Below are 55758 nucleotides of genomic sequence, written 5' to 3'. Positions count from 1 at the left end.
TACAAGATCCCCGCCACGGGCGACATCCCCGCACACTTCAAGGTCGAGCTCTGGCCCGAAGCGAACCGCGAGGACAACGTGCACGGCAGCAAGGCCGTGGGCGAACCGCCCTTCATGCTGGCGATCAGCGTGTTCGAGGCGCTGCGCGACGCGGTGGCGCAGGCGGGCGGACGGCCCGAAGCGATGAATGCGCCGGCCACGGCCGAAGAGGTGCTCAACAGCCTGGCGAGCTGACCCGCACCGCTACCGGTGGCACACGCTGCCGTCGGTGGCGATGTGGCAGCGCAGCGTCTGCGGACCGTGGGCCATCAGATGCTGGAGCTTCTGCGCCAGCGCACGGGCCGCCGCGGGGTGGCGAGCGAGGTGCGACAACACCTTGTGGTCGCAGGCTTCGAGCACGATCTCGCTGAGATGACCAGACGCGGCATCGCGGATGGCCTCGAACACCTCCGCCGGAATGGGGCTGTAGACGGTTCGTGAGGTGCCCGAAACGTCCCGCACATCGACCAGGCCGGCCGACCGACCGCGCACGCCGCCGTGATGCTCAGCGGGCAAGCCGTCGTACTGACCGACCACCAGCACCACGTGTCCTGCGAAGCTTCTGAGGAAGGGCAGTGACGACGAGTCCATGAACCCGAAAGGGGTCGAGATCGCGCGGGTGAACTCGGGACCGTAACGCGCCACTGCATAGGCCGCCTCCGGGTACAGCGCCGGGCCGCTGAGCACCAGCGTCCGCACCGTCCGCTGGCATTGCTCGGCCAGCTTCATGGCCAGAGCCCCGCCCAGGCTGTGACCGAACACAGTGTCCAGCGCCGGACCCAGCAGCGCCGAGAACCGCAGCGCCTCGCGCAGGTTGTTCGCCAGCGAGGTGTCGGCATTGGCCAGCGGCGACTGCCCGGTGCGCCCCGACAGGTCGCCGGCCAGGCTGCCGACACCCGCGGCCTGCAGGGGGTGCAGCAAGGCATCCAGCCGCCGGTGGTCGGAGCGCGCGCCGTGGATGGCCAGCAAACGACAGTGCTGGTTGGAAGACCAGCGAAACCGGCCCGCCAGCGAATAGCCGTCGAAAGCGGCCGTGATGTGTTCGGGCCGCGCCCCGCCCGGCATCACCCGCACCCTTTGGAGCAGGGCCTATCGCAGGCCATGCTTGCGGATCTTGTCCACCAGCGTGGTCTTGGGCAGGCGCAGGGCCTTGGCGGTCTGGCCCACGTTGCCGCTGTGGCGCTCCAGCGCGTCGGCGATCAGGCTGCGTTCGAACTGGTCGACCGTCTCGGTCAGCCCGGGCTCCCCGTCCGCCCCCGCCTCGCCCGACGGCGCCGCGTGCGGCGACACCCACTGCGGCCCCACGCCCAGCACCAGCGCGTCGGCCACGTTGCGCAGCTCGCGCACATTGCCCGGCCAGTCGCGCGCCATCAGCTGGCGCAGTTGCGCCGCGGGCAGGCGCGGTTCGGGCCGGCCGTAGCGGCTGGCCGCCAGCAGCATGAAGTGCTCCAGCAGCATGGGGATGTCCTCGCGCCGCTCGCGCAGCGCCGGCAGCTCAATATTCACCACGTTCAGGCGGTAGACCAGGTCGGCGCGAAAGCTGCCCTGCTGCGCGCGCGCCAGCAGGTCGTCCTTGGTGGCCGCGACCACGCGCACGTCCACCGGGATGCTCTGGTTCGAGCCCAGGCGTTCGATGCAGCGCTCCTGCAGCACGCGCAGCAGCTTGACCTGCACGCCCATGGGCATGCTTTCGAGCTCGTCGAGGAACAGGGTGCCGCCGTTGGCGTGTTCGATGCGGCCGATGCGGCGCTTCTGCGCGCCGGTGAAGGCGCCGGGCTCGTGGCCGAACAGCTCGCTGTCGAGCAGGCTGTCGGGCAGCCCGCCGCAGTTGAGCGCCACATAGGGCGCGTTGCGGCGGCGCGAGTGGTCGTGCAGGGCGCGCGCCACCACCTCCTTGCCGGTGCCGGTCTCGCCGCGGATCAGCACGTCCACCGGCGAATCGGCGATCTCGGTGATGAGCTGGCGCACGCGCGCGATGGCGGGCGCGTGGCCGACCAGCTTGCCCTCCAGGCCTTCGCTGAGCGTGAGCGCGCGGCGCAGGTTGGCCACCTCCAGCGTCAGGCGGCGCTTGTCCAGCGCGCGCTGCACCACCTCCACAAGCTGCTCGGGCGAAAGCGGCTTGGGGATGAAGTCGTAGGCGCCGCTGCGCATCGCCTGCACCGCCAGGTTCACGTCGCCGTGGCCGGTGATCATGATCACCGGCAGGTCGGGGTCGAGGTCGTGCGCCTCGGTGATGAGCGAGAGGCCGTCGGCGCCGGGCAGGCGCATGTCGGTCACGACCACGCCGGCCATGCCCGGGCTCAGGTGCGGCAGCACGGCCTCGACCGAGTCGAAGGCGCGCACGGCGATGTCGGCCAGCTGCAGGGCCTGCACGCAGCCCAGCTGCAGGTCCGTGTCGTCCTCGACCAGGAACACGGTGAGGTTGCGGTTCATCGGTTTGGGGTGTCTTTCGCGGTGTCGGGGGCAGGGCCCACGGGAACGGTGAGCACGAAGCAGGCGCCGCCCTCGGGGTGGTTGTGGGCCTGCAGGTCGCCCCCGAATTCTGCGGCAAGGTCGCGGCAGATCTCCAGGCCCAGGCCCAGGCCCGCGCCGCTGGGTTTGGTGGTGTAGAAGGGTTCGAACAGGCGCTGCTGGTCGGTTTCGCTCAAACCCTTGCCGCTGTCGCGCACCGTCAGCGCCACCATCGGCACACCGGCCACCTCGCAGCGTTCGGCGCTCAGGGTCAGCACGCGCGGGTCCGACTCGCGCATGGCGTCCAGCGCGTTGCCGACCAGGTTCACCAGCACCTGCTCCAGCCGGTTGGCGTCGCACCAGGCGGTCCACTGGCCCGGCGCGCAGCGGTTGTCCACCCGCACCTGGTCGTGGCGCACGCGCAGCTGATAGAGGAACAGCGCCTGCTCGACCACCCGGCCCACGTCGGTGGTCCCGGGCGAGGCGCTGGACTTGCGCGAGAAGCTCTTGAGCGGGTCGATGATGCGCGCCATCTGCTCGACCAGGCGCGCCACGATGGACAGGTTCTCCTGCGCGGCGGCGTGGTTGCCGCGGCGCATGAACTCGGCCGCGTTGCCCGCCAGCGTGCGGATGCCGCCCAGCGGCTGGGTCAGTTCGTGCGTGATGCTGGCGGCCAGCTGGCCCAGCACGGCCATCTTGCCGGCGTGCACCAGCTCGTCCTGCGCCGACCGCAGGGTCTGTTCGGTCTGCTGGCGCTCGGCCACTTCGCGGCGCAGCTGCTCGTTGGTGTCGGTGAGTTCCTGCGTGCGCAGGCCGACCTGGCGCTCCAGGTCGGCGTTGACCTGCTCCAGCAGCCGCTTGGCCGCGAGCTTCTGGCGTTCGATGCGGCGGCGCTGGCTCCAGTAGAGCGCCAGCAGGATCAGGAAGGCCGCGGTCATCGCGCCGCCCACGCCGTCGGCCAGGGCCTGGTCGCGCACCTCCGAGAGGCTGGTGAAGATCAGCACGCGCCAGTCCATGCCGTCGAGCGAACGGCCCAGCACCAAATGCCCGGCCCGGTTGCTGCCGGCGCCCAGCGCCTCGCGGTAGCGAGCCTCGTCGCCCGAGACGACACCCTGCACCTCCTGCGTGTCGTCGTCGACGGAGAGCCGCACGTCGATGGGGAACTGAGGCAGCCGCAGCGAGCCGTAGGTCTGCGTCAGCTGCAGGTCGACCCGCCGCTCGGCCGGCAGCGGCGCCATCGAGGTGTAGCGCCAGGCCGGCTGCGACGACAGGATCACCACCTGGTTGGCATCGGCCACCAGGGCGGGCGCCGCCAGCATAGGCCAGGTCTGCTCCAGCGCGTCCAGGCCGATCTTGATGGCGGCCACGCCCAGCACGCGCGGACCGTCGTAGATGGGGTGCGAGGCGAAGTAGCCCGCCTGGCCGCCGCTGCCGATGGCGAAGTGGCGGGTCGAGCGGCCGGCCAGCGCCTCCAGGTAGTAGGGCCGGTAGGAGACGTCCTCGCCCAGCAGGCTGTCGTCGCGCTCGGCCACGTTGCTCGACGCCAGCACGACGCCGCGCACATCGAGCACATAGACCGCGACGCTGCCCAGGTGGGCGTTCAGTCGGGCCAGGTAGTCGTTGGCCGCGCGCTCGCGGGTCGGATCGGGCGCGCGCAGCAAGGCCAGCACCGCCGGGTTGAGCTGGATGGTGGCAGGCACCGGCTCCAGGCGCCGCACCCGCGCCTCGACCACGGTGGCGAACAGGTCCAGCCGGCTGTTGGTGGCGGCCTTGAGGTTGTGTTCACCCTGCGAATAGCTGTGCCGGTAGACCCCGGCACCGGTGAGCGCCACCAGGGCCGCACCGACCAGCAACAGCAGCAGCCGCCGCGCCAGCCAGCCCACCCGCTCGGAGGCCGGGCGCACAGCCGCGCCTGCGCCAGCGGGCGCGCTGGCGGGCGGTGGAGGTGGCGCAGCCTGGGCGGGGTTCAATGCTGGAGGATCTTGGAGAGGAAGTCCTTGGCGCGGGGCGAACGGGCGTCGGGGTTGCCGAAGAACTCGCCGCTGCGACAGTCTTCGACGATTTTGCCCGCGTCCATGAAGATCACGCGGTGGCTGACCTTCTTGGCAAAGCCCATCTCGTGCGTCACGCACATCATGGTCATGCCCTCGTTGGCCAGCTGCACCATCACGTCCAGCACCTCACCCACCATCTCGGGGTCCAGCGCCGAGGTCGGCTCGTCGAACAGCATGACGATGGGGTCCATCGACAGCGCGCGCGCAATCGCCACGCGCTGCTGCTGGCCGCCCGAGAGCTGGCCGGGGAACTTGTCCTTGTGCGCCATCAGACCCACGCGGTCAAGCATTTTCAGCCCGCGCGCCTTGGCCTCCTCCTGGTTGCGGCCCAGCACCTTGATCTGTGCAATCGTCAGGTTCTCGGTCACCGACAGGTGCGGGAACAGCTCGAAGTGCTGGAACACCATGCCCACGCGGCTGCGCAGCTTGGGCAGGTTGGTCTTGGGGTCGGCGATGCTGGTGCCGTCCACGATGATGTCGCCCTTCTGGAAAGGCTCCAGCGCGTTGACGGTCTTGATCAGCGTGGACTTGCCCGAGCCCGAAGGCCCGCAGACCACCACCACCTCGCCCTTCTGGATGGAGGTGGTGCAGTCGGTCAGCACCTGGAAGCTGCCGTACCACTTGGAAACGTTCTTGATGTCGATCATGGTTCTTCTCCAGCCGCTCAGCGAATGATGGCGATCTTCTTCTGCAGTCGACGCACCAGCATCGACAGCGAGAAACAAATGACGAAATAGACGACGGCGGCGACCAGGTAGGTCTCGACCGGGCGGTTGAAGTTCTTGCCCGCCACCTCGAAGCCCCTGAGCAGGTCGTAGGCGCCGATGGCGTAGACCAGCGAGGTGTCCTGGAACAGGATGATGGTCTGCGTCATCAGCACCGGCAGCATGTTGCGGAAGGCCTGAGGCAGCACGATCAGCTGCATGGTCTGGCCATAGGTCATGCCCACCGCGTAGCCGGCGTTGACCTGACCCTTGGGCACGCTCTGGATGCCCGCGCGCATGATCTCGGAGTAGTAGGCCGCCTCGAACACGGTGAAGGTGATGATGGCCGAGAGCTCGGCCCCCATGGGCTGGCCGATCATCAGCGGGATCAGCAGGAAGAACCACAGGATCACCATCACCAGCGGGATGGAGCGCAGGGTGTTGACGTAGAACGCAGCCGGCATCACCAGCCACTTCTTGCCCGACAGGCGCATGAGCGCGAGCACCGTGCCCAGTGCGATGCCGCCGATCATGGCCACCAGGGTCAGCTGCACCGAGAAGACCAGGCCCTTGAGCACGAAGCCCGTGAGCACGTCCCAGTTCAGGAAGGAAAAGTCGAGGTTCATGTCAGTGGCCTCCGATCATGCCGGGCACCTGCACCCGGTGTTCGATGAACAGCGCGATGCGGTTGATGACGAAGGCGGAGATGAAGTACAGGCCGGTGACGGCGAGGTAGACCTCGATGCCGCGCGAGGTCTCTTCCTGCGCCTGCATGGCGAACATGGTCAGCTCGGCAATCGACACCGCGAAGGCCACCGACGAGTTCTTGATGATGTTCATGCTCTCGCTGGTCAGCGGCGGGATGACGATGCGGAATGCCATCGGCAGCAGCACGTAGCGGTAGGTCTGGGTCAGCGTCAGGCCCATGGCCAGGCCGGCGTAGCGCTGGCCCTTGGGCAGGCTCTGGATGCCCGCGCGCACCTGCTCGGCGATGCGCGCCGAAGTGAAGAAGCCCAGGGCGAACACCACCAGGATGAAGCTGGGAAAGTCCTTGAGCGCAGGAATCAGCGACGGCAGCACGTGGTACCAGAGGAAGACCTGCACCAGCAGCGGGATGTTGCGGAACAGCTCGGTCCAGACGTTCCCGATGGCCACCAGCGCCTTGCTGGGCGTGGTGCGGAAGATGCCCATGACCGAACCGACCACGAGCGCGACGACCAGCGCCAGCAAGGCGACGGAGAGCGTCCAGCCCCAGGCCGAGAGCAGCCAGTCCAGGTAGGTGATGTCGCCGCCCTCGCCGAAGCAGCGCGGACGGACCTCACCGTCGATGGTGTCCTTGCAGAACACCTGCCAATCCCATGTAGCCATGGTGAATTCCCAAGTTCAACAAAAAAAGAAGACAAACCCGACGCCGGAGCGTGACCGACCCGGCGCCGGGCCGCCCCAAGCCGGGTCAGCCCCCTCGGGGGGCAGCGACCCGCTCAAGCGGCGGAGCGTGGGGGCCTTACTTCTTGGCGTAGTCTTCCATCGGCTTGTCGTTCGGCGCGGACCAGGCGGCCTTGGTGGCTTCCGACAGCGGCAGGCCGATCTTGGCGTTGGCCGGCGGGATCGGCTGCATGAACCACTTGTCGTACAGCTTGGCCAGCGAGCCGTCCTTGATCTGGTTCTTGATGGAGTCGTCCACGGCCTTCTTGAAGGCGGCGTCGTCCTTGCGCAGCATGCAGGCGATGGGCTCGACCGACAGCACTTCGCCGACGATCTTGTAGTCGGCCGGGTTCTTGGACTTGGCGATGTTGGCGGCCAGGATGGAGCCGTCCATCACGAAGGCGTCGGCGCGGCCGGATTCGAGCAGCAGGAAGCTGTCGGCGTGGTCCTTGCCGAACACTTCTTCGAAGTTCACGCTGGTCGCGCGCTCGTGCTTGCGCAGGGTCTGGACCGAGGTGGTGCCGGTGGTGGTGGCGACCTTCTTGCCGCTGAGCTGGGCGATGGAGTTGATGCCCGAGTTGGCCTTGACGGCGATGCGCACTTCTTCCACGTAGGTGGTCACGGCGAAGGACACGTCCTTCTGGCGGGCCGCGTTGTTGGTGGTGGAGCCGCACTCCAGGTCCACGGTGCCGTTCTGCACCAGGGGGATGCGGTTCTGCGAAGTCACCGGCTGGTACTTCACTTCCAGCTTGGCCAGGCCCAGCTGCTTCTGCAGGTCGGCGATCACGCGCTCGGCCATCTCGGTGTGGAAGCCGACGAACTTGCCGTTGCCGATGGTGTAGGACAGGCCGGAGGACTCGCGCACACCCAGGGTGATGCTGCCGCTGTCCTTGATTTTCTTGAGCGTGTCGGCGGTCTGGGCCATCGCGGTGGAGGCGGCGAGCACGGCGGCCACGGCCAACAGGGTTTTCTTCATGGTGACTCCTTCGAGTGGGTTGGGGAAAACAGAAATCGCTGCTGGACGTCAGCCCGGCACCTGGTCGGTGGGGTACTTCCAGAAGTCCTTGAGCAGGTAGTTCATGGGCAGGTTCAGGCTGCGGTTGGCCGGCGGGATGGCCTTGAGGAACCAGCGCTCGTAGACCGTGTGGGCCTCGCGCGTCTGGATCAGGCGCTTCATCTCGTCGTCGACCAGCTTCTTGAACTCGGCGTCGCTGCGCGAGAACATGATGGCCAGCGGCTCGATGGTCAGGAACTTGCCCACGACCTTGAACTTGGCGGGATCGGGCCGCCCGGCCACCAGGCCATAGAGCAGCACGTCGTCCATCACGAAGCCGTCGGCCTCGCCGGCGGCCACCATGTCGACCGCGCGGGCGTGGTCCGGTGCCTCGACCACGCGGATGCCGAGCTGGAACTCGTTGTTGGCCTGCGTCACCGCCTTCAGCGGCGTGGTGCCCTTGGTGGAGACCACGGTGCGGCCCTTGAAGTCGCGGATCACATCGACCGGGCTGTCGGCCCGGACGAGGTAGCGCGCCCCGGCGATGTAGTGCGGCACGGTGAAGGCCACCTTCTGCCGGCGCTCGGCGTTGTTGGTGGTCGAGCCACACTCCATGTCGGCCTTGCCCTCTTCGATCATGGCGATGCGGTTGGCCGGCGTCACCATGACGAAGCTGGGTTTGAGTTCGGGTGCGGCCAGCTGGCGGCGCAGTGCGTCCACCACCTTCAGGCACAGGTCGACCGCGTACCCCACCGGCTTGCCGTCCGGGTCGACGAAGGAGAACGGCACCGAGGACTCGCGGTGGGCGATCACCACGGTGCCACTGGACTTGATCCGGTCCAGCACCGGACCGGCCATCGATGGCTGGACCAGCGCAGCGGTCAGCAGGGCGAGCGCACAACGGGCAAGGGACCGGAGGTGTGGCATGGCGTGTCCGTGGAAGGGTGGAGAAATGGACGGCTCAGCCCAGCGGCCGGTCGTTGGGCGACCGGTACAGCTCCAGCAGCGCCTCGGGCGCGGGCCAGTTGAGGTTGAGCCCCTTGGGCGGGATCGGCGACTGGAACCAGCGGCGGTAGATCTTCAGCGCCTCGCCCGACTGCATCAGCTCGGTCAGGCTGCGGTCCACCAGCGCCTTGAAGCGCGGGTCGTCCCGGCGCAGCATGCAGGCGTAGACCTCGGCGGCCATGGGCTGGCCGACCACGCGCCAGTCACCGGGCTGGTCGGCCTTGGCGCGCAGGCCGTAGAGCATGGCCTCGTCCATCAGAAAGGCCGCGGCGCGACCCTCCTGCACGCTGTTGAAACCATCGCCGTGGTCCTTGACCTTGAGCACATCGAAGCGGGTGCCGGTGGCCTCGGCGTGCAGCAGCAGGGAGCGTTCGCTGGTGGTGCCCGCGGTCACCGCCACGCGGCGGCCCTTGAGGTCGGCCAGCTCCTCGATGCCCGAACCCTGGCGCGTGAGCAGGCGCGAGCTGGTCACGAAGATGGACACCGAAAACGCGGCCTGGCGCGCGCGCTCGCGGTTGTGCGTGGTGGAACCGCATTCCAGGTCCACCGAGCCGTTCTGGACCAGCGGGATGCGGTTCTGCGAGGTGACCGGCACGAGCTTGACGGTCAGCGCGGGCAGCTTGAGCTCGCGGCGGATGCGCTCGACCACCGCCAGCATCAGGTCCTGCGAGTAGCCGACCACCTGGCGCTTGCTGTCGTAGTAGGAAAACGGCACCGAGGACTCGCGGTGGCCCAAATTGATGGTGGCCGTGCGCGAAATCTTCTCCAGCGTCGGCAGGCCCGGGGACTCGGCCCGTGCGGACAGGGCGAGGGGCAGGAGCAGCAGAAGGGGGAGGTGGCGAAGGGGTGTCATGGGGGGCAGTGTGCCGCCCATGGCGCAAGGGACGTGCCAGTCGGTATTAACCCGTAGTTCCGCCCCTCCAGACCGGGTTTGGCGCCCTGAAACCGGCGTTCAGGGTGTGGACGCGAACGGAAATCCGACCGCCTCCGGCGGGCGGCAAACGGATTTCCGACCCTGTACCCTCAGGCCTCAGGTCCTTCAGGCCCAGTTCGCCTTGAAGTCCTGCGCGTACTGCTCGAAGCGGATCGGCGCCTTCCCGGTGATGCGCTGCACGCCGTCGGTGATGCGCTCGGCAAAGCCCGCCTTGAAGGCGCCCAGGATGACCAACAGGAACTCGGCGTAGTCGGCCGGCAGACCCGCGCCCAGCAGGCCCTGGCGCATCGCGTCTTCGGGGATGTCGGTGTAGCCGATGGTGCGGCCAGCGGCCTTGGACAGGATGGCCGCCACCTGCGTGTGGTCCAGCGCCTCGCTGCCGGTCAGGTCGTGCGACTCGTTCACGAAGTCGTCCGAGGACAGCAGCTTCGCGGCCACGGCGGCGATGTCGCGCGTGTCGATGAAGCTGCCCTTGGCGTCGCCCACCGGCAGGAAGATCTGGCCTTCGGTCTGGATGCCGTGCAGCCAGAAGGTGTGGAAGTTCTGCATGAACCAGTTGGGACGGATCACGTTCCAGGCCAGGCCCGAACGCTCCAGGTGCAGCTCGGCGCGGCGCAGCGGGATGTTCTCGTCGGCGTTCGCGCCCATCGCGGACAGCAGCAGCACCTTGCGCACGCCCGCGGCCTTGGCCGCATCGATGGCGGGGATCAGCAGCTCGTGCTGGTTGGCGTAGCCGGGCGGCGCCATCAGGAACAGCTGGTCGACGCCGGCCAGCGCGGCGGCCAGGCCTTCGCCGGTGGCGAGGTTGACCTGCACCTCACCGGGGTGGGACGGCGCGCGGCTGGTGGCGCGGCGCACGGTCTGGCCCTGGGCCGACAGCAGGTCAACGAGAGTGGAACCGATCTGGCCGCTGGCGCCAGTCACGAGGGTGGTGGTCATGTGGAATCTCCTGTGTGTGTGTTGCGAAGGCCCCCAGTGTGTTTCCGATGAGTCAGAACCGGAATGCATGAAATTCCACCATTCATGTCTAATCGTCCATAAAATGCCACCTCATGGACATACTCTCAGACATTCTCCATGTCGCCGGGTTGCGGCGCCGCCTGCTCGACCTGCACGGACTCACGCCCGAAGCCGCGCTGCGCTTTCCCTGCGAACGCAGCTTCGGCCTGCACGCGGTCACGCGCGGCCGCGCCTTCGTGCACGCACCCAACCTGGACGAACCGCTGGAACTACAGGCCGGCGACCTGGTGCTGATGGCGCGCGGCTGCGTGCACCTGCTCTCGCTGGACCGCACGCCGCCCGCGCGCAGCACCACGGTGCCGATCGCGCGCTTCGCGGGCAACGGCCTGGCCGACAGCGACCAAGAACGCTTGCCCGACAGCCCATCCACCCGAGACCCCGCCGCGCCCACCCAGGTCATCAGCGCCGCCTACCAGCTCTGGCACGACCCGCTGCACCCCTTCCTGCGCAGCCTGCCCCCGTGGTTCGTGGTGCACGGCCACAGCCTGCCCCAGCTGTCAGCGGTGCCGCTGACGCTGGGCCTGCTGGACCGCGAACTGGGCGACCAGGCGCTGGGCGCCACCTCGGCGACCCACGGCCTGCTGGACGCACTGTTCGCCTTCGCCCTGCGCGAGATCGCCGCCCGCGAGAACCCTGGCGTGCCCGGCTGGCACCACGCCATCGCCGACCGGCCGATCCGCCAGGTGCTCACCCTCATGCATGGCAACCTGGGCCATGGCTGGACGCTGGACGAACTGGGCCAGCAGGTGGGCCTGTCGCGTTCGGCGCTGGCCGAGCGCTTTCGCAGCGCCATGGGCGACACCCCGCTGAACCACCTGCGCACGCTGCGCATGCAGAAGGCCATGCAGTTGCTGGCCGAGACGCGGCAGACGCTGGAACAGGTGGCGCAGGCCGTGGGCTACCAGGATGCGTTTGGCTTTTCCAAGGTGTTCAAGCGCACCACCGGCCAGTCGCCACGCCAGTTCCGCGAGCAGGACACGGCGGACCGGCAAACCGAATGGCGCATCCAGGAGGCCTCCTGAACACAGCGATGGAGCCAGAAAGCCCCGGACACCAGTAGGGGTACAGTGTCGGCCTTTGCTCACCGCTCCACCACTGCATCATGACCCTGCCCCGCTGCCCCAAATGCCAGTCCGAGTTCACCTACGAAGACGGCGAGCTCTACATCTGCCCAGAATGCGCCCATGAGTGGGGCAAGGCCGGCGGCGACGAACCGGCCGAGGCCGCCAAGGTGTGGAAGGACGCCTTTGGCAACCTGTTGGCCGATGGCGACAGCGTGACCCTGGTCAAGGACCTCAAGCTCAAGGGCTCGTCGGCCGTCATCAAGGTCGGCACCAAGGTCAAGAACATCCGCCTGGTCGAAGGCGACCACGACATCGACTGCAAGATCGAAGGCTTCGGCGCGATGCAGCTCAAGTCCGAGTTCGTCAAGAAGAGCTGAGCGTCGTCCAGTGGGCAAGATCGTCGTCTACTGCCAGCCCGGCGCCAAGCAGACGCAGTGCGTCGGCCTGCACGACGGCAAGCCCAAGATCCAGCTCAAGGCGCCGCCGGTCGACGGCGCGGCCAACAAGGCGCTGATCGGTTTTCTGTCCGACGTGTTCGGCGTGCCCAAATCGGCCATCAGCATCGAGTTGGGGGCCTCGGGCCGCACCAAGCGGGTCGAGGTGGCCGGGATCAACGACGCCGAACTCAGCCGCCGGCTGCTCGCACCGGCATGAAGGCTGTGCGGCTCGGCCGGCCGGGCAGCGAGAGCTGCGCCTCGGTCGGCGCGGTCTGCGCCAGCAGCTGGCCCTGGCGCCACACCTTCAGCCGCGTCGCGCGCAGACGGATCGCCTCGACCGGGTCGCGCGCCTGCAGCAGCACGAAGCTCGCGTCCTTCCCAGCTTCGATGCCGTAACCCGTCAGCCCCATCACCTGCGCCGCGTTCAGCGTCACCGCGTCGAAGCACTGGCGCATACCAGCCTGGCTGGTCATTTGCGCCACGTGCAGGCCCATGTGCGCCACCTCCAGCATGTCGCCGCTGCCCAGCGAATACCAGGGGTCCATCACGCAGTCGTGGCCGAAGGCCACCGTCACGCCGGCTGCCATCAGCTCGGGCACGCGGGTCATGCCGCGGCGCTTGGGATACGTGTCGTGCCGGCCCTGCAGCGTGATGTTGATGAGTGGGTTGGCCACCGCGCTCACCCCGCTCTCCGCGATCAGCGGGATCAGCTTGCTCACGTAGTAGTTGTCCATGCTGTGCATGGACGTCAGGTGCGAACCGTTGACGCGACCCTGCAGGCCCAGGCGCTGGGTTTCATACGCCAGTGTCTCGATGTGGCGCGAGAGTGGGTCGTCGCTTTCGTCGCAGTGCATGTCCACCGGCAGGCCGCGTTCGGCGGCCAGTTCGCAGAGCAGCGTCACGCTCTCGGCGCCATCGGCCATGGTGCGTTCGAAGTGCGGGATGCCGCCGACCACGTCCACACCCAGGTCGAGCGCGCGCTTGAGGTTGTCGAGCCCGCCTTTCGTGCGCAGCACACCGTCCTGCGGGAAGGCGACCAGCTGCAGGTCGAGGTAGGGCGCGACGCGTTTTTTCACTTCCAGCATCGCGCGCACCGGCAGCAGGCTGGGGTCGCTGGTGTCGACGTGGCTGCGTATGGCCAGCAGGCCTTTGGCCACCGCCCAGTCGCAATACGCCAGCGCGCGTTCGACCAGCGCTTCCTCGGTCAGCAGCGGCTTGAGCTCGCCCCAGAGCGCGATGCCTTCGAGCAGGGTGCCGCTCTGGTTCACGCGCGGCAGGCCGTAACTCAGTGTCGCGTCCATGTGGAAGTGGGGGTCGCAGAACGGCGGGCTCAGCAACTGGCCAGCGGCGTCCACCGTTTCATGCGCGGGCGCCTGCAGGCCCTCGGTCACTTCAACGATGCGGCCACCCTGCACGGCCACGGCCATGTCGGTGCGTCCGTCGGGCAGGGTGGCGTTGGTGATCAGCAGGTCAAGCATGGGCTCATTGTGTGCGCAACTACTGCGTACCGAAGATGCGGTCACCGGCGTCGCCCAGGCCCGGCAGGATGTAGCCGTGTTCGTTGAGCTGGCGGTCGATGGCGGCGGTGTAGATGGGCACGTCGGGGTGGGACTTCTCCATCGCGGCCAGACCTTCGGGGCAGGTCAGCAGGCAGACGAACTTGATGGACTTCGGGTTGCACTCCTTGAGGCGGTCAATGGCGGCGATGGCGGAGTGGCCGGTGGCCAGCATCGGGTCCACCACGATGGCGTCGCGCTCGTGCATCTCGGGCGGCATCTTGAAGTAGTACTCCACCGCGGTCAGGGTCTTGGGGTCGCGGTAGAGGCCGATGTGGCCCACGCGCGCGCCCGGCACCACGCTGAGCATGCCGTCCAGGATGCCGTTGCCCGCGCGCAGGATGGACACGAAGACCAGCTTCTTGCCGTCGATGACCTGGCCGGTCATGGTCTCCAGCGGCGTCTCCACCGTCATGGGCTGCATGGGCATGTCGCGCGTGACCTCGTAGGTCATGAGCATGGACAGTTCGTTGAGCAGGCGGCGGAAGCTGTTGGTGCTCGCTGTCTTGTTGCGCATGAGCGTGAGCTTGTGCTGCACCAGCGGGTGGTTCACGACGTGAACATTGCTCATGATGTGCCTTTGAGTTGTGGTGAGGAAAAGGATCAGAAAACCGTGCCGTCGCTGACGATGTTCAGCGGCGGCAGCCCGCCGCGCTCGCGCTGGGCCAGCAGGCGCCCTGCCGCCCAGGTGCCGCCTTCGAGCACGCAGGCCAGCGGCATCTGCGCTTCGTCCAGGCCCAGCTCGGCGCGCACCAGGGGCGCCAGTTCGTCCAGCAGCGCGACGGTGAGCGCGCGCCATTCGACGATGAAGGCGTCACCCGCCTGCCAGTCGCGTGTGGCCCAGTCGGGTGGCAGCGGTCGCAGCACGCCCGCGTCGATCAGCAGGCCGCCGTTGCGGTATTCGGGCAGCCCCGTCAGGGCGTCCAGACCGGTGACGCGAACACCGGCCCATTCAAAGGGTTCGAGCAGCGAGTAGCTCAGCCATTGCGAGAGCTTGTGGAAGGGCATCCAGCCCTGGGTCAGCCCCTCGCCCACCACGGCCGGGTGTCGCCAGCAGTCGCCCAGCGGCGCGCCGTCGATGGTGTTCTGCGCCGGCCAGATGCCGGACAGCGTGTCCAGCAGCAGCGCGAGGATGTCGTGTGCGGCCACGGCTGCGGAGCCCTGTGCGGTCAGCACATCGAACAGACCACCGGGCCGGCCCTGGGCACCGAACACCGCCGGCTGCGCGGCCAGCGCCTCGCCCAGCCGGCGCAGCAGGGCGGCACGCCCCTTCAGGCCCACCAGCGGGTTGTCGGGCGACACCTGGAAGGCGCCCCCCAGCGGGCCTGCCGTGACGCGCTGCAAGCCGACCGCATCCACCCGCAGCGGCTGCAGCGGATCGCTGGAGAACAGCCCCGCCAGGAAGGCATGGAAGCTCGCCACACCCAGGCCTTCGGAGCGCGCGAAGTGTTGGCCGCTGGCGGCTTCCAGGTACGACCAGTCGGGCCCTGCCCCGGCGTCCAGCAGCACGCTCACCAGCACCAGATCGATCTGCGCGCGCGCCCGTGTGGCCGCGTCCACGTCGCCCAGCGCCTGGTCCAGCAGGGCGCGCCGGTCCACGCCACCGGCCTCGAAGTGGCGCCAGCGGCTGTGGTACGGGATGCGGCCGTCGGGGTAGCGCTCACGCGTGAGCTGGGCCACGGTGCGCGCGGCGCCGGCCAGCGCGGCGTCTTGCACGGTGAAGTGCTCCGAAGCGCCCGCGCGCGCCCGCGCCAGCAGCGCCTGCGCGCGGGCGCGGACGGCGGTGGTCGACCGCAGCAGCCGGGCGGCGCCGGCCGGGGTGGTTGGATCGGTCGGGGTCTTTGGCACGCTCATGCCCCCAGCGCGCGGCCCTTGGCCTTTTTCAGTTCTTCGGCATCGGGCACCACGCCCGGCGTGAAGTAGCCGGCCGCCATCTTGGCGTCCATCTCCACCCTCGCGTCGGCGGGGATCAGCTCGTCCGGGATGTTGACGCGCTCGCCCACCTCGATGCCCGAGCCGGTGATGGCGTCGTACTTCATGTTGCTCATCGAGACCAGCCGGTGGATTTTGGTGATGCCCAGCCAGTGCAGCACGTCGGGCATGAGCTCCTGGAAGCGCATGTCCTGCACGCCAGCCACGCATTCGGTGCGTGCGAAGTACTGGTCGGCCGTGTCGCCGCCCACCTGGCGCTTGCGCGCGTTGTAGACGAGGAACTTGGTCACCTCGCCCAGCGCCCGGCCCTCCTTGCGCGAGTAGGCCACCAGGCCCACACCGCCGCGCTGTGCGCCCTGGATGCATTCCTCGATGGCGTGCGTCAGGTAGGGTCGGCAGGTGCAGATGTCGGAGCCGAACACGTCGGAGCCGTTGCACTCGTCGTGCACGCGCGCGGTCAGCGTGACGGCGGGGTTGGCCAGGTCGCGCGGGTTGCCGAAGATGTAGAGCGTCTGCCCGCCGATGGGCGGCAGGAAGACTTCGAGGTCGGATCGCGTGACCAGCTCCGGGTACATGCCCCCGGTTTCTTCGAACAGCACGCGGCGCAAATCCGCCTCGCTGCAGCCAAAGCGCTTGGCCACGCCCGGCAGGTACCAGACCGGCTCCACCGCCACCTTGGTCACCACCGCCGCGCCGCCCGCGGTGAGCAGCTGGCCGTCGGGCTGCAGGCGCCCTTTCTGCAGCGCGTCGATCACCTCGGGCAGCAGCACATGGGCCTTGGTCACGGCAATCGTCGGGCGGATGTCGTAACCCGCCGCCAGTTCCTGCGCGTACACATCGGCCACTTCGGCGCCCCAGGGGTCCAGGCTGACGATCTTGGTCGGGTCGGCCCACTGCGGGTAGGGGCCGATCACGTCGGTGGGCGCGGTGTTGGTCAGGTCGGCCTTGTGCTCGCGCTTGAGCGCGCCGGCCGCCACCGCCAGCGCGCGGTAGACGCTGTAGCTGCCGCTGTGGGTGCCGATGACGTTGCGGTGCGCGCGGTTGGTGGTGGTGCCCACCACAGGCCCGCGTTCGCGCGCCGTGGCCGCGCCCCAGACGATGGGCAGGGCACCGAAGCCGCCCGAGTGCGAGGTGAGCCGGATGTGGCGCGGGTGCGGCGTCTGGGCCGAGGCAGGGGCCTCGCCGGAAGGCTGGGAAGCGTCTGCGGACATGGACAGGTCCTGTGGTGAAAGCCCCTGGAGGGCGAACCGGCGGCAACGGCTCAAAGCCGCTGCCGACGCCCGTTTCCGTTGTAGCAAGGCCGATGCCAGCCGTCCACCCGGCGGCCCTCCGTACAATCCCGGCCCTCCCCCTTTTCCTGCCCACTTCCATGCACTACGCGGTCTCCCACCACAAGCTCAAGCTCATCCTCAGCGGCGCCGGCCTCAAGTCCGGCGACGCCGCGGGCATCGACAAACTCTTCGGCGGCAAGGACGGCTACTACTGGTTCGGCACCCTGCGCGACATGTGCCCCGAGGGCAAGACGCTGACCTGGGACAACCAGTACGCGCTGGTCGCAGCCATCCAGGCGCACGAAGACGCCAGCGCGGCCGAAGACGAGATGCCGCCCGAGAAGCCGACGCCGGCCCACATCACGGCCATCTGCAAACTGCTGGCGATCTGACCATGAGCACGCCGGCCGCCCCTCTCCAGGTCGCCGTACTCGGTGCCGGTGCCGTCGGCTGCTACTACGGCGGCATGCTGGCGCGCGCCGGCCACCGCGTCACGCTCATCGGCCGGCCGCAGCACGTGCAGGTGTTTCAGGCCCAGGGCCTGCGCATGCAGACCCTGGCCTTCGACGAGACCGTGAAGCTGCACGCCAGCACCGAGGCCTCGGCCGTGGCCGGCGCCGACCTGGTGCTGTTCGCGGTCAAGTCGCCCGACACGGAAAGTGCGGGCGAACAGATGCGCGAGCACCTCAAGCCTGGTGCCCTGGTGCTGTGCCTGCAGAACGGCGTGGACAACGCCGAGCGCCTGCGCGCCGTGCTGCCCGGCGCCCATGTGGCCGCTGCCGTGGTCTATGTGGCCACCGAGATGGCCGGCCCCGGCCACCTGCGCCACCACGGGCGCGGCGAACTGGTCATCGAACCGTCTCCGGCCAGCGAAGGGGTCGCCCAGGCGCTCATGGCCGCCGGCGTGCCCACCGAGATCAGCGACAACGTGCGCGGCGCGCTCTGGGCCAAGCTCATCCTCAACTGCGCCTACAACGCGCTCTCGGCTGTGGGCCGCATCCCCTACGGCGAACTGGTGCAGCAGCCCGGGGTGAAGGACACCATGCGCGACGTGGTGGCCGAGTGCCGCGCGGTGGCCGCGGCCGACGGTGTGACCCTGCCCGGCGACGTGGACACCGCCGTGCGCCGCATCGCCGAGACCATGCCCAGCCAGTACTCGTCCACCGCGCAGGACCTGATGCGCGGCAAACCCAGCGAGATCGACCACCTCAACGGCCATGTGGTGCGCCGCGGCGAGGCCCTGGGCGTGCCCACACCCGCCAACCGCGTGCTGTGGGCGGTGGTGAAACTGGTTGAAGCGGCCACGCCCCGCTGACAACGCTCGTCAGAAAACGTCAACTCTGACAAGGGCATCCGGGGAGCCCCGGGCAGGATCTTGTACAACGGTCCTTCCCGGGCAACAAGCCTTCCTCCGATCACAGCGGCCCCCCGCCCTCACCGCATCAACGTGTCTTCTGGTCTGCGCAACAGTCTTCGGCTGCAACTGGTGCTGCTCATCGGTGGCCTGGCCGTGGCCAGCGCGGCGGGCTACGTGCTGCTGACCACGCGCCTGGTGCAGCAACAGATCGAAGCCGACCAGTTCAGGCTGCAGCGCATCCTGGCCACGCGCATGGCCTCGCAGCTCGACCAGGACATGAACGCGCGCACCACCGAACTGCGTTTCATTGCCAGCCTTGACCGCCTGCGCGACCCGCAACGGGCTGCACAGGACAAGCAGACCCTGCTGCTGACCAAGAAGGCCATCTACCCGTTCTACGCCTGGATCGGCATCACCGACACGCTGGGCCGCATCGTGGCCAGCACCGAACCGCGCATCAACGGCGCGGATGTGTCGCAGCGCTCGTGGTTCATCGGCGGCCAGCAGCGCCTGCATCAGGAAGACATCCACGACGCCGTGCTGTTGGGCAAGCTGCTGCCCCCACCCATGCTGGACGAGCTGCCGCTGCGGCTGATGGACATCTCCCTGCCTCTGCACGACCGGCAGGGCCATTTCATCGGCGTGCTCGCCACCCACCTCAGCCTGGACTGGGCCTACCAGCTGCGCTACCAGCTGCTGGACCAGCTGGATGTTCCGGGGCTGGAGATGCTGCTGGTCAACCGGGACGGCGAAGTCATCGTGGGCAGCCCCACCCTGCCCGCCCGCTCCGCGGCCAACCTGTCGTCGCTGTCGGTGTTCAAGGGTTCGAAGGCCGGCCGGGTGGGGACCGCCATCGAGACCTGGCCCGATGGGCGGCGCTACCTCACCGCCGCCGCGCCGGCCCTGGGCACCCACCCCTACCCCGGCCTGGGCTGGACGGTGCTGGTGCGGCTGGACGAAGAAACCGCCTTCGCCGACGCACGGCGCCTGGGCCTGCGCGCGCTGGCCGTGGGCCTGCTGTCGGCCCTGCTGTTCTCCTGGGTCATCTGGTGGGCCATGGGCCGCAAGCTGCGTCCCATGGAGCGCCTGAGCCAGGCGGTGGCCGACCTGGACGTGAACCGTCCGCTGGTGAGCCTGCCGGAGGTGGCGGGCAGCGGTGAGGTCGCCGTGTTCGCCCGCTCGATGGCCCGCCTGGTGAATGCGCTGGGCGAGAGCCGCGAACGCTTCCAGATGCTGTTCGACCACGCGCCGGTGGCCATGGTCTTTGTCGGCAGCGATGGCCAGGTGCTGCTGCTCAACACCCGTTTCACACAGCTGCTCGGCTACGACATCCGCCACGTGCCCCATGTTGACCAGTGGTTCGTGCAGGCTTTCCCGGAGGGACCCGCCCGGGACGCGGCCCGCGAACGCTGGCGAAATGCGTTGCCACACATCGGCAAGACGCCCATGGCGCTGCCGACCGCCGAGTACGAGTTGCGCTGCTTCGACGGCAGCACCTGCATCGCCGAATCCGGCGGCATCGCCCTGCCCGACGGCATGCTGGTGTCGTTCCAGGACCTCACGGAACGCCGCCGGGCCGAGGCCGGCCTGCGCCTGTGGGCCGAGGCCTTCGAACACAGCGAGGTCGGGCTGCTGATCTCCGATGTGCAGACCGAAACCCTGATCGCCGCCAACCCCGCCTTCGCGCAGCAGCGCGGCTACACCGCCCGGGAGCTGACCGGCCTGCCGGTGGCCAGCCTGTACCCGGAGCGCGCCCTGCCCGGCCTGAACGCCTCGCTGGAACGAGCCTATCTTGAAGACCACATCGTCTTCGAAACCGAGCACATCACGCGCGACGGCCGCATCTTCCCGGTGCTGATCGACCTCACGGTGCTGCGCGACACCGACGGGCGGCCGGTGCGCCGCGTGTCCTATGTGCAGGACCTGACCGAGCGCGAACGCGCAGCGCAGGAAATCCGCCGCCTCAACACAGAACTGGAGCAGCGCGTCGTCGAACGCACGGCCGAGCTGAGCGCAGCCAACCGGGAGCTCAACGCCTTCACCGCCGCCGTCACCCACGACCTGCGGGCGCCGCTGCGCACGGTCAACGGCTTCGTGCAGATCCTGATGGACGAGTTTGCCGGTCTGCTGGGGGACGAGGGGCGCCAGCACCTGCAGCGCATCCAGGACGGCACGCGCCGCATGGGCGAGCTCATCGAAGGCCTGCTGGCGCTCTCGCGCTACACCAACAAGCCGCTGGACCGCACCCGCGTCGACCTGTCGGTCATCGCCGCGCGGCGCCTGGCCGAGCTGGCCGCGGCCGAACCGGCGCGCCAGGTGGTGGTGGAGGTGGAACCCGGCCTGGAGGCCGACTGCGATGCGGCCCTGGCCGAAGCCCTGCTGGTCAACCTGCTGGACAACGCCTGGAAGTACAGCGCCAGGACACCCCAGGCGCGCATCCGCTTCTGCAGGGACACGGTCGATGGTCTGAACGGCTTCAGTGTGTGCGACAACGGCGCCGGTTTCGACATGGCCAAGGCCGGCCACCTGTTCGAACCCTTCCAGCGCCTGCACCACCCCAGCGACTTCCAGGGCACCGGGGTGGGCCTGGCCACGGTGCGCCGCATCGTGGACCGGCACGGCGGCCGCATCACGGTGCAGGCGGCGCCCGGTCAGGGCGCGCGCTTCTGCTTCACGCTGCGGGCCGAGGCCTGACCCCTCACGGTCAGGCTTCAGGCGCCGTCCTCAGGGCTTCTGCGTGCCCACCACCTCGATCTCCACGCGGCGGTTCTGGGCGCGGCCCTCGCGGGTCTGGTTGGACGCCACCGGCTGCGACTCGCCGCGGCCTTCGGTCTTGATCTGCTCGCTGGGCACGCCCTTGCTCACCAGGTAGGCCTTGACCGCGCCGACGCGGCGCACCGACAGCGACTGGTTGTAGGCATCGGTGCCGGTGGCGTCGGTGTGGCCCACCGCAATGATGGTTTCGACGTTCACCTTCGAGAGCTCGGCCACAAGGCCGTCGAGCGCGGCCTTGCCGGCCGGCTTGAGCACCGCCTTGTCGAAATCGAACAGGGTTTCGGCTTGCAGGGTCATCGCCTGCACCGGGGCGGGCGCAGGAGCGGGCGCGGGTGCGGGTGCTGGCACAGGGACCGGTGCCGGCGCGGGCGCCTGGGCCACGGGGGCAGGCGGGGGCGGCGGCTTGATGGCGCCGTCGCAGTCCGGGTGGGCGGTGGCCGGCGTCCAGTTGCTGTTGCGCCAGCACAGTTCGTTCGTTCCGTTGCGCCAGGCGAGCGAGCCGTCGCCATTGGTCCAGTTGTCGACCGTCTGGGCACCGGCGGCAGACGCCAGGCTGACCGTGGCGGCCAGCAGCAGCATGCGGGGGAGGTTGCGCTTGTTCATGGGTGGTTCCTTTTCTCGAAGCTCCAGGGGAGCGTGGTTGGAAGGACTCTGGCGGGTCGGTCCTCTTCCCTGCCGAGTGAAGCCATTCTGGTTTTTGGGCCCGGCCGCCCCCATCGGAATCCGCCGCATGCGCGTGTAGGACAACACGCCATGGCCGCCCCACGGCGCCGCAAGTTCACATCCTTCGCTCAGGGCAGCGTCATGGCCAGGTGCGTGTACAGCGGAATGCCCAGCAGCAGGTTGAGCGGGAAGGTCAGCCCCAGCGAGAGGCCGAAGTACAGCGAGGGGCTGGCCTCCGGTATCGCGTAGCGCACCACCGCCGGCACCGCGATGTAGGACGCGCTGGCCGCCAGCGTCATCAGCAGCGCGGTGTCGCCTGCGGGCAGCCCCGCGGTGCGCGCCAGCGCCCAGGCCAGCGCCGCGTGCAGCAGCGGCGCGAGCACGCCATAGGCCAGCAGCACCGGCGAGCGCCCGCGCAGGCCCGGCAGGTTGCGCGCCGCCATCAGGCCCATGTCGAGCAGGAAGAAGGCCAGCATGCCCTTGAACAGGTCGCCCGAGAAGGGCTGCATGGCCTCGCGCCCGGCCTCGCCGGTCATCACACCCACCGCCATGGCGCCGATCAGCAGCAGCTGCGAGCCATCGGTGAAGGACTCGTGCAGCAGCTTGCGCCAGTCGGTGGACGCGCCGCCCCCCGGAGGCCCGGCCAGCGCGGCCGCACCGCCACCCAGCACGACACCGGCTGGTGCCGTCTGCTGCTGGCGCAGGCGGTTGGCCATCAGCACCGCCAGCACGATGGCGGGCGATTCCATCAGCGCCATGGCCGCGGCCATGTGCCCGCCGTAGGGCAGGCCGATCTTGTCCAGGTGGCCGGTGGCGGTAATGAAGGTCACCGCACTGACCGAGCCGTAGGTGGCGGCCAGCGCTGCGGCGTCGAAGCCCGAGACACAGCGCCGCAGCAGCGTGTAGCCGATCAGCGGCACCACCACCGCCAGCACCACCGCGATGCCCAGCCCCGCCACCACCTGCGCGTTCAGGCCCGAGGCCGCGAGCGCGAACCCGCCCTTGAGGCCGAGCGCCATGAGCAGGTACATCGAGAGAAAGCGGGAGATGGCCGGCGGGATTTCCAGGTTCGAGCGGACCAGGCCGGCCAGCACGCCGACCACAAAAAACAGGATGGCCGGATCGACCAGGTTGTGCAGGTTCATGGGGAGTTCCTCCGTTGGCCGCGGATTGTGGCGATGGCCATGCATTCCGTAAAATCGATTTTTGTGCGCCACAACATAGATAAAAGTCTATGAATATCACCTTTCGCCAGATGCGCCTGTTCCTGGCGCTGGCCGACACCGGCAGCGTCAGCGCCGCTGCGCGCGCCCTGCACGTGACGCAGCCCACCGCCTCCATGCAGCTGCGCGAGATCACCGAGTCCGTCGGCCTGCCGCTGTACGAGGTGATCGGCCGCAAGGTCTTTCTCACCGAGGCGGGACGCGAACTGGCGCAGACCGCGCGTGCCATCGCCGGCGAATGGGAGCGCTTCGGCCAGCAGGTCAGCGCCATGAAGGGCCTGACCCGCGGGCGCCTGAGCGTGGCCGTGGTCAGCACCGCCAAGTACTTCGTGCCGCGCCTGCTCGGCGGCTTCTGCGAACAGCACCCGAGCATCGACATCGCACTCGAAGTGCTCAACCGCGACGGCGTGGTGCAGCGCCTGCGCGAGAACCGCGACGACCTCTACGTCATGTCGCAGCCGCCGTCCGACATCGACCTGCAGGACCAGGTGTTCCTGGACAACCCGCTGCACCTGATCGCGCCCGCCAGCCACCCGCTCGCCCAGCGCCAGCGCGTGGCGCTGCAGGCGCTGGCGGGTGAACGCTTCATCCTGCGCGAGCGCGGCTCGGGCACCCGGCTGGCGACCGAGCGGCACTTCGCCGCCGCCGGGTTTTCACCCGCGCTCACGCTGGAGCTGGGCAGCAACGAGGCGCTGAAGGAAGCCGTGGCCGGCCACCTGGGTGTGGGCATCGTCTCGCGCCACGCGCTCAAGGCCGAGGAGATCGGCCGCGACCTGGTGCTGCTACCGGTCAGCGGCTTTCCCATCCGCTCGCAATGGCACCTGGTGCACCCGCGCGCCAAGCAGCTCTCGCCCATCGCGCAGGTGTTCCGTGAGCACCTGCTGGGCAGCGCGGCGCAGTGGGCCGTCAGCCCGGAGAAACCTCAGGCCGGCAGGAAGCGCTGACGCAGGATGCGGTGCAGCACCTTGCCGGTGGCGGTGCGCGGCATCTGGGTTTCATCCACGAAGACGATGCGCGACGGGCGCTTGAAGCCTGCCAGCCGCTCGCGGCACCAGTCGCGCAACATGGCCTCAGTGGCCGCCTCGGCCGCCTCCGCCCCCTGGTGCAGCACCACCACCGCCAGCGGCGTCTCGCCCCACTTCTCGTGCGGCACACCGACCACTGCCACGTCGCGCACCGCGGGGTGCCGGCCGATCACGGCCTCCACCTCCGACGGGTACACGTTCTCGCCGCCGCTGATGATCATGTTGCTCTTGCGGTCCACCAGCCAGATGTAGCCCTGCTCGTCGCGCCGCGCCATGTCGCCCACCGAACACCAGTGGCCGTCCATGGCCTCGTCGGTCTTCTCGGGGTTGCGCCAGTAGCCGTCGAACACGTAGGCGGTGCGCGAGAACAGCTCGCCCACCTCGCCGTCGGGCACCTCGTTGCGCTCGTGGTCGAGCAGGCGGATCGGGCCGCTGCCCGCCCATTCGCGCCCCACCGAACCGAGCTTGGAGAGCTGCTCGTCGGGCCGCAGCAGCGTGACCCAGCCGGCCTCGGTCGAGCCGTACAGCTCGTAGAGCTTGCCGTTGGGGAACAGCTCCATGATGCCGCGCTTGGTCTCGGGCCGTGCCGGGGCGGACGAGATCATCAGCTTGCCCACGGCGCTCAGGTCGCAGCTCTTCTTCACCGCTTCGGGCAGTGCCATCATCATGATGTAGTGGGTGGGTACCAGCGAGGTGAAGGTCACGCGGTCCTGTGCCAGTGTCCTGAGCACCGCTTCGGCGTCGAAGCTGGGCCGGTCGTCGATCACGAGGGTGGCGCCCAGGTGCACGAAGGTGGTGCCGAAGTACAGCGAGTTGGCGTGGCACAGCGGCATCACCAGCAGGGCCGTGTCGTCGCGCGTGAAGCCCATCTCCAGCGCGGTGGCCAGCGCGATCAGTGTGCTGCCGGCGTGGGCCCGGACCGCGCCCTTGGGCCGGCCGGTGGTGCCCGAGGTGTACATGAGTGCGCACATGTCCTCCGGCGCCACCACGGGGAATGCCACGTCGGTGCACGCGCCGGCCAGCAGCGCCTCGTAGGCGGTCCAGCCCGCCGCGGCCTCGTCGCCCAGCACCACATAGCGGTCGGCCGGCACCGGCAGATCGGCCCGGATGCCGTCCAGCGTGGCGCAGAAGTTCGGGCCCGCGATCACCGCCCCCACCTCCGCGTGGTCCAGGATGTAGGTCATCTCCGGGCCGGCCAGGCGAAAGTTCAGCGGCACCACCACCAGCCCGGCGCGCGCCATGCCGGCGTACATCTCCATCCACTCCAGCCGGTTGTGCGCGACCACGCCCACCCGGTCGCCCGGCACCAGGCCCAGCCCCAGCAGGCCGGCCGCCAGCCGCGAGGCGCGCACGTCCCACTCGGCGTAGGTCAGGCGGCGCAGCGAGTCGCGCACCGCGAGCTTGTGCGGGGTGAGCCGGGCGTGCGCGGCCACGGCGTCGGCGATGGTGAGCAAAGGGCCCATGGGCTGTCTCCTGGGTGATGGCTGGGGTGGGGTCCGAAGGGTTTTTGGCTTGATTTTTTTGAACTCTGAATTCAGAATTCAATTTTGTCAATCCCCCCGGAGACAGTTGTGGCCCCTTCCCCCATCGGCAGACAGACCGCCGCCGCCGTCATCGCACGGTTCCTCAAGGCGCGTGGTGTGCGCCGCGTTTACGCCCTGTGCGGCGGGCATGTCATGCCGATCTGGATGCGGCTGGACGCCGAGGGCATCCGCATCGTGGACGTGCGCGACGAGCGCGCCGCCGTCTACATGGCGCACGCCGAGGCGCAGCTCACCGGCACCCTGGGCGTGGCCCTGGTCACGGCCGGGCCGGGCGTCACCAACGCCATGACCGGCATCGCCAACGCCCACGTCGCCAGGGCCCCCGTGCTGGTGCTCTCGGGCCTGCCGCCCGCGCCGCAGGAGAACCGCGGCGCGCTGCAGGACATCGTGCACACCGAACTGGTGCGCAGCCTCACCCGCTACGCGCGCACCGTGCGCCACCCCGACCTGGTGCCGCAGGAACTGGCCGAAGCCGCGGCCCGCGCCCTGGGCGAAGCCGGCGAGCCCGGCCCGGTCTACCTCGACTTTCCCATCGACACCCTGCGCGCCGAGGTGGCCGTGCCCATGCAGTTGCCGGAGGTGTTCGCGCCGCCCGCTGCCCTGCCCGCGCCGCCCCACCCGCAGGCGGTGCAGGCGGCGGTGGACCTGCTGTGGTCGGCCAAGCGCCCGCTGTTCATCAGCGGCCGCGGGGCGCGCGGCGCCGGCCCCGCCCTGTGCACCCTGCTCGATCGGCTGGGCGCGGCCTACCTCGACACCGGCGAGAGCAAGGGCCTGGTGCCCGACGACCACCCCAGCGTGGTCGCGGCCATGCGCGGCTCGGTCATGGGCCAGGCCGATCTGGTGATCACCGTCGGCCGCCGGCTCGACTTCCAGCTCGCCTTCGGGTCCCCTGCGGTCTTCGGCGACGCCCAGTTCCTGCGCATTGCCGACTGCGCCGCAGAGCTGCGCGACAACCGCCGCGGCGCGGTGGGGGTGCTGGGCGATTGCGGGCTGGCGCTGCAGGCCATCGTGGACGCCGCGCCCGCCAGCGCGCCCGCCAGCGACGGCGCCTGGCTGACCGGCCTGCGCGAGCAGCACCGCCAGCGCTCGGCCAAGCTGGAGCAGTCCATGAAGGAAGCGCCCAGCGGCAGCGACGGCCGCCTGCACCCCAACCGCGTCCTGGCCGCGCTGCGCGAGGCCCTGCCGGCCGACGCCATCGTGGTGGCCGACGGCGGCGACTTCCTCTCGTTCGCGCGCGTCGGCCTGCCGGCCAGCACCTATCTGGACCCCGGCTCGCTGGGCTGCATCGGCGTCGGCACGCCCTTCGGCGTCGCGGCCAGCCTGGCCTGCCCGGGCCGCACCGTGGTGGTGGCCACCGGCGACGGCGCCTTCGGCTTCAACGCCATGGAGATCGACACCGCCGTGCGGCAGAAGGCGCCGGTGCTCATCGTCGTGGCCAACAACGGGTCCTGGGCCATCGAGGTGCGCGACCAGCAGGAGACACACGGCAAGGTGGTCGGTACCCACCTGCAGTTCGCCGACCACGCGGCCATGGCGCGCGCCTTCCACATGCACGGTGAGCGCGTGGAAAAGGCCGAGGATCTGGACGGCGCCATAGTCCGCGCTCTGGCCGAGCTGCGCGCCGGCCGCCCGGCGCTGCTGGATGTGGTGGTCACGCCAGAAGCGGCCTCGTCCGACGCCAGGTCGGGACTGGCCTGGGTGCCCGACCTGCAGGCCCTGGCCGCCTGGGACAGGGCCGAACGCCGCTGGCGCGCAGGGGTCTGAACGACAGGCGTCCGGCGCCCACTACCATTGGGGCCCATGAAGCCGTTGCAGTCCGCGCCCAGCCTGGTCGAACAGGTCCACCGTTCGATCCTCTCCAGCATCGCCTCGGGCCAGTTGCGCCACGGTGAGCGCATCATCCAGGAGCAGTTGGCGCAGCAGCTCGGCATTTCGCGCCAGCCGGTGCAGCAGGCGCTGACCCTGCTGCGCAAGGAGGGTGTGCTGATCGACGCGCCCGGTCGCGGCCTGCAGGTGGCGCCGCTGGACCTGGACCACGTGCGGCACATGTACGAGGTGCGCGCGGTCATCGAAGGTCTGGCCTTCCGCAACGCCGCCGAGCGCAACGCCAGGGCGGCGGCCGAGCGAGGCCCGGCCCTCATCCGCGCCGGCCGCCAGGCGGTGGCCAACGGGTCTTACACCGAGATGATCGAGGCCGACATGGCCTTTCACGATGTCATCTACTCGCTCTCGGGCAACCCCCTGGTGGCGCCCTCCATGCAGACCCACTGGACCCAGACCCAGCGCGTGATGGGCGAGGTGCTGATGCGCGACGACAAGCCGCGCGACATCTGGGACCAACACGAGGCCCTGCTGGCCGCGGTGGCGGCGGGCGACGGCGACACCGCCGAACGCCTGGCGCGCCGGCACATCCTGGACGCCGCCGATTTCATGGTCGACCGGCTGCAGCGCGAAGCGGGCTGAAGCCCCCGAACCTCAGCCCCCGCGCGCGCCGAGCTGCCCCACCGCGTCCAGCCAGCGCGGCACCCGGCCCGGCTTGGGATGGCTGGCCGGCGCGAACAGGGTGAAACGCGCGGGCCGGAAGCCGACAAAGTGCAGGATCTGCCCGCGCAGCTGCCAGACCAGCGCGTTGCGGTAGAGCAGGCGCAGGAACAGCGACGGCGTGTCGGACGTCACCACCACCCGCGCGCTGCGCCCCGTCAGCAGCGGCCGGGGCATGCCGGTCCAGCTCGGGTTGCGGGTGTCGAAGGCCTGGCCCGGCAGCAGCGAGCGGTCGAACAGGCCTTTGAGCCGGGCCGGCAGGCCGCCCCACCACATCGGCGTGACCAGCACGAAGTGGCCGCACCACGCCAGATCGTCCTGGAACTTCTGCAGCGACGGCTCCAGCGGCTTGGTGGTCTCGTAGCCCGCCAGACCGAAGTCCGGGTCGAAGTCCAGGTCGTGCAGGTGGACGACGCGCAGCTCGTGCCCGGCCTCGCGCGCCGCGTCGGCGTAGCGCTGCGCGAGCGAGCGGCAGAGGGAAGCCGGCGCCGGGTGGCCGTCGAGAACCAGGATGCGGGTCATGGGCGATCTCCTTTAAAAATGACCATGGTCAAATTAAGTCACAACTATTGACCGCGGTCAATTTAAATTTGACTGCGGTCAACACCTGCGGCACAGTGCCGCCATGCGCAAAGCCGTCCAGCAGAGAACCCTTGAAACGCGGGCCCGCCTCACCGAGGTTGCCCAGGCCCTGGTGACCGAAAAAGGTTTCGAGGCCTTGCGGATCGACGAGGTCGTGCAGCGCGCCGGCGTGGCCAAGGGCACCTTCTTCGCCCACTTCAACGACAAGGACGAGCTGATGGACCTGCTCATCGGCGAGCGCATCAACGCCCAGCTCGACCGCATGGCCGCCGCCGCGCCGCCGCGCAACGCCGAACAGCTGGCCCGGCGCCTGATGCCGCTGCTGGAGCTGATGGCGTCTGAGCGTTATGTGTTCGACGTGATCCTGCGCCGCTCGGGCGCCGCGGCGATGGAAGAGATCGGCCCCATCGCCACGACCTTCGAGCGCATGGGCGAGGTCTGGGGCCCCTGGCTGGCGACCGGCGATTTCCGCCGGGACGTGCCGGCCGAGCTGCTGGTCGAGGGGCTGCAGGCCCTGGTGGTGCAGACCCTGGCGCTGCACTTCTGCGCCCTGCACCAGCACAAGCCCATGAAGGACCGGCTGCTGCCCTACCTGCGGGCCTGGCTCGGCCCCTTCAGCGACGCGCCCCGCTGAGCCAGCGGCGGCAGCAGGTCGCCGGACACCAACGCGCCCAACAGGGCCGGAACACCGGGCCAGCGGCTGGCGGGCGCCAGCAGGTGGTCGCGCAGCACCGGCAGCACGCGGCTGCCCGACTGGTACATCGGCGTGAACAGCGCGCTCATGCCCTGGTACAGCCGCACATGCCAGCGGCGCAGGGCCGCGTAGCGCGGCAGCGCCTGCGCCAGGGGCCACTCTTGCAGGGCCGTGGCCAGGGCCCAGGCGTCGAGCAGGGCCATGTTCGCGCCCTGCCCCAGCTGCGGGCTGGCCCGGTGGGCCGAGTCGCCGATGAAGACCAGCCCCGGCGCATGGGGCCGGCCCAGGGTGCCGTGGGCGTAGCGTGCGGGCGTCATCTGCTCCGTGGTGGTGATCTGCGCCAGGAACGGCGCCATCTCGGGCCACAGCCGCAGCGCCTGTTCGCGCCAGGATTCGATGGGCGTCCGGGCCCAGCCGTCCAGATCGGTCGTGGGCATCGACCAGAACACCGCCGCCCGCGGCACATCACCGGCGTGCATGTGCCCCACCGGCAGCACCCCCACCATGCGGCTGGCCGCCTGGTAGCGCTGGCGCAGCTCGTGGGTCGGCAGCGCCGAGCCGTCCGGCCAGGCCACGGTGCCCCAGATGGCGCCGTAGGCCAGCGCGCGGGCCTTCAGCGGCGTCAGCCGCGAACCCGCGCCGCTGGCGTCCACCACCAGATCGGCCTCGTCCACCACCTCGCCACCGGCCAGACACAGGCGCCGCCGCCCCGACGGCATCAGCGGCGCCCCGTGCACCTCGCAGCCGGTGCGGACCTGCACGCCCGCGGCCTGTGCCGCCTGCCACAACACACCGAACAGTGCGGCCCGGTGCATCGCCAGACCGGGCGAGCCCGACCGGTACGACACGTCCAGCACCGTGCGGCCTGAGGCCAGATGGCCCTGCATGCGGGTGATGGCGGCGCCCAGCGCACGCGCCTCCGCCCCCACCCCGATGTGGTCCAGCACCGCCAGACCGACGGGCTGGATCACCAGCCCCGAGCCCACGGGGCGCGGCTGTTCAAACCGTTCCCAGAGACACACCTCGTGTCCCTGGCGCGCCGCCAGGCAGGCCAGTGCCAGCCCGCCGACGCCCGCGCCGACCACCGCGATCTTCATGCGGTCACTGCACCATGCCCATGGTGCTGGAGCCGTCGATGGAGACGATCTGGCGCCCGTTGAGCGTTCGCGTCAGCTCGTACGTGTACTCCCCCACCTCGGTGAACGCTGGCATGCGCGGCATGCGCACCGTCGAGGTCTGCCGCACGGTGACGGTGGCGCCCAGCCACGGGAAGCCCGAGCGCTCCACGCTCACCAGATCGGTGTCGATGTTGACCGAGCTCTGGGTGGCGCGCAGGGTGGCCACCGCGTCCTTGACGTACTCGCACATCTCCACCTTGCCGCCTTCGAGCGCTTCCACCCCGCGCGCCGTCTCGCTCCTCATGGACACGCGCAGGTCGGATGCGTAGCTGTCACAGAAGCCGTCTTCGGCCTTCAACTCCTTGCGCTGCTGCGTCTGCAGCCAGCCCATCACCGCCGGTTCGGAAAACACATACCAGCCGTGCCCGTAGAACGCAGCCGCCAGCACACCGGCCCACATCAGTTTTCTCATCTTGATTTCCCCACCCTCCTCCCTGGAAGGCGATGCATTGTGGCCGACGCCCGCCACCGGCGGCCCGCGTCAGCGCGGAAAGTTGCCCTCGCTGCGCAGCGTGAGCCCGGCAATCTGCATGCCGCCGAGGCCGCGCCGCAGCACGTAGGTGGCCTCGCCCTGTTCCGTCATGCTCAGGCCGTTGACCAGGGTGAAGGTGGTGGTCTGCTGCACCTTGGCGGTGGCCGACATCCACGGGAAGCCCGACCGCTCGAAGCTGAGCACCTCGGTCTGCGTGCTGAGCTGCGGCTTGAGCACGCGCACAAACGCATTGGAGCTCTTGATGTAGCTGCACACATGGTCCCGCCCACCATCGAGCTGCCACTCGCCCTTCGCATGCACGGCGCGCACGCTCACCTCCGTGTCGAAGGTGAAGTCCTTGCAGACCCCTTCCTTCTGCTCCAGCACCGCCAGCTCATGCTGCTCGATCCAGCGCTGCGCGCGCTGCTCGGACAGGGTCCACCACGCATGGCCGTAGAACAGGCCGAGCAAGCCCGCCAGCCACAACAGCTTCTTCATCATCACTCCCCCCTTGTTTGGCTCATTTGAAAGCCGCCCACCGCGGGCGGCGTGGCATTGTCACCGGACGCACACCCCCGGCCGGGCCCTTCATCCTGTTTTATCTGCTTCAGATAATTATCCGAATCCACTAATATCCGGCAATGAGCACCGACAGCCTCTTCCACCGCGACCTCTACGCCGGCCAGATGGCCGAGCAGCTGCTCAACCCCGGCCCGCTGGACGAGAGCACGCGCTCGGGCGTGTTCCTCTCGGGCATCCGCCGGGTGGGCAAGACCACCTTCCTGCGCCAGGACCTGATTCCCGCGCTGGAGTCCCGCGGCGCCCTTGTGATTTACGTGGACCTCTGGGCCGACCCCGCCAAGAGCCCGTCGGCCCTGGTGAACGAGGCGGTGCGCCAGACCCTGCTGCAGCTGCAGACGCCAGGCTCGGCCATGCTCAAGCGGCTGCGGGGCCTGCGCCTGGGCGCGGCCGGGCTCAGCCTGGACATCGAGCTGGATCGCATCGGCGAGCCCGGCGGCAGCACACTGGCCCAGGCCTTCGAGGCCCTGGTCGCGAAGACCAAGACCAACGTGGTGCTGATCATCGACGAGGTGCAGCAGACCCTGGGCACCGACGAGGGCCAGGCCCTGCTGCACGCGCTCAAGGCCGCGCGCGACGCCGTCAACGCCAGACCCGGCACGCCCGGTCGCTTCCTGTTCATCGGCACCGGCTCGCACAAGTCGCTGCTGGCCGAGATGACGAGCCGGCGTGCGCAGCCCTTCGCGGGCGCGCTCTCGGCGTCCTACCAGGTGCTCGGCAAGGACTTCGTGCAATGGCAGCTGGATCGCCTCATGTCGGCGCCCGGCCTCACCCTGCCCAGCCTGGACGCCGCCTGGGAAGGCTTCCAGACCCTGGGCCACCGGCCGGAGGAACTGCTCAAGGCCCTGCGCCAGCTGCAGCAGGTGGGCGGCACCGACCCCGACACCGCCTGGCACATCATCTGCGCCACCCTGGCCGGCGCCGCGGCCGACGCCGACCTCAAGGCCTTCGACGACCTGGGCGAACTCGGCAAGGCGGTGTTCGAGCGCATCGCCGCAGGTGGCGAACAGGGCATCTCGGGCCTGTTTGGTGCCGAGTCGCTGACCTTCTACAGCGAGCGCATCGGCAGCGCGGTGGACGCCTCGCAGGTGCAGAAGGTCGTCGACAAGATGGTCGGCGCCCAGCTCATCATCCGGCCCAGCCACGGCGTCTACACCATCGCCGATCCCTTCGTGCGCAAGGTCTGGCAGGAAAAGCAGGCGCTGCTGGCGCCGCCCCCGAAGCACTGAACAAGTCCCCGGCGGCAGCGTGGTCTGGCGCTGGTTTCGGCTTGGCGATATATTTCGCATGCGAAATAAATAAGCCACCACATGCCACCCGCCCGACCACCCCGCCTCATCTTCCTGCTCAACGCCGCACAGCGCCGCCTGCAACAGCTCGTGGCCGCCGAGCAGCTGAGGCTGGCCCATGAACACGACAACGCCCCGTCGCCCGCGCAAGGCGGTCTGCTCTTTGTGCTGCAGGACAGCGATGGCCGCACCATGGGCGAGATCGCACAGGCGCTGGACCTCGCGCCCTCGGCCGCCACCGGCCTGGTGCAGCGCACCGAGGCGCTGGGCTGGGTGCAGCGCGCCGCCTGCCCGCAGGACGCGCGCACCCAGCGCGTGTGGCTGCTGCCCGCCGGACGCGACCAGCTGCCGCTGCTGCGCTCGGCCATCCAGCGCATCAACCGCCGGCTGACCGCCGGCTTCAGCCCCGACGAGCTGGCCACCGTGGCCCGCTGGCTGCAACACGTGCAGCAGACCGCCCAGGAGACCGACGCCCCATGAACACGCCACACCCGACCACCGACGACACCGTGCACATCACCTGCGCCGACGGCCAGCGCCTGCACGGCCACTTCATCGCCCGCAGCGGCGGCCCGGACGGCGGCCTGCCGGTGCTCATCTCGCCAGCCACCGGCGTGCGCCAGCACTTCTACCTGCGCTTCGCGCGCTGGCTGGCCACGCAGGGCCACGACGTGCTGGTGTTCGACTACCGGGGCATCGGCCTCTCGCTGCACGGGCGCCTGAAAGACTGCCGCGCCACCCTGGCCGACTGGGGCCAGCAGGACCAGGTCGCGGCGCTGGACTGGCTGCTGGCGCGCACCGGCGCTGCGCAGGCCGTCATCGTCGGCCACAGCGCGGGCGGGCAGATGATCGGCCTGCTGCCCAACCACCACCGCGTCGCGCGGCTGGTCGGCATCTCGGCCTCCACCGGCTGGTTCAAGGCCATGCGGCCCGGCTTCCGGCTGAAGGCCAACTTCGGCATGCGGCTGGTGCTGCCGCTGGGCACCCGCCTCACCGGCTACGGCACCACCGCCATGCTGGGCCTGGGCGAGAACCTGCCGGCCGGCGTGGCGCTGCAGTGGTCGCGCTGGTGCGCGCGCGGCGGCTACGCCACCAACGCCGTGCGCCACCGGCCCGAGCAGGACTTCCACGCCCAGGTGCGCACGCCCGTGACCGTGCTGCACGCCGAGGACGACGACATCGCCAACGCCGCCACCGTGGCCGACCTGCTGCGCACCCTGCCCGCCGCGCCGCGCCAGGCCCACTGCCTGCGGCCGCGCGACCACGGCTTGCGCCACATCGGCCACCTGGACTGGTTCCGGCAGTCGCACCAGAGCGTGTGGCCGCTGATGGCGCAGGCGGTGCGCGGTGAGACACTGGCGGTCGCTGGCGTCCCGTCGGGCGCCGTCGCCAGAGCCCACCCATGACCATCCCCCCGCAGACCGACGCCACGGACGACCTGCCGCGCTGCCGCTGGTGCAACGGCGCCCCCGAGTTCCCGGCTTACCACGACGCCGAATGGGGCTTCCCCGTAGCCGACGACCGGCGACTGTTCGAGAAGGTCTGCCTCGAAGCCTTCCAGTCGGGCCTGTCGTGGCGCACCATCCTCAGCAAGCGCGAACACTTCCGCCGCGCCTTCCTCGGCTTCGACTTCGACCGGGTCGCCGCCTTCGGTCCGGCGGATGTCGAACGCCTCCTGCAGGACGAAGGCATCGTGCGCCACCGCGGCAAGATCGAAGCCGTCATTCGCAATGCGGCCGGCGCGCAGGCGCTGGTGAAAGAGTTCGGTTCGCTCGGCGCCTACTTCTGGCGCTTCGAGCCCGACCCGGCCACACTCGCGGCACCACAGACCGCGTCCACCCACGCGGCCTCGGTCGCCATGGCCAAAGACCTCAAGAAGCGCGGCTGGGTCTTCGTCGGCCCCACCACCGCCTACGCTTTCATGCAGGCCATGGGCCTGGTCAACGACCATGAGCTGGGCTGCCATGCAAGGGCCAAGGTGGCCGCGGCGCGCAAGACGTTCAAGCCACCGACATTGAAACCATGACCGAGTGATCGGCTGGGCGGCGTCGAGACGCAGAGGGCGCGCCGCTCAGGAAAAATCGTAGAGCCGGTGTTGGCGGGCGAGTGCCTCGAGCGTTTCGCACACATGGTCAGCCTGCGCCCAGAAGCGCTGGTCCAGCACTTCGAGTTGCCGAGAGACCTCCTGCGCCTGTTCGCTTTCGTCGTCTGCCGTCGCCATGGCGGCATACCGTGCCTGGCGATCGGTCGGCACATCGGCATCACCAAACAGCAAGGCCTTGGCCTGCATCATCAGCTTGAGAGAAGCCGAGTCACCCACCTCGGTCAGGGCGTCCACCGTTTCCTGGAAGTAGTCTCCACTGGAGTTCGAGAAGAACTGATCGAAGCCGCCGTTGTGCACCTCGCCCGACAGCACGTTGATCAACCAGTACTGCCGGTCGCCCAGCCCCAGCGTGTCGAACCCCCGACCAGGGTCGTACACCTGACGGACCAGAGCCAGCCAGTACTGGCGTTCCGGCGAGGCTTCATAAGCCCGCTCCGCCTCAAGCTGCCGTTGACGTTCCGCCTGCCGCTCCTGAATCGACCGGGTGTTGCCCCGAACGCATGGCATGCAGAGCCCGTTGTGAGCAGCGGCGGTGTCGGGATGAATGGAGTCGCCACAACGGACACATGACAGCCTGTTCATTCTTTCTCCTCTGCTCGGATCAACCACTCAGCGCGACAGCGCCATCCGCAGGCCCAGGCCCACGAACACCACGCCGCTCACGCGGTCCAGCCACAGGCCGGCGCGCGGGCGGCGCTGCAGCCACTGGCCAATGCCGCCGGCGAACCAGCCCAGCGCACCGAACAGCACCGCCGCCTGCAGCGTGAACACCACGCCCAGCACGGCCATCTGCAGCGGCACGTCGCCATTGGCCGGCACCACGAACTGCGGCAGGAAGGACAGGAAGAACAGCACCACCTTGGGGTTGATGGCGTTGGCCAGCATGCCCTTGAAGAACTGCCGCGCCGCAGAGTCGGAGGCGGCGGGCGCGCCGTTCGAGGCCGGCAGACCCAGCCCGCCCCGGCTGCGCAGGGCGTTGATGCCCAGCCACACCAGGTAGGCCCCGCCCAGCCAGCGCAGCGCGGTGAAGGCCACCGGCGACGCCGCCAGCACCGCCGACACACCGAGCGCGGCCAGCACCGTGTGGCTCAGGCAGCCGGTGGCGCAGCCCAGGCCGAAGGCCATGCCCAGACGCCGCCCTTTGGAGGCGCCGACGCCCAGCACCATCAGGTTGTCCGGCCCCGGCGTGGCGGTCAGCAGCACGGCGGTGAGCAGGAAGGGGAGGACTTGGGCAAGCGTGGGCATGGCGTTCGGCGCGGTCGGGCAAGGCCATCGATTGTCGTGGCAGTCGCGGTGGTGACGGCCCTGGCAGGCAGGTGCTGCCGGTGGATGGGCGCCCCCGACCCGTTGCGCTACGCTCGGGCATGGCCCCACAGAGCACCCCACCCGCCGATCCGGACACGCTGGCCGGTGCGGCCCAGGGCCTCTCGTCGGCCACAGCCGCCCGGCGTCTGGCCGAGGACGGCCCGAATGCCCTGCCCGGCGGTCAGCGCCGCAGCCTGCTGTCCATCGTACGGGACACGGCGAAGGAGCCCATGTTCCTGCTGCTGCTCGCGGCAGGCACGCTGTACCTGAGCTTTGGCGACCTGCAGGAAGGGCTGACCCTGTTCGGCTTCGTGCTGGTCACCCTGGGCCTGACGCTGTACCAGGAGGGCAAGACCGAGCGCGCCATCGAGGCCCTGCGCGACCTGACCAGCCCGCGCGCGCTGGTGGTGCGCGACGGCGTGGTGCAGCGCATCGCCGGGAGCGAGGTGGTGCGCGGCGACCTGCTGCAGCTGAGCGAGGGTGACCGCGTGCCGGCCGATGCCTTGCTGCTCTCGGCCGACGGCGTGCAGGCCGACGAATCGCTGCTGACCGGCGAGCCGGTGCCGGTGGCCAAACGGGCCGCCCTGCCGCATGAGCGCTCCACACCGGAGAACGACCGAAGTACCCACCGCCCCGGCGGCGACGACCTGCCCACGGTCTACGCCGGCACGCTGATCGTGCGCGGGCAGGCGCTGGCCCAGGTCACAGCCACGGGTGCGCGCAGCGAGATCGGGCGCATCGGCCTGGCGCTGGGCACGCTGGACAACGAACGATCCCCGCTGCAGCGCCAGACCACGGCGCTGGTGCGCAAGCTGGCTGTGCTGGCGCTGCTGCTGAGCCTGACCCTGGTGCTGGTGCATGGCCTGCTGCGCGGCGACTGGCTGCAGGCTGCGCTGGCCGGCATTGCGCTGGCCATGGCGATGCTGCCCGAGGAATACCCGGTGGTGATGACCGTGTTCCCCGCGCTGGGGGCGCGCCGCCTGTCGCGGGAAGGCGTGCTCACGCGGCGCATCAACGCCATCGAAACCCTGGGCGCCACCACGGTGCTGTGCAGCGACAAGACCGGCACGCTGACCGCCAACCGCATGACGGTCACCCACCTGGCCGCGGGCGGCGCCGCGCTGCCGGACCGCCTGGCGCTGGACGCGCTGGACGCACGGCCTGGTGCGCCCCTGCCCGAGGCCTTCCACACGCTGGTGGAGTACTCGATCCTGGCGAGCGTGGTGGAGCCCTTCGATCCGATGGAGAAGGCCTTCCACCAGCTGGGCGCGCGCTTCCTCACCGACACCGAGCACCTGCACCACGACTGGCGGCTGGTGCAGACCTATGCGCTGAGCCCGGCGCTGCGCGCCATGTCGCACGTCTGGGCGGCGTCGGACGGTGGTGCGCAGACGGTGGCCGCCAAGGGCGCGCCCGAAGCGGTGATGGACCTGTGCCACCTCGACGCGGCGCAGCGAGCGCACATCGCGGCGGTGGTGGACGGCCTGGCCGCGCAGGGCCTGCGCGTGCTGGCGGTGGCCAGCGGCCGGTTCGAGGGCGATGACTGGCCCGCGAACGAACACGACTTCGACCTCGGCTTCATCGGCCTGCTGGGTCTGGCCGACCCGGTGCGCCCGCAGGTGCCGGCGGCCATCGCCGAGTGCCGTGCGGCGGGCATCCGCGTGGTCATGATCACCGGCGACTACCCCACCACCGCGCTGACCATCGCGCAGCAGGCAGGCCTGGCCGCGTCGCTCACCGCGGCCGACGTGCTCTCGGGCGACGAGATGGCCACGCTCGACGACGCCGCGCTGCGCGAGCGCATGGCGCACGTGAGCGTGTGCGCGCGCATCGCGCCCGAACAGAAGCTGCGCATCGTGCAGGCGCTCAAGGCGCGCGGCGACATCGTGGCCATGACCGGCGACGGTGTGAACGACGCGCCCGCCCTGCGCGCCGCGCACGTGGGCGTGGCCATGGGCCTGCGCGGCACCGACGTGGCGCGCGAGGCGGCGTCGCTGGTGCTGGTGGACGACGACTTCGCGGCCATCGTGCGCGCGGTGCGGCTGGGGCGGTGCATCTTCGACAACCTGCGCAAGGCCATGTCCTACATCCTGGCGGTGCACGTGCCGATCGCCGGCATGGCGCTGCTGCCCGTGCTGTTCGGCTGGCCGGCGCTGCTGTTCCCCATGCACATCGCGCTGCTTGAACTCATCATCGACCCGGCCTGCTCGGTCGCGTTTGAAAACGAACCGGCCGAGAGCGACCTGATGCAGCGCCCGCCGCGCGATGCCGGCGCGCCGCTGTTCGGCGGCGTGACCCTGTGGCTGGCGTTGCTGCAGGGCCTGGGCGTGCTGGCGGCGGTGCTGGGGTCCTTCGCCTGGGCGGCACCGCGCCTGCCCGAGGAAGAGGCCCGCGCCTTCGCCTTCGCCACCCTGGTGGTCGGCAACCTGGCGCTGATCCTGTCCAACCGCTCGGCCACCGAGCCGTTCTGGGTCACGCTGCGCACGCCCAACCGCGCCCTCTGGGTGGTGGTGGGGCTGGCCCTGGCGCTGCTGCTGGCCGCCCTGTATGTGCCCTGGGCCGTGGAGGTGCTGCGCTTTGCGCCGCTGCCCTGGCACGAACTCGCCGCGGCCGGTGGGCTCGGCCTGCTGAGCGTGTTCTGGTTCGAGGCCATCAAGCGGGTCCGGCGCGGGCGCCGGACTCAACGCTGACCCGCGCAGGGGCATTTGGAGCCCCGCGAGGAAGCACGCTACACTGCGCGCCTGCTCCGGGGTGCACGGGCCTGCCAAGGCCCGGCGCTGAGATGGTGTGACACACCGAACCCGTGAACTTGATCCGGCTAGTACCGGCGAAAGAAGAGCGTTGCCTTGAAGGACCCGTGGACGGGATGCATCCGTCCACGCCCATGGTCCCTCCAGGCGGTCCTCCGGAGCTGTTCGTTTTCGCAACAGCTTTTTCAATCAGGAGACCGCCCGATGAACGCCCCCGACAAGCTCCAGCAGCTGCTCACGCTCACACGCGAGCCCTTCCCCCAGTCGAAGAAGGTCTACGTGCCCGGCGCCGCGCCCGGCGTGCAGGTGCCCATGCGCGAGATCGCACTGACCAACGGCGAGACCGTCACGGTCTACGACACCTCCGGCCCCTACACCGACCCGGCCGCCGACATCAACATCCGCCGCGGCCTGGCGCCGGTGCGCAGCGAATGGGTGGCCGCGCGCGGCGACACGGAAAGCTACGAAGGCCGCGCCCGTGTGGCGCTGGACGACGGCGGCAAGCACGGTGAAACCGCCGACGCCCGCATCGAGGCCCTGCGCGCCGAGGCCGCCGGCCTGCAGCGCCGGCCGCTGCGCGCCAAGGCGGGCCAGAACGTCTCGCAGATGCACTACGCACGAAAAGGCATCGTCACGCCCGAGATGGAGTACATCGCCATCCGCGAAAACGGCAAGCGCGAGTGGATGAAGGAATACCTCGGCGACGCCGAGCGGGAGGCTCGCCTGAAGGGCAACGGCATGGGGGCGCGCATTCCCGACGTGATCACGCCCGAGTTCGTGCGCGACGAGGTGGCGCGCGGGCGCGCAGTCATCCCGGCCAACATTAACCACCCCGAGGTGGAGCCGATGATCATCGGCCGCAACTTCCTGGTGAAGATCAACGCCAACATCGGCAACTCGGCGGTCACCTCGTCCATCGAGGAAGAGGTGGAAAAACTCGTGTGGTCGATCCGCTGGGGCGGCGACACGGTGATGGACCTGTCCACCGGCAAGAACATCCACACCACGCGCGACTGGATCGTGCGCAACTCGCCGGTGCCCATCGGCACGGTGCCGATCTACCAGGCGCTGGAGAAGGTGGGCGGCGTGGCCGAAGACCTCACCTGGGAAATCTTCCGCGACACGCTGATCGAGCAGGCCGAACAGGGCATCGACTACTTCACCATCCACGCCGGCGTGCGCCTGCCCTTCATCCACCTCACGACGAAGCGCCGCACCGGCATCGTCTCGCGCGGCGGCTCCATCCTGGCCAAGTGGTGCATCACGCACCACAAGGAAAACTTCCTGTACACGCACTTCGACGAGATCTGCGAAATCATGAAGGCGTATGACGTGACCTTCTCGCTGGGCGACGGCCTGCGCCCCGGCTCGGGCGCGGACGCCAACGACGAGGCGCAGTTCGCCGAACTCAAGACCCTGGGCGAGCTGACGCAGATCGCCTGGAAGCACGACGTGCAGACCATGATCGAAGGCCCCGGCCACGTGCCCATGCACATGATCCAGGCCAACATGAACGAGCAGCTCAAGCACTGCCACGAAGCGCCGTTCTACACGCTCGGCCCGCTGACCATCGACATCGCGCCGGGCTACGACCACATCGCCTCGGCCATCGGCGCGGCCATGATCGGCTGGATGGGCACGGCCATGCTGTGCTACGTGACGCCCAAGGAGCACCTGGGTCTGCCGGACCGCGACGACGTGAAGCAGGGGATCATTGCCTACAAGATCGCGGCCCACGCCGCGGACGTGGCCAAGGGCCACCCGGGCCAGCGCGCGCGCGATGACGCGATGAGCAAGGCCCGCTTCGAGTTCCGCTGGCGCGACCAGTTCGCGCTCGGCCTGGACCCGCAGACCGCCGAGGCCTACCACGACGAGACCCTGCCCAAGGACTCGTCCAAGGAGGCGCATTTCTGCTCCATGTGCGGACCCAAGTTCTGCAGCATGAAGATCACGCAGGACGTGCGCGACTACGCGGCCGCCAAAGGCCTGAGCGAGGAACAGGCCCTGGAGAACATGACGCATGAGGGCATGGCGCGCAAGAGCGAAGAGTTCAAGGCCGTGGGTGGCGAGTTCTACGTGCCCGTCGAAACGTTGAAGCACAAGGGCTGAGCCATGGCCCGCATCGGTATCGCGGGCGCCGGCCTGCTGGGCCGGCTGCTCGCCTGGCAGCTGTCGCCCGATCACGAGGTGACGGTGTTCGACCCGGCCGACGGACCAGAAGCCCGCAGCGACGGCCAGGGGCCGGCAGCCTTCACCGCGGCCGGCATGCTCAGCCCGGTGGCCGAGCTGGACAACAGCGGCCCGGCCATCGCCGCGCTGGGCTGGCGCTCCATGGCGCTGTGGCGCGAGATCACCGATGCCCTGGCGCAAGCGGGCACTGCACACACCGGCGCCCTGCCCGCCGCCTGCGGCAGCTGCACCGGCTGCGCGACCAGCCCCGGTACCGGCGAGGAACCGGCGCTGCAGCTGCGCACCCTGGGCAGCCTGCTGGTGGCGCACGGCAGCGACCTGGGCGCGGCCCAGCGGGTGCTGGCGCGGCTGGCGCAGGCGCCCGACCTGGCCGGCCACGCGCAGACCCCGCAGCGGCTGGACCGCGACGCCCTGACGGCGCTGGAGCCCGCCATCGACCCGCGCCTGCACGCCTGGCTGCTGCCGGGCGAGGGCCAGATCCTGCCGCTGCAGGTGCTGCCCGCGCTGTGCGCCGCCGCGCGCGGCGTGCACTGGCGCTGGCGGCACACCGTGGCGTCGGTGGGCGCGGGCCGCATCGCGCTGGACGACGGCCGCACAGAGCACTTCGACCTTGCCATCGACGTGCGCGGCACGGGCGCCCGGCCCGATCTGCCGGTGCGCGGCGTGCGCGGCGAGGTGGTCTGGCTGCACGCGCCCGGTGTGCCGCTGCACCGGCCGGTGCGCCTGCTGCACCCGCGCCACCGCGTCTACATCGTGCCGCGGCCAGGCGACCACATCGTCATCGGCGCCAGCGAGATCGAGAGCGAGGACCGCTCGCCCGTGAGCCTGCGCAGCGCGGTGGAACTGATGGCCGCCGCCCAGAGCGTCATGCCCGAGCTGGCCGAGGCGCGCATCGTGCACCTGGAGACCAACCTGCGCCCCGCCCTGCCCGACAACGAACCGCGCATCGACCACCGGGACGGCCTGCTGCGCATCAACGGCCTGTACCGCCACGGCTGGCTGCTCGCGCCGGCGCTGATCGAAGAGGCCCTGCGGCAATGCTTCTCCCCCGTCACAACATGCTGAACTTCAACGGCACCGACCTGCCCTGCCCCGAGGGCCTGACGCTGGCCCAGCTGCTGGACGAACGGAGCATGGACCCCGATACCATCGCGACCGCCGTGAACGGCGCCTTCGTCCCGCGCGATCAACGCGCCACCACCGTCCTGCACCCCGGCGACACCGTGCTGACCTTCCAGGCCATCGTCGGCGGCTGACCCCATTCACCGAACCCGGAGACTCCCCCCATGTTCCGCACCCTGCTCAAGTCCAAGATCCACCGCGTCGCGGTGACCCAGTGCGAGCTGCACTACGAAGGCTCCTGCGCCATCGACGAAGACCTGCTGAACGCCTCGAACATCGCCGAGAACGAACAGATCCACATCTGGAACATCAACAACGGCGAGCGCTTCATCACCTATGCCATCAAGGGCGAACGTGGCTCCGGAATGATCTCGGTCAACGGTTCGGCCGCGCGCCGCGCCTCGGCGGGTGATCTGCTCATCATCGCGGCGTTCGCGCAGGTGCACGAGGACCAGGTGGCCACGCACAAGCCCAAGCTGGTGTTCGTCGACGAGCACAACCGGGCCAACGGCTCGCGCGACCACGTGCCGGTGCAAGCACAGGAACAGACGAAGTGAACACCGCCGACCTGGCGCAGCGCAGCCTGCGCAGCGTGTGGCACCCCTGCACGCAGATGAAGCGCCACGAGGCCCTGCCGCCGGTGGCCATCGCGCGCGCCGAAGGACCGTGGTTGGTTGGCACCGACGGCCGCTGCTACCTGGATGCGGTCAGCTCCTGGTGGGTCAACCTGTTTGGCCACAGCCACCCGGCCATGCGCGCCGCGCTGGCCGACCAGATGGCCACGCTGGACCACGTGATGCTCGCGGGCTTCACCCACGCGCCGGTGGTGGAACTCTCGGAGCGGCTCTCAGCGCTGACCGGCCTGGGCCACGCCTTCTACGCCAGCGACGGCGCCTCGGCCACCGAGATCGCGCTCAAGATGAGCGCGCACTTCTGGCGCAACAGCGGGCGCCCGGCCAAGAGCCGCTTCGTCGGTCTGGCTGGCGGCTACCACGGCGAAACCGTGGGCGCGCTGGCCGTGACCGACATCGCTTTGTTCCGCGAGGCCTATGCGCCGCTGGTGCGGCTGGCCGCCACCGTGCCCAGCCCCGACCGGCGCGGCATCGGGGCCGATGCCGCCGCAGATGCATTGGCCGACTGGCTGGCGCAGCACCACGAGACCACGGCCGCACTGATCGTGGAGCCGCTGGTGCAGTGCGCCGCCGGCATGGCCATGCACGACGCGGCCTACCTGCGCCAGGCGCGTGCGCTGTGCGACCGCCACGGCGTGCACCTGGTGGTGGACGAGATCGCCACTGGCTTCGGCCGCACCGGCACCCTGTTCGCGCACGAGCAGGCGGGCATCCGGCCCGACTTCCTGTGCCTGTCCAAGGGCCTGACCGGCGGCACGCTGCCACTGTCGGCAGTGCTGACCACCGACGCGGTGTACGCCGCCTTCTACGACGACGACGTGGCGCGCGGCTTCCTGCACTCGCACTCCTACACAGGCAACCCGCTGGCCTGCCGCGCCGCGCTGACCACGCTGGACCTGTTCAAGCAGGAAGACGCGCTGGCCCGCAACCGCAGCACCGCAGAGGCGTTGGACGCGCTGCTGGCGCCGCTGACGGCCCACCCGCGGGTGCAGCACGCGCGGCGCCAGGGAATGATCTGGGCCTGGGACATCGAGACGCCACTGCCCGACTTCGCGCGCCGCTACCAGGGCCATGCTCTGGCGCGCGGCCTGGTGCTGCGGCCCATCGGCAAGACGCTGTACTTCATGCCGCCTTATGTGCTGGACGACGAGGCGATGCAGCACCTGGCCCACGGCGCGCTCGCCGCGCTGGAGGCCTCCCTCAGCGAGGAACCCCGATGACCGCGTACTTCGTGACCGGCACCGACACCGGCGTCGGCAAGACCTTCGTGAGCTGCGCGCTGCTGCACGCGCTGGCGCGGCGCCACCCGCGCGTGGTGGGCATGAAGCCGGTGGCCGCGGGCCTGGTGCAGACGCCGGACGGCTGGGACAGCGAGGACGCCATCGCCCTGCGCGCCGCGTCCACCGTGCGGGTGCCGCCCGCGCTGGACAACCCGGTGCGCCTGCCCGACCCGCTCTCGCCCCACCTCGCCGCCGAACGCGCCGGCACCCGCATCGACATCCCCCACCTGGTGGCCTGCCAGCGCGAACTCGCGCAGCACGCCGACGCCATGGTGGTGGAAAGCGCGGGTGGCTTCCTGGTGCCGCTCTCGCCCACACACACCGGCGCCGATCTGGCCCAGGCCCTGGGCCTGCCGGTGCTGCTGGTGGTGGGCCTGCGCCTGGGCTGCCTGAACCACGCGCTGCTGAGCGCCGAGGCCATCAGCGCGCGCGGCCTCACGCTGGCCGGCTGGGTCGCCAACCGCATCGCCCCCGGCATGGCCGCGACCGACGACAACATCGCCTTCCTGCGCCAACACCTGGGCGCGCCCCTGCTGGCCGACATCGCCCACAGCGCCGCACCCGACTTCCGCACGGTGTCCATCGAACTGCCATGACACACACACCATCCACCAGCTCCTGGCTCGACGAGATCCCACAACGCCTCGCCGCGCTGGACGACGCCCACCTGCGCCGCCGCCGCCGCGCGGTCGAACCCGCGGGCGACACCCCCGGCGGCGCCGTGCTGCGCGTGGACGGGCGCGAGATGCTGGCCTTCTGCAGCAACGACTACCTGGCGCTGGCCGGCCACCCGGACCTGATTGAGGCGGCCTGCGCGGGCGCGCGCCGCTTCGGTGCGGGGGCCGGCGCCTCGCCCCTGGTCAGCGGCCACAGCACCGCCAACGAGGCGCTGGAGCACGAACTGGCGGCCTTCGTGGGCCTGCCGCGTGCGCTCTACTTCTACGCCGGCTACGCCACCAACATCGGCATCGTGCCGGCGCTGGTGGGCGACGGGGACGCCATCTTCTCCGACGCGCTCAACCACGCCTGCCTGATCGACGGCGCAAGGCTCTCGCGGGCGCGCATCCACCGCTTCGCCCACGCCGACCTGGCGGACCTCGCGACCCAGCTCGCCGCCAGCACAGCCCGGCGCAAGCTGGTCATCAGCGACGCAGTGTTCAGCATGGACGGCGATGTGGCCGACATCCCTGCGCTGCTCGCGCTGTGCGAACAACACGACGCGTTGCTGCTGCTGGACGACGCGCACGGCTTCGGCATCTGCGGCCCGCAGGGGCGCGGCAGCCTGGCTGCCGTGGATCTGACCGGCGACAGCGCCTCGCGCCGCGTGCTCTACATGGCCACGCTGGGCAAGGCCGCGGGCGTGGCCGGTGCCTTCGTGGCCGGGCCGGACGACCTGGTGGAGTGGCTGCTGCAGAAGACGCGCAGCTACATCTTCGCCACCGCCGCGCCCGCCCTGCTGGCCTGCGCGCTGCGCAGCAGCCTGCGGCTCATCGAACAGGGCGACGGGCGCCGGGCGCAGCTGCAGCGCCTGATCGCGCAACTGCGCCAGGGCCTGCAACCGGTGCTGGCGCGCAGCGGCTGGCAGCTCGGCCACTCGGACACGCCCATCCAGCCGCTGCTGATCGGCGGCAACGCCGAGGCGCTGGCCGTGATGGAAGGCCTGCGCGAACAAGGCATCTGGGTGCCGGCCATCCGACCACCCACCGTGCCCGTGGGCACGGCGCGGCTGCGCATCGCGCTCTCGGCCGCCCACACGGAAGACCACATCCACCGGCTGGTCCAGGCGCTGGACCGGCTCGCCCCCGCATTGGCATCCAAGCCCGCACCCATGCCCACAGCGTCCTTGCAAGGAGCCTGAACATGAGCACCCTCACCGTCTACGGCACCAAGCTGTCCAGCCGCTTCCTGCTGGGCAGCGCGGGCTACCCCTCGCCCCAGGTGCTGCGCGAGGCCATCGCGGCCTCCGGCGCGCAGGTCGTCACCGTCGGCCTGCGGCGCACCCTGGCCGCGGCCGGCGACAACGGCTTCGTGCAGGGCATCGTGGACAGCGGCGTGCACCTGCTGCCCAACACCGCCGGCTGCCGCACCGCGCGCGAGGCCATCACCCTGGCCCACATGGCGCGCGAGCTCTACGGCACGCGCTGGATCAAGCTCGAAGTGGTGGGCGACGAGCACACCCTGCAGCCCGACCCCTGGGGCACGGTGGAGGCGGCGGCGCAACTCATCAAGGACGGCTTCGCGGTCTTCCCCTACTGCACCGACGACCTGGTCACCTGCCAGCGCCTCCTCCATGCGGGCTGCGAGCTGCTGATGCCCTGGGGCGCGCCCATCGGCTCCGGCCAGGGCCTGATCAACCCGTTCGCGCTGCGCACCCTGCGCGCGCGCCTGCCCGGCGTGCCGCTGGTGGTGGACGCCGGCATCGGCGCACCCAGCCACGCGGCGCAGGCCATGGAGCTGGGCTTTGACGCCGTGCTGCTGAACTCCGCCGTGAGCCAGGCGGTGGACCCGGTGCGCATGGCGCGCGCCTTCGGCCTGGCCATCGAGGCGGGCCGCACCGCCTACGAGGCCGGCGTGATGGCGCCGCAGGACATGGCCGTGGCCTCAACCCCCGTCGGCGGACACCCGTTCCTGATCGCATGAACACGCACCCCATCCTCTGGAGCATCGCCGGCACCGACAGCGGCGGCGGCGCCGGCCTCGCGGCCGACCAGCGCGTGGCCGACGCCTTCGGCGTGCACCTGTGCCCGGTGGTCGCCGCCGTCACAGCACAGAGCACCACCGCGGTGACCCGCATCGACGCGGTGCCGCCCGATCTGCTGGACGCCCAGCTGGCCGCACTGGCCGACGACATGCCGCCCGCTGTCATCAAGACCGGCCTGCTGGGCAGCGCCGCCAACGCGCGGGTGCTGGCGCGCAGGGTCGACCGGCTGCGCACGCGCGCGCCGCTGGCCTTCGTGATCGACCCGGTGCTGCGGGCGAGCACCGGCGCCGGCTTCGTGGACGAGGCGCTGATGCAGGCCTACCGCGACGAGCTGCTGCCCCGGGCCACCGCGATCACGCCCAACCAGCACGAGGCGGTGCTGCTGCTCGGCCCGGACGGAGACAACGGCGTGCCCGCCATGGCCTCTGCGCTGCGTTCGCAAGGTGTGCAGGCGGTTGTGATCACGGGCGGCGACGCCGCCACACCCGGGCTCGCACACGACTGGATCGACACGCCGCACGCCCGTGGCTGGCTGACGCTGCCGCGCGTGGACACGCCCCACCACCACGGCACCGGCTGCAGCTTCGCCACTTCGCTGGCCGCCGCACTGGCACTCGGTTTCGTGGCGGCCGACGCCGCCGTGCTGGCCAAGATGGCGACCACCCACGCGCTGCGCCACGCGCGCGCCGTGGGGCGCGGCGCAGGGCCGGTGGTGGCCCGCGAAGGCTTCTGCACCGACCCTTGCCTGCTGCCCCGCCTGTCGCTTGGCACGCAGGCACCGACCGCCTGGCCCTCGAAAGCGCGCAGCCGCGACCCCGGTGTCTACGCCATCGTCGACAGCGCCGAGCGCGTGGAGTCGGTGCTGAGCGCCACGCCCACGGTGGACACGATCCAGTTGCGCATGAAACGCCCGGCGGGCCTGGACGACGGCACCTGGGTCGCGCAGCTGCACGCCGCCATCGTCCGCAGCCAGCGCGCGGCGGACGCGGCCGGCATCACGCTGGTGGTCAACGACCACTGGCAGACCGCGCTGCAGGCCGGCGCCCGCGCCCTGCACCTGGGGCAGGAAGACCTGCTGGCCCTGACGGCCAGCGACCGCGCCGCGCTGCAGGCGGCACGCGAGGCCGGTGTGCAACTGGGCCTGAGCTCGCACAGCCTCTGGGAGCTGTGCCGCGCCGCCGCGCTGCAGCCCGACCTGATCGCCTGCGGCCCGGTCTGGCCCACCACCACCAAGGACATGCCCTGGCGGCCCCAGGGCCTGGACAACCTGGCCTGGTGGGCCCACATGGCGCCTGCGCCGGTGGTGGGCATCGGTGGCGTCTTGGAGCCGGCACAGCTGCAGGCGGTGGCCGCCGCGGGCGCGGCCGGCGGCTGCGTGGTGCGGGGCCTCGGCGAGGACCCGTCGCAGACCCTGCCGGCCTGGCGCAGCGCCTGGGCCGAGGGACGTGCCGCCACACAACGACACCCGGTGCCGGCCCTGCCGCATCCCTCGCTGCCCCGACCCATGTCTGCGTCCGGTAGGTGATAAGGGTTAACCCTCGTCTCTGGTAAGGTTCACCGGTTTGCCAACCGCCGGGCGACCGGGGCGCCCGACGCCCCGGGGCACCGGCATTTTTCATCCCGGAGAAAACCATGGATCGTCGTTCCCTGATCAAAAACGCCGGCATCGCAGGTGTGCTCGCCGCTGGCGCAGCCCCCGCCGTGCACGCCCAGGCCGCCGTGCGCTGGCGCCTCGCGTCGAGCTTCCCCAAATCGCTGCCGACCATCTACGGTTCGGCCGAGAAGTTCTCGGAAACCGTCAAGGCCCTGTCGGGTGGCAAGTTCGAGGTGTCGGTGCACGCCGCGGGCGAGCTGGTGCCGCCGTTCGGCGTGGTCGATGCGCTGCAGAACAGCACCATCGAGATGGCCCAGACCGCCTCGTACTACTTCACCGGCAAGAACCCCATCTTCGCCTTCGGCTGCGCGGTGCCCTTCGGCCTGACCGCCCGCCACATGGACGCCTGGATGGAACACGGCAACGGCCGCAAGCTGATGGACGAGTTCTACGCCCAGTACAACATCGCCTCCATGAGCGCGGGCAACACCGGCACCCAGATGGGCGGCTGGTACCGCAAGGAGATCAAGTCGGCGGCCGACCTCAAGGGCCTGAAGATGCGCATGGGCGGCGGCCTGTTCGGCGAGGCCATGACCAAGCTGGGCGTGGTGGCGCAGAACATGCCCGCGGGCGAGGTCTACCAGGCGCTGGAGAAGGGCACGCTGGACGCCACCGAGTTCGTCGGTCCGTTCGATGATGAAAAGCTCGGCTTCCACAAGGTCGCCAAGCACTACTACTACCCCGGCTGGTGGGAAGGCGGCGCCGAGCTGGAGTTCTTCATCAACAAGAAGGCGTTCGATGCGCTGTCGGCCGAGAACAAGGCCATCGTGCGCGCAGCCGGTGCCGTGGCCGCGCGCGACATGACCGCCAAGTACGACGCCCAGAACCCGGCCGCCCTGCGCCGCCTGGTGGCCGCCGGCACCAAGCTGCGCGCCTTCGACAAGTCCATCATGGACGCAGGCTACAAGGCGTCGATGGAGGTGTTCGCCGAGCACGAGGCCAAGGCGCCCGAGTTCAAGAAGATCCACCAGGACATGCGCGCCTTCCAGCGCGACCAGGTGCTGTGGAGCAAGTTCTCCGAGTGGCGCTACGACAGCTACATCGCAGGCCTGAAGCTCTGAACCAAGGCTGACGGCTCAGCCGTCAGCCTGTGACGCCGCCATGGGCGGCGTCCTTGTTCGCCATGTTGCCCAGCACCAGGGCCCGGCCGGCGAACAGGCCGCCGGCCAGCTCCAGGTCGAAGCGGCTGGCGTCGCGGCGGCGCACCTCGGCCATGACCTCGTCGGCCTCTTCCGCACTCGCACCGGTGGCGATCACCGCCTCTCGGCCCAGCAGCAGGGCCGACTCGAACGTCTCGCGCACGAAGAAGTCGGCACCCGCCCTGGACAGCTCGACCGCATGCTCGCGGTCGAAGGCGCGCACCAGCACACGCGCCTGCGGGCAGGCGTGCTTGGCGATCTCGGCAATGTGGGTGGCGGCGGCGCGGTCGTCGATGCACACCAGAACCGCGCTGGCGGCGTGCGCGCCGGCCGCATGCAGCACGTCCGGGCGGCTGCCGTCACCGTAGTAGACCTTGAATCCATAGGACTCCGCGTCGCGGATCACCTGGGTGTCGTTGTCGATGATGGTCAGCGAGGCACCGCGCGCCAGCACGCCCTGGCTGGCGATCTGGCCGACACGGCCGAAACCGACGATGAGCACGGTGGCGGTGCGCTCGCCCACCGCTTCCACGCCGTCCATCGACACCTCGGCCTGGCGCGCGAAGCGCTTGTGAATCAGCACGGTCAGCGGCGTGAGCGCCATGGACAGCACCACGATGGCGGTCATGTTGGCGTTGACCACGGGATCGATCACCCGCGAGGCCAGCGCCGCCGCGAACAGCACGAAGGCGAATTCGCCGCCCTGGGCCATCAGCACGGCACGGTCCAGTGCGTCGATGTGCGAGCTTCTGGCCAGACGCGCCACGCCGTAGATGCACAGCGCCTTGACCACCATCAGCGCCAGCACGCCCGAGACGATGAGCGGCCAGTTGCTCGCCACCGCCGCCAGATCGAGCGACATGCCCACGCCCAGGAAGAACAGCCCCAACAGCAGGCCGCGGAAGGGTTCGATGTCGGCTTCCAGCTGGTGCCGGAAGGTGGACTCCGACAGCAGCACACCGGCCAGGAAAGCGCCCATGGCCATGGACAGCCCCCCCCAGCTGCATGAGCAGCGCCGCGCCCAGCACCACCAGCAGCGCGGCGGCGGTCATGACCTCGCGCGCCTTGGCGTTGGCAAGCACACGGAACATCGGGTTGAGCAGCCACAGGCCGGCCGCCACCAGCGCGCCGATGGCGGCCAGGGCCATGCCCACCGCCGTCCAGCGCGCACCTGACGAGGCCACCACCTCACCGGCAACAGGGGGTGCCATGAAGGCCACCAGCGCCAGCAGCGGCACGATCAGCAGGTCTTCGAACAGCAGGATGGCCACGATCTTCTGACCGCGCGGTGCCGCCAGATCACCGCGTTCACCCAGCAGCTGCATCACGATGGCGGTGGAGGTCAGCACGAAGCCCATGGCGCTGACGAAGGACACCGGCCACGAGAAGCCGAACGCCACCCCCACCAGCGTGAGCAGCGCGCCGCACACCACCACCTGCAGGCTGCCCAGGCCGAAGATCGCTCGGCGCAGGTTCCACAGGTGCGAGGGCCGCATCTCCAGTCCGATCACGAACAGGAACATCACCACACCGAGCTCGGCGGTGTGCAGGATGCTCTGCGGATCGTTGAACAGGCCGGCGCCGAACGGACCGATGGCCAGGCCCGCGGCCAGGTAACCCAGCACCGAGCCCAGGCCCAGGCGCTTGAACAGGGGCACGGCCACCACCGCCGCGCCCAGCAGGCTCACCACCTGGATCAGGCTGCCCGAACTGGCTTCAGCCGCCATGGGTCCAGCCCGCCAGAGTTGCCACAACCACCACCATCGCCATGTGCATGGCACGCCTCCTCGTCAGATTGGAACGGAACAGTCACCGACTGCCGCGCTAGTGTGACGCAAAGCACATGGGGCCGGGTGGTCGCCCGGCATGACCCCGCTCAGCGCGGCGCGTCAGCGCTCACCGCCATGTGCGCCACCTGCTGGTCGAGGATGGCCTCGGGCTCGTCGGCTTCCTGCGCGCTCGGGTGCGCCAGGCCTTCGTTCAGGCGCTGCATGTCCAGGTCGCCGGTCCACTTGGCCACCACCAGCGTGGCCACACCGTTGCCGACCAGGTTGGTCAGGGCGCGGGCTTCGCTCATGAAGCGGTCGATGCCCAGGATCAGCGCCAGGCCGGCCACGGGCACGCCGCCCACGGCCGAGAGCGTGGCCGCCAGCACGATGAAGCCGCTGCCGGTGATGCCCGCCGCGCCCTTGGAGGTCAACAGCAGCACGGCCAGCAGGGTCAGCTGCTGCACCAGCGTCATGGGTGTGTCGGTGGCCTGGGCGATGAACACCGCGGCCATGGTCAGGTAGATCGAGGTGCCGTCGAGGTTGAACGAGTAGCCGGTGGGGATCACCAGGCCGACCACCGACTTGCGGGCGCCCAGGTTCTCCATCTTCTCCATCATGCGCGGCAGCACCGATTCGCTCGACGATGTGCCCAGCACGATCAGCAGCTCTTCCTTGATGTACTTGATGAACCGGACGATGGAGAAGCCGTGCAGGCGCGCGATCAGGCCCAGCACGCCGAACACGAAGATCAGGCAGGTCAGGTAGAAGGTGCCCATGAGCTTGCCCAGCGAGAACAGCGAGTCGATGCCGTACTTGCCGATGGTGAAGGCCATGGCGCCGAAGGCACCGATGGGGGCCACCTTCATGATGATGCCGACGATGTCGAACAGCACGTGGGACGACTTCTCGATGAAGTCGAACACCAGGGTGCCGCGGCCGCCGAACTTGTGCAGCGCGAAGCCGAACAGCACCGAGAACAGCAGCACCTGCAGGATGTCGCCCTTGGCGAAGGCGTCCACCACCGAGGTCGGGATCACGCCCATCAGGAAGTCGACCGTGCCCTTCATCTTGCCGGGCTCGGTGTAGGCGGCGATCGCCTTGGTGTCCAGCGTGGCGGCATCCACGTGCATGCCGCTGCCGGGCTGCACGAAGTTGACCACCAGCAGGCCGATGACCAGCGCCAGCGTGGACACCACCTCGAAATACAGCAGGGCCAGGCCCCCGGTCTTGCCGACCTTCTTCATGTCCTCCATGCCGGCGATGCCCACCACCACGGTGCAGAAGATGATGGGCGCGATGATCATCTTGATGAGCTTGATGAAGGCATCGCCCAGCGGCTTCATCTGCTCACCCAGCGCCGGGTAGAAGTGGCCCAGCAGCACGCCGATGGTGACGGCGGCCAGGACCTGGACGTAGAGGGATTTGTAGAGCGGCTTGCGCTCGGCGGTTGCAGCCATGGCGTGTCTCCTGAGGGCTGTTTTGGGGGATGCGGGACGATACGCAGCCCCCCGCCGCGCGCCAACTGTGGTGTTCAACAGTCGTAGAACTACGTACTGCGCGGATCAGCCCGTCTGGATGGCGCGCTGCACGTCGCGCAGCAACCCCGCGCCGACGCTGCGCCCGAAACCGTCGGCCACCGGCCGCAGGTGGCGGCGCAGGGCCTCGCGCTCGGCGGGTTCCAGCGCATGCACCTGCAGGCCAGGGGTCTGGCGCAGGCTCGCCAGGGCCTGGCGGTCCAGCGCCTCGGCCAGCCGGTTGCCGTGGGCCAGTGCCTCGGCCAGCGCCTCGTCCACCAGCGCCCGGTCGGCCCGCGACAGGCTGGCCCAGAAGCGCGGGTGCGTCACCACCGCGTAACCCAGGTAACCGTGCTGCGTCAGGGTCAGGTGCGGCTGCAGCGCGGCCAGGCCCTGGGTCAGGAAGTTGCTCGGCGGGTTCTCCGCCGCATCCACCACGCCGCTGGCCAGCGCCCGCTGGGTTTCGCCAAACGGCAGCACCACCGGCTGTGCGCCCAGGGCTCGCATCTGCTCGCCCAGCACCTGCGAGGCCTGCACCCGCACGCGCAGGCCGCGGTAGTCGGCGGGGGTGCGCAGCGCGCGCCGGGCGCTCATCTGCTTGAAGCCGTTGTCCAGGAAGCCCAGCCCCCGCATCTGCTGGCGCGCCAGCCGCTCCAGCAGCCCGCGCCCCACAGCCCCCTGCGTCACACGCCGCACCTGGGCCAGGTCGGCGAAGAGGTAGGGCAGGTCGAACACCTCGAACTCGGGCACGCCCGCCATGCCGAACTTCGACAGCGAGGGCGCCAGCATCTCCACCGCGCCCAGTCGCAGCGCCTCCATCTCGTCGTCATCGCCCCAGAGCTGGGAGTCCGGGTGCAGCTCGACGCGGATGCGCCCTCCCCCGCGCTGGTGCACCAGGGCCTGGAAACGCAGCGCCATCTGGCCCTTGGGCGTGTCGGGCGCCACCACGTGCGAGAAGCGCAGCAGCACCGGCGGCGCGCCCCCCAGCGCCGGGCCGCCCACCAGGGCACTGACCGCGCCCAGCAGCGCCCGGCGGCGCAAACGCGGCACGGGAAGGATGGGCGGCGACGGGCGTTCGACGGACATGCTGGCTATGCTAGCGGGCCCATGTCCTCCGACCCACCCACCCGGCCCGCAGCCGACCTCGACTCGCTCGATCTGGACACGCGCCAGACCGCCGCCCTGACGCGCCGCGCCATGGGCTGGCTGGTGGCGCTGCTGCTGCTGGTGGCCGCGTCGGCACTGGCGCTGTGGCTGTTCCTGCGCAGCGAGGAAGCGCGCGAGGCCGACCGCCGCCGCACCGCAGACGCCGAGTGGCTGGACCAGACCCTGCGCTTCCACTTCCGCCGCCTCGAAACCGATCTGGCCGCGCTGGCCCAGGCCCACCAGAATGGCGGCGACGACCAGGCGGTGGCCGCGCGCCACGGCCCCTGGTGGCAAAGCCCCGGCCGCATCGCCTTCCACGGCTGGGTGCCGGCCGCGCCGCCGGGCGGGCGCAGCGCCTGGCCTGCCGAACTGCAGGCCGCGGCGCAAGATCCCGGACAGGTCGCCGCACTGACCACCATGCTGGACACCACACGCGGCCTGCAGCGCCCGGCCTACGCCGGCCCCTTCGCCACGGCCGACGGTGGCGGCGCCTGGCTCTGGCTGGCCGTGCCGCACTTTGAACAGGGCCGCTTCACCGGCGACGCCGTGGCCGCGGTGCCGCTGACGCGCCTGCTGGCCGACGTGCTGCCCGCCTGGTTCCTGCAGGACCACAACGTCGCGCTGGCCGACGAGAACAGCACGGCCGCGCCCGACGAAGGCCTGCACTTCACCGCCCCCATCCAGCTGCCGGGCGCCCAGCTGCGCCTGCGGGTCGCGCCGACCGACAGCACACCACCGCTGGCGCCGCGCGCCTTCTTCGCCGTGGCCCTGCTGTGTCTGCTGGGCATGCTGCTGGCGCTGCTGGCCCTGTGGCGCGACAGCGCGCGCCGCCAGCGCGCCGAGGCGCGGCTGCAGACCCAGCTGGCGCTGCGCACCGCCATGGAACGCTCGGTGACGCTGGGCCTGCGCGCCTGGGACACCCAGGGCCGCCTGCTGCACGTGAACCCGGCCTTCGCCCGCCTGGTGGGCTGGACGCCGGCCGAGCTGATGGCACACACCGGACCACTCCCCTACTGGCTCGTCGACCAGGGCGACGAGTTCGAACAGGTGCAGCGTGCTGCGCAAGCCCCCGAGGCCCTGGCCCTGCAGCTGCAGCACCGCGATGGCCAGCGGCTGGACGTGCTGGCGCACAGCGCGCCGCTGCGCCTGGCCAGTGGCGAGGTGGTGGGCTGGGTCGGCTCGGTGCTGGACGTGACCGAGCGCCGCCGCATCGAGCGCCTGGCCGCGCGCCAGCAGGAACAGCTGGAAGCCTCGGGCCGCCTGGTGGCCATGGGCGAGGTGGCGTCCACCCTGGCACACGAGCTCAACCAGCCGCTGGGCGCGCTCAGCAGCTTCGCCATCGGCCTGCTCAACCGGGTGCGCGAGCAGCGCATCACGCTCGAAGAGATCGTGCCGGTGGTCGAGCGCATGGAGCGCATGGCCGACAAGGCCGGCCGCGTGATCCAGCGCGTGAACGCCCTGGCCCGGCGCCAGGAAACCGTGCGCCTGCCGCTGGCCCTGGCGCCCTGGACCGCGCGCGTGGCCCAGGCCGTGCCGCTGCCCGAGGGCGTTCGGCTGGAGCTGGCCCTGCCCGGGGGCGACGGCCCCACCGTGCCGGCCGACGCGCTGCTGCTGGAAAACGCGCTGCACAACCTGGTGCTCAAC

Annotated in this window: 52 protein-coding genes, 1 pseudogene and 1 riboswitch (2 of these 54 running past the window's edge); of the genes and pseudogenes, 27 read left to right on the top strand and 26 right to left on the bottom strand. The window is 70.1% G+C overall.

Annotated elements, in window-relative coordinates; translation table 11 throughout:
* Positions 1-234, top strand: partial view of a xanthine dehydrogenase molybdopterin binding subunit gene (gene xdhB / locus HFL01S_RS07525; RefSeq protein ID WP_066256853.1) — the 3' end only. Its footprint begins 2079 nt before the window's first position; the window shows 234 of its 2313 coding nt (coding positions 2080-2313); the start codon falls outside the window, past its left edge; the stop codon is at positions 232-234.
* Between the two features lie 9 nt (positions 235-243).
* Here xdhB and HFL01S_RS07520 read toward each other — a convergent pair whose 3' ends face one another.
* The 10 genes from HFL01S_RS07520 to HFL01S_RS07475 form a co-directional block, all read right to left on the bottom strand.
* Entirely contained in the window at positions 244-1104 is an 861-nt protein-coding gene (locus tag HFL01S_RS07520; RefSeq protein WP_066256851.1) for an alpha/beta hydrolase, read from the bottom strand.
* Positions 1105-1128: 24 nt separating this feature from the next.
* The gene (locus HFL01S_RS07515) at positions 1129-2472 is read right to left on the bottom strand and encodes a sigma-54-dependent transcriptional regulator (protein WP_066256849.1); all 1344 of its coding nucleotides are present in this window, start codon (positions 2470-2472) and stop codon (positions 1129-1131) included.
* On the bottom strand, positions 2469-4460 hold the full coding sequence (locus HFL01S_RS07510; protein ID WP_245644750.1) for a sensor histidine kinase: 1992 nt from the start codon (positions 4458-4460) through the stop codon (positions 2469-2471). Before HFL01S_RS07510 ends, HFL01S_RS07515 begins: the two co-directional genes overlap by 4 nt.
* Positions 4457-5191, bottom strand: a complete 735-nt coding sequence (locus HFL01S_RS07505) for an amino acid ABC transporter ATP-binding protein (protein WP_066256842.1) — start codon at positions 5189-5191, stop codon at positions 4457-4459. The genes HFL01S_RS07510 and HFL01S_RS07505 overlap by 4 nt, the downstream gene beginning before the upstream one ends.
* Before the next feature lie 17 nt (positions 5192-5208).
* Positions 5209-5874 (bottom strand): amino acid ABC transporter permease, encoded by a 666-nt coding sequence (locus HFL01S_RS07500; RefSeq protein ID WP_066256839.1) that lies wholly within the window; start codon positions 5872-5874, stop codon positions 5209-5211.
* 1 nt (position 5875) lies between these two features.
* Complete coding sequence (locus HFL01S_RS07495) at positions 5876-6616, bottom strand: amino acid ABC transporter permease (RefSeq protein WP_066256836.1); 741 nt, start codon at positions 6614-6616, stop codon at positions 5876-5878.
* Positions 6617-6752: 136 nt separating this feature from the next.
* Positions 6753-7649, bottom strand: a complete 897-nt coding sequence (locus HFL01S_RS07490; RefSeq protein ID WP_066256835.1) for an amino acid ABC transporter substrate-binding protein — start codon at positions 7647-7649, stop codon at positions 6753-6755.
* Between the two features lie 48 nt (positions 7650-7697).
* Positions 7698-8594 (bottom strand): amino acid ABC transporter substrate-binding protein, encoded by an 897-nt coding sequence (locus HFL01S_RS07485; protein ID WP_066256832.1) that lies wholly within the window; start codon positions 8592-8594, stop codon positions 7698-7700.
* 34 nt (positions 8595-8628) lie between these two features.
* Positions 8629-9525: a transporter substrate-binding domain-containing protein gene (locus HFL01S_RS07480; RefSeq protein WP_066257036.1), complete on the bottom strand. Its 897-nt coding sequence runs from the start codon at positions 9523-9525 to the stop codon at positions 8629-8631.
* 186 nt (positions 9526-9711) lie between these two features.
* The gene (locus HFL01S_RS07475) at positions 9712-10545 is read right to left on the bottom strand and encodes an SDR family oxidoreductase (RefSeq protein ID WP_066256830.1); all 834 of its coding nucleotides are present in this window, start codon (positions 10543-10545) and stop codon (positions 9712-9714) included.
* A gap of 113 nt (positions 10546-10658) precedes the next feature.
* Here HFL01S_RS07475 and HFL01S_RS07470 point away from each other — a divergent pair, with 113 nt between their 5' ends.
* The 3 genes from HFL01S_RS07470 to HFL01S_RS07460 all read left to right on the top strand — a co-directional run bounded on the left by HFL01S_RS07470 (position 10659) and on the right by HFL01S_RS07460 (position 12344).
* On the top strand, positions 10659-11648 hold the full coding sequence (locus tag HFL01S_RS07470; RefSeq protein ID WP_084383144.1) for an AraC family transcriptional regulator: 990 nt from the start codon (positions 10659-10661) through the stop codon (positions 11646-11648).
* Positions 11649-11725: 77 nt separating this feature from the next.
* Positions 11726-12067 (top strand): zinc ribbon domain-containing protein YjdM, encoded by a 342-nt coding sequence (locus HFL01S_RS07465; protein ID WP_066256825.1) that lies wholly within the window; start codon positions 11726-11728, stop codon positions 12065-12067.
* Positions 12068-12077: 10 nt separating this feature from the next.
* Complete coding sequence (locus HFL01S_RS07460; protein ID WP_066256824.1) at positions 12078-12344, top strand: DUF167 domain-containing protein; 267 nt, start codon at positions 12078-12080, stop codon at positions 12342-12344.
* Here HFL01S_RS07460 and HFL01S_RS07455 read toward each other — a convergent pair.
* Genes HFL01S_RS07455 through HFL01S_RS07440 form a run of 4 tightly spaced genes read right to left on the bottom strand, consistent with a single transcriptional unit; the run spans position 12316 to position 16826 of the window.
* Positions 12316-13605: an amidohydrolase family protein gene (locus HFL01S_RS07455; RefSeq protein WP_066256822.1), complete on the bottom strand. Its 1290-nt coding sequence runs from the start codon at positions 13603-13605 to the stop codon at positions 12316-12318. The genes HFL01S_RS07460 and HFL01S_RS07455 overlap by 29 nt on opposite strands.
* Positions 13606-13624: 19 nt before the next feature.
* On the bottom strand, positions 13625-14254 hold the full coding sequence (gene upp / locus HFL01S_RS07450; RefSeq protein ID WP_066256820.1) for a uracil phosphoribosyltransferase: 630 nt from the start codon (positions 14252-14254) through the stop codon (positions 13625-13627).
* A gap of 32 nt (positions 14255-14286) precedes the next feature.
* The gene (locus tag HFL01S_RS07445) at positions 14287-15537 is read right to left on the bottom strand and encodes a URC4/urg3 family protein (RefSeq protein ID WP_066256818.1); all 1251 of its coding nucleotides are present in this window, start codon (positions 15535-15537) and stop codon (positions 14287-14289) included.
* Positions 15534-16826, bottom strand: a complete 1293-nt coding sequence (locus HFL01S_RS07440) for a GTP cyclohydrolase II (RefSeq protein ID WP_066256815.1) — start codon at positions 16824-16826, stop codon at positions 15534-15536. Before HFL01S_RS07440 ends, HFL01S_RS07445 begins: the two co-directional genes overlap by 4 nt.
* Positions 16827-16984: 158 nt before the next feature.
* Here HFL01S_RS07440 and HFL01S_RS07435 point away from each other — a divergent pair, with 158 nt between their 5' ends.
* The 3 genes from HFL01S_RS07435 (at position 16985) to HFL01S_RS07425 (ending at position 20937) form a co-directional block, all read left to right on the top strand.
* Positions 16985-17278 (top strand): hypothetical protein, encoded by a 294-nt coding sequence (locus HFL01S_RS07435; protein WP_066256813.1) that lies wholly within the window; start codon positions 16985-16987, stop codon positions 17276-17278.
* A 2-nt stretch (positions 17279-17280) separates the two neighbouring features.
* Positions 17281-18201, top strand: coding sequence for a ketopantoate reductase family protein (locus HFL01S_RS07430; protein WP_066256810.1), 921 nt, complete (start codon positions 17281-17283; stop codon positions 18199-18201).
* A gap of 132 nt (positions 18202-18333) precedes the next feature.
* Positions 18334-20937 (top strand): sensor histidine kinase, encoded by a 2604-nt coding sequence (locus tag HFL01S_RS07425; RefSeq protein ID WP_157538799.1) that lies wholly within the window; start codon positions 18334-18336, stop codon positions 20935-20937.
* A gap of 30 nt (positions 20938-20967) precedes the next feature.
* On the opposite strand, the gene ompA is transcribed toward HFL01S_RS07425, so the two are convergent.
* A complete protein-coding gene (gene ompA, locus HFL01S_RS07420; protein WP_066256804.1) occupies positions 20968-21621 on the bottom strand; it encodes an outer membrane protein OmpA in 654 nt (217 codons plus the stop codon).
* A 188-nt stretch (positions 21622-21809) separates the two neighbouring features.
* Positions 21810-22820: a sodium-dependent bicarbonate transport family permease gene (locus tag HFL01S_RS07415; protein ID WP_066257033.1), complete on the bottom strand. Its 1011-nt coding sequence runs from the start codon at positions 22818-22820 to the stop codon at positions 21810-21812.
* 95 nt (positions 22821-22915) lie between these two features.
* Between HFL01S_RS07415 and HFL01S_RS07410 the strand changes: the two genes are divergently transcribed.
* Positions 22916-23848: a LysR family transcriptional regulator gene (locus tag HFL01S_RS07410; protein ID WP_066256802.1), complete on the top strand. Its 933-nt coding sequence runs from the start codon at positions 22916-22918 to the stop codon at positions 23846-23848.
* Here HFL01S_RS07410 and HFL01S_RS07405 read toward each other — a convergent pair.
* Positions 23827-25392: a class I adenylate-forming enzyme family protein gene (locus HFL01S_RS07405; protein WP_066256799.1), complete on the bottom strand. Its 1566-nt coding sequence runs from the start codon at positions 25390-25392 to the stop codon at positions 23827-23829. The genes HFL01S_RS07410 and HFL01S_RS07405 overlap by 22 nt on opposite strands.
* A 108-nt stretch (positions 25393-25500) precedes the next feature.
* Between HFL01S_RS07405 and HFL01S_RS07400 the strand changes: the two genes are divergently transcribed.
* Positions 25501-27237, top strand: a complete 1737-nt coding sequence (locus HFL01S_RS07400) for a 2-hydroxyacyl-CoA lyase (protein WP_174525230.1) — start codon at positions 25501-25503, stop codon at positions 27235-27237.
* 36 nt (positions 27238-27273) lie between these two features.
* Positions 27274-27936, top strand: coding sequence for a GntR family transcriptional regulator (locus tag HFL01S_RS07395; RefSeq protein ID WP_066256796.1), 663 nt, complete (start codon positions 27274-27276; stop codon positions 27934-27936).
* Positions 27937-27948: 12 nt separating this feature from the next.
* Here the strand turns inward: HFL01S_RS07395 and HFL01S_RS07390 are convergent, their stop codons facing one another.
* Positions 27949-28536, bottom strand: coding sequence for an NAD(P)H-dependent oxidoreductase (locus HFL01S_RS07390; protein WP_066256795.1), 588 nt, complete (start codon positions 28534-28536; stop codon positions 27949-27951).
* Between the two features lie 103 nt (positions 28537-28639).
* Here HFL01S_RS07390 and HFL01S_RS07385 point away from each other — a divergent pair, with 103 nt between their 5' ends.
* Positions 28640-29230, top strand: a complete 591-nt coding sequence (locus HFL01S_RS07385) for a TetR/AcrR family transcriptional regulator (protein WP_066256793.1) — start codon at positions 28640-28642, stop codon at positions 29228-29230.
* Here HFL01S_RS07385 and HFL01S_RS07380 read toward each other — a convergent pair.
* The 3 genes from HFL01S_RS07380 to HFL01S_RS07370 all read right to left on the bottom strand — a co-directional run bounded on the left by HFL01S_RS07380 (position 29185) and on the right by HFL01S_RS07370 (position 31441).
* A complete protein-coding gene (locus tag HFL01S_RS07380; protein WP_066256790.1) occupies positions 29185-30387 on the bottom strand; it encodes an FAD-dependent oxidoreductase in 1203 nt (400 codons plus the stop codon). The two genes, HFL01S_RS07385 and HFL01S_RS07380, sit on opposite strands and share 46 nt — an antisense overlap.
* Before the next feature lie 4 nt (positions 30388-30391).
* Positions 30392-30880 (bottom strand): hypothetical protein, encoded by a 489-nt coding sequence (locus HFL01S_RS07375; RefSeq protein ID WP_157538798.1) that lies wholly within the window; start codon positions 30878-30880, stop codon positions 30392-30394.
* 69 nt (positions 30881-30949) lie between these two features.
* Complete coding sequence (locus tag HFL01S_RS07370) at positions 30950-31441, bottom strand: hypothetical protein (protein WP_066256785.1); 492 nt, start codon at positions 31439-31441, stop codon at positions 30950-30952.
* A gap of 140 nt (positions 31442-31581) precedes the next feature.
* Between HFL01S_RS07370 and HFL01S_RS07365 the strand changes: the two genes are divergently transcribed.
* The 4 genes from HFL01S_RS07365 to HFL01S_RS07350 all read left to right on the top strand — a co-directional run bounded on the left by HFL01S_RS07365 (position 31582) and on the right by HFL01S_RS07350 (position 34834).
* Complete coding sequence (locus HFL01S_RS07365; protein ID WP_066256783.1) at positions 31582-32748, top strand: ATP-binding protein; 1167 nt, start codon at positions 31582-31584, stop codon at positions 32746-32748.
* A gap of 81 nt (positions 32749-32829) precedes the next feature.
* Positions 32830-33288 (top strand): MarR family winged helix-turn-helix transcriptional regulator, encoded by a 459-nt coding sequence (locus HFL01S_RS07360; RefSeq protein WP_066256780.1) that lies wholly within the window; start codon positions 32830-32832, stop codon positions 33286-33288.
* A complete protein-coding gene (locus HFL01S_RS07355) occupies positions 33285-34214 on the top strand; it encodes an alpha/beta hydrolase family protein (RefSeq protein WP_066256778.1) in 930 nt (309 codons plus the stop codon). Before HFL01S_RS07360 ends, HFL01S_RS07355 begins: the two co-directional genes overlap by 4 nt.
* On the top strand, positions 34211-34834 hold the full coding sequence (locus HFL01S_RS07350; RefSeq protein ID WP_066256776.1) for a DNA-3-methyladenine glycosylase I: 624 nt from the start codon (positions 34211-34213) through the stop codon (positions 34832-34834). The genes HFL01S_RS07355 and HFL01S_RS07350 overlap by 4 nt, the downstream gene beginning before the upstream one ends.
* 45 nt (positions 34835-34879) lie before the next feature.
* Here the strand turns inward: HFL01S_RS07350 and HFL01S_RS07345 are convergent, their stop codons facing one another.
* A complete protein-coding gene (locus HFL01S_RS07345; protein WP_084383143.1) occupies positions 34880-35494 on the bottom strand; it encodes a DMP19 family protein in 615 nt (204 codons plus the stop codon).
* 27 nt (positions 35495-35521) lie between these two features.
* Complete coding sequence (locus HFL01S_RS07340; protein WP_066256771.1) at positions 35522-36157, bottom strand: LysE family translocator; 636 nt, start codon at positions 36155-36157, stop codon at positions 35522-35524.
* A gap of 119 nt (positions 36158-36276) precedes the next feature.
* On the opposite strand from HFL01S_RS07340, the gene HFL01S_RS07335 reads away from it, so the two are divergent.
* From HFL01S_RS07335 to HFL01S_RS07285, 11 genes are all read left to right on the top strand, one after another.
* Positions 36277-38907 (top strand): cation-translocating P-type ATPase, encoded by a 2631-nt coding sequence (locus tag HFL01S_RS07335; protein WP_066256769.1) that lies wholly within the window; start codon positions 36277-36279, stop codon positions 38905-38907.
* A gap of 47 nt (positions 38908-38954) precedes the next feature.
* A riboswitch (TPP riboswitch) is annotated at positions 38955-39070 on the top strand.
* Positions 39071-39171: 101 nt separating this feature from the next.
* Positions 39172-41076: a phosphomethylpyrimidine synthase ThiC gene (gene thiC, locus HFL01S_RS07330; RefSeq protein WP_066256764.1), complete on the top strand. Its 1905-nt coding sequence runs from the start codon at positions 39172-39174 to the stop codon at positions 41074-41076.
* 3 nt (positions 41077-41079) lie between these two features.
* Entirely contained in the window at positions 41080-42222 is a 1143-nt protein-coding gene (locus HFL01S_RS07325) for an FAD-dependent oxidoreductase (protein WP_066256761.1), read from the top strand.
* Positions 42195-42413 (top strand): sulfur carrier protein ThiS, encoded by a 219-nt coding sequence (gene thiS / locus HFL01S_RS07320; RefSeq protein WP_084383142.1) that lies wholly within the window; start codon positions 42195-42197, stop codon positions 42411-42413. The genes HFL01S_RS07325 and thiS overlap by 28 nt, the downstream gene beginning before the upstream one ends.
* 30 nt (positions 42414-42443) lie before the next feature.
* Positions 42444-42836: an aspartate 1-decarboxylase gene (gene panD / locus HFL01S_RS07315; RefSeq protein ID WP_066256755.1), complete on the top strand. Its 393-nt coding sequence runs from the start codon at positions 42444-42446 to the stop codon at positions 42834-42836.
* A complete protein-coding gene (locus HFL01S_RS07310) occupies positions 42833-44131 on the top strand; it encodes an adenosylmethionine--8-amino-7-oxononanoate transaminase (RefSeq protein WP_169802318.1) in 1299 nt (432 codons plus the stop codon). Before panD ends, HFL01S_RS07310 begins: the two co-directional genes overlap by 4 nt.
* Positions 44128-44787, top strand: a complete 660-nt coding sequence (gene bioD / locus HFL01S_RS07305) for a dethiobiotin synthase (protein ID WP_066256753.1) — start codon at positions 44128-44130, stop codon at positions 44785-44787. The genes HFL01S_RS07310 and bioD overlap by 4 nt, the downstream gene beginning before the upstream one ends.
* Positions 44784-46049, top strand: a complete 1266-nt coding sequence (gene bioF, locus HFL01S_RS07300) for an 8-amino-7-oxononanoate synthase (RefSeq protein ID WP_066256750.1) — start codon at positions 44784-44786, stop codon at positions 46047-46049. Before bioD ends, bioF begins: the two co-directional genes overlap by 4 nt.
* A 2-nt stretch (positions 46050-46051) precedes the next feature.
* Positions 46052-46831, top strand: coding sequence for a thiazole synthase (locus HFL01S_RS07295; protein WP_066256747.1), 780 nt, complete (start codon positions 46052-46054; stop codon positions 46829-46831).
* On the top strand, positions 46828-48417 hold the full coding sequence (locus tag HFL01S_RS07290) for a bifunctional hydroxymethylpyrimidine kinase/phosphomethylpyrimidine kinase (protein ID WP_066256742.1): 1590 nt from the start codon (positions 46828-46830) through the stop codon (positions 48415-48417). The genes HFL01S_RS07295 and HFL01S_RS07290 overlap by 4 nt, the downstream gene beginning before the upstream one ends.
* A 107-nt stretch (positions 48418-48524) precedes the next feature.
* Positions 48525-49607, top strand: a complete 1083-nt coding sequence (locus HFL01S_RS07285; protein ID WP_066256739.1) for a TRAP transporter substrate-binding protein — start codon at positions 48525-48527, stop codon at positions 49605-49607.
* 22 nt (positions 49608-49629) lie between these two features.
* On the opposite strand, the pseudogene HFL01S_RS07280 reads toward HFL01S_RS07285, so the two are convergent.
* From HFL01S_RS07280 to HFL01S_RS07270, 3 genes and pseudogenes are all read right to left on the bottom strand, one after another.
* Positions 49630-51412: pseudogene (locus HFL01S_RS07280) on the bottom strand (monovalent cation:proton antiporter-2 (CPA2) family protein).
* 149 nt (positions 51413-51561) lie between these two features.
* The gene (locus tag HFL01S_RS07275) at positions 51562-52911 is read right to left on the bottom strand and encodes a dicarboxylate/amino acid:cation symporter (RefSeq protein WP_066256738.1); all 1350 of its coding nucleotides are present in this window, start codon (positions 52909-52911) and stop codon (positions 51562-51564) included.
* Between the two features lie 105 nt (positions 52912-53016).
* On the bottom strand, positions 53017-54054 hold the full coding sequence (locus tag HFL01S_RS07270; RefSeq protein ID WP_066256735.1) for a DctP family TRAP transporter solute-binding subunit: 1038 nt from the start codon (positions 54052-54054) through the stop codon (positions 53017-53019).
* A gap of 21 nt (positions 54055-54075) precedes the next feature.
* On the opposite strand from HFL01S_RS07270, the gene HFL01S_RS07265 reads away from it, so the two are divergent.
* A protein-coding gene (locus HFL01S_RS07265; RefSeq protein ID WP_066256733.1) for a two-component system sensor histidine kinase NtrB crosses the window boundary here: on the top strand, positions 54076-55758 show its 5' portion. 291 nt of this gene lie beyond the right edge of the window; only the first 1683 of its 1974 coding nucleotides appear in the window; its start codon is at positions 54076-54078; the stop codon falls past the right edge of the window.

The sequence above is a fragment of the Hydrogenophaga flava NBRC 102514 genome (assembly GCF_001571145.1).
Taxonomy (GTDB): Bacteria; Pseudomonadota; Gammaproteobacteria; order Burkholderiales; family Burkholderiaceae_C; genus Hydrogenophaga; species Hydrogenophaga flava.
Note: the sequence above shows the minus strand (reverse complement) of the source record. Positions and strands in the feature narration are given on the sequence as shown.

Coding starts and splice junctions, on each gene's coding strand:
- HFL01S_RS07505 (WP_066256842.1), bottom strand. CDS start 5,191: ATGATCGACATCAAGAACGTTTCCAAGTGGTACGGCAGCTTCCAGGTG.
- HFL01S_RS07485 (WP_066256832.1), bottom strand. CDS start 8,594: ATGCCACACCTCCGGTCCCTTGCCCGTTGTGCGCTCGCCCTGCTGACC.
- bioD (WP_066256753.1), top strand. CDS start 44,128: ATGACCGCGTACTTCGTGACCGGCACCGACACCGGCGTCGGCAAGACC.
- HFL01S_RS07495 (WP_066256836.1), bottom strand. CDS start 6,616: ATGGCTACATGGGATTGGCAGGTGTTCTGCAAGGACACCATCGACGGT.
- HFL01S_RS07515 (WP_066256849.1), bottom strand. CDS start 2,472: ATGAACCGCAACCTCACCGTGTTCCTGGTCGAGGACGACACGGACCTG.
- thiS (WP_084383142.1), top strand. CDS start 42,195: ATGCTTCTCCCCCGTCACAACATGCTGAACTTCAACGGCACCGACCTG.
- HFL01S_RS07365 (WP_066256783.1), top strand. CDS start 31,582: ATGAGCACCGACAGCCTCTTCCACCGCGACCTCTACGCCGGCCAGATG.
- HFL01S_RS07395 (WP_066256796.1), top strand. CDS start 27,274: ATGAAGCCGTTGCAGTCCGCGCCCAGCCTGGTCGAACAGGTCCACCGT.
- HFL01S_RS07435 (WP_066256813.1), top strand. CDS start 16,985: ATGCACTACGCGGTCTCCCACCACAAGCTCAAGCTCATCCTCAGCGGC.
- HFL01S_RS07325 (WP_066256761.1), top strand. CDS start 41,080: ATGGCCCGCATCGGTATCGCGGGCGCCGGCCTGCTGGGCCGGCTGCTC.
- HFL01S_RS07455 (WP_066256822.1), bottom strand. CDS start 13,605: ATGCTTGACCTGCTGATCACCAACGCCACCCTGCCCGACGGACGCACC.
- HFL01S_RS07410 (WP_066256802.1), top strand. CDS start 22,916: ATGAATATCACCTTTCGCCAGATGCGCCTGTTCCTGGCGCTGGCCGAC.
- HFL01S_RS07355 (WP_066256778.1), top strand. CDS start 33,285: ATGAACACGCCACACCCGACCACCGACGACACCGTGCACATCACCTGC.
- HFL01S_RS07480 (WP_066257036.1), bottom strand. CDS start 9,525: ATGACACCCCTTCGCCACCTCCCCCTTCTGCTGCTCCTGCCCCTCGCC.
- HFL01S_RS07475 (WP_066256830.1), bottom strand. CDS start 10,545: ATGACCACCACCCTCGTGACTGGCGCCAGCGGCCAGATCGGTTCCACT.
- HFL01S_RS07430 (WP_066256810.1), top strand. CDS start 17,281: ATGAGCACGCCGGCCGCCCCTCTCCAGGTCGCCGTACTCGGTGCCGGT.
- HFL01S_RS07360 (WP_066256780.1), top strand. CDS start 32,830: ATGCCACCCGCCCGACCACCCCGCCTCATCTTCCTGCTCAACGCCGCA.
- HFL01S_RS07375 (WP_157538798.1), bottom strand. CDS start 30,880: ATGAGAAAACTGATGTGGGCCGGTGTGCTGGCGGCTGCGTTCTACGGG.
- HFL01S_RS07500 (WP_066256839.1), bottom strand. CDS start 5,874: ATGAACCTCGACTTTTCCTTCCTGAACTGGGACGTGCTCACGGGCTTC.
- HFL01S_RS07335 (WP_066256769.1), top strand. CDS start 36,277: ATGGCCCCACAGAGCACCCCACCCGCCGATCCGGACACGCTGGCCGGT.
- HFL01S_RS07340 (WP_066256771.1), bottom strand. CDS start 36,157: ATGCCCACGCTTGCCCAAGTCCTCCCCTTCCTGCTCACCGCCGTGCTG.
- HFL01S_RS07345 (WP_084383143.1), bottom strand. CDS start 35,494: ATGAACAGGCTGTCATGTGTCCGTTGTGGCGACTCCATTCATCCCGAC.
- HFL01S_RS07405 (WP_066256799.1), bottom strand. CDS start 25,392: ATGGGCCCTTTGCTCACCATCGCCGACGCCGTGGCCGCGCACGCCCGG.
- upp (WP_066256820.1), bottom strand. CDS start 14,254: ATGAGCAATGTTCACGTCGTGAACCACCCGCTGGTGCAGCACAAGCTC.
- HFL01S_RS07275 (WP_066256738.1), bottom strand. CDS start 52,911: ATGGCTGCAACCGCCGAGCGCAAGCCGCTCTACAAATCCCTCTACGTC.
- HFL01S_RS07440 (WP_066256815.1), bottom strand. CDS start 16,826: ATGTCCGCAGACGCTTCCCAGCCTTCCGGCGAGGCCCCTGCCTCGGCC.
- HFL01S_RS07445 (WP_066256818.1), bottom strand. CDS start 15,537: ATGAGCGTGCCAAAGACCCCGACCGATCCAACCACCCCGGCCGGCGCC.
- HFL01S_RS07490 (WP_066256835.1), bottom strand. CDS start 7,649: ATGAAGAAAACCCTGTTGGCCGTGGCCGCCGTGCTCGCCGCCTCCACC.
- panD (WP_066256755.1), top strand. CDS start 42,444: ATGTTCCGCACCCTGCTCAAGTCCAAGATCCACCGCGTCGCGGTGACC.
- HFL01S_RS07470 (WP_084383144.1), top strand. CDS start 10,659: ATGGACATACTCTCAGACATTCTCCATGTCGCCGGGTTGCGGCGCCGC.
- HFL01S_RS07350 (WP_066256776.1), top strand. CDS start 34,211: ATGACCATCCCCCCGCAGACCGACGCCACGGACGACCTGCCGCGCTGC.
- HFL01S_RS07285 (WP_066256739.1), top strand. CDS start 48,525: ATGGATCGTCGTTCCCTGATCAAAAACGCCGGCATCGCAGGTGTGCTC.
- HFL01S_RS07370 (WP_066256785.1), bottom strand. CDS start 31,441: ATGATGAAGAAGCTGTTGTGGCTGGCGGGCTTGCTCGGCCTGTTCTAC.
- HFL01S_RS07270 (WP_066256735.1), bottom strand. CDS start 54,054: ATGTCCGTCGAACGCCCGTCGCCGCCCATCCTTCCCGTGCCGCGTTTG.
- HFL01S_RS07380 (WP_066256790.1), bottom strand. CDS start 30,387: ATGAAGATCGCGGTGGTCGGCGCGGGCGTCGGCGGGCTGGCACTGGCC.
- HFL01S_RS07290 (WP_066256742.1), top strand. CDS start 46,828: ATGAACACGCACCCCATCCTCTGGAGCATCGCCGGCACCGACAGCGGC.
- bioF (WP_066256750.1), top strand. CDS start 44,784: ATGACACACACACCATCCACCAGCTCCTGGCTCGACGAGATCCCACAA.
- thiC (WP_066256764.1), top strand. CDS start 39,172: ATGAACGCCCCCGACAAGCTCCAGCAGCTGCTCACGCTCACACGCGAG.
- ompA (WP_066256804.1), bottom strand. CDS start 21,621: ATGAACAAGCGCAACCTCCCCCGCATGCTGCTGCTGGCCGCCACGGTC.
- HFL01S_RS07390 (WP_066256795.1), bottom strand. CDS start 28,536: ATGACCCGCATCCTGGTTCTCGACGGCCACCCGGCGCCGGCTTCCCTC.
- HFL01S_RS07385 (WP_066256793.1), top strand. CDS start 28,640: ATGCGCAAAGCCGTCCAGCAGAGAACCCTTGAAACGCGGGCCCGCCTC.
- HFL01S_RS07520 (WP_066256851.1), bottom strand. CDS start 1,104: ATGCCGGGCGGGGCGCGGCCCGAACACATCACGGCCGCTTTCGACGGC.
- HFL01S_RS07295 (WP_066256747.1), top strand. CDS start 46,052: ATGAGCACCCTCACCGTCTACGGCACCAAGCTGTCCAGCCGCTTCCTG.